A 57,671-nucleotide genomic window follows, 5' to 3' on the forward strand; every position below is an offset into this window, starting at 1 on the left:
GATTTGCCTGACCCGCGACCGCGCGAATGGTGCCGGTCGCGTCAAAGACCGCCGTCATCACCAGTGCCAGCACGCTTGGCAGCACGACCGGCTGCATCGCGCCCATAATGTCGAGGCTGAACAGCAGCGACTCACCGCTGGCATCACGCAGGCTCGGCAGCGCAAACAATCCTTTGTAGCTCACCGCCGGATCGAAAATCAGCCCCAGCAGCGAAATGGCGATAATTGTCATGAGTATACCGCCGGGCATCCGGCGCTTCTCCAGTCCAATAATCGCTGCCAGTCCCAGCAGCGTCATCATTACCGGAAAGGTGGTGAAGTGCCCCAGCGCCACCGGCAGGCCCGGTGCCGGGTTTTTCACTATCAGGCCTACACCGTCAGCCGCAATCAGCAGCAAAAACAGGCCAATCCCGACGCCGGTGCCGTGCGCCACGCCCATCGGCAGGTTACGCAGGATCCAGGCTCGAATGCCGGTCACCGAGATCAGGGTAAACAGCAGGCCCATCAGGAACACCGCGCCCAGCGCGACCGGCACGCTGATGTGCTGGCCCAGCACAAGGCTGAAAGCGGTAAAGGCGGTTAAGGAGATTGCACAGCCAATCGCCATCGGCAGATTGGCCCACAGGCCCATAATGATGGAACCAAAGCTGGCAACCAGGCAGGTGGCGACAAACACGGCCGTGGGGGGAAAACCGGCCTTGCCCAGCATTCCTGGCACCACGATAACGGAGTAGACCATCGCCAGGAAGGTGGTAAGTCCGGCCAGAATTTCCTGGCGCACGCTGCTGCCGCGCGCCGAGATCGAGAACCAGGCGTCCAGTTTTCCACTGGCCGGGCGTGATTCAGTTGACATAGTTGAGCCTCAAAAATTTTTGTTGTGTGGATCGCTCTGCGACCATCGCTGTCCCTGGAATAAGCGGGTAGACGGCGTCACTGTCGGGTTTTACCCGGCAGGCAAACGTTTACCTTGCCGCAGATAGTTGGCCGCCAGAAGCGGCCAGATAAAAAGGCATGCGATTATCCGGCGTTTAGCGGCACATTTTCAACTGTCAGAGGGAGATTCTTCAGCATAAAGATCAGGCTTAAGTCGCCAGCAGCCACGTGGCCCAGGCCGACGTCAAACGCTGACGCCCTGAAGTTAACGCGATTTTCAGGGGGATGCGCACTGGCGCAGCCGTGATGAGACACGACCCGCCAGTGGAAGAGGGGAATTAACCTGGCAGCGAAAGCTCGCCGCCCTGATCGATCGCGCGCTGCCAGGCGGCACGCTGTTGCACAGTCTGCAGCCATTTCTGGCTGGCGGGCATCTGCTCCAGTCCGGCACGTCGCGCAAGCGCCAGCAGCGGAAAGCTCATCTGGATATCAGCGATACTGAAGCGCTGACCGGCGAACCAGGGATTTGCAGCCAGATGCTGTTCGATCATCTGCATGTGTGGCTTAAGCTGTTTATCCAGAAACGCCTTCTGCACGCCTTTACCGAATGCCGCCCCGACCGGGCGCAGCAGCCACGGCACCGGTGCTTTACCCATCTGACCGAAGATCAGCTTCATTACCAGCAGCGGCATCAGCGAGCCTTCGGCATAGTGCAGCCAGTAGCGGCACTGCAGCCGTGACGCCTCATCACTCACTTTGAGCCGGAACTCGTGATCATATTTCTCTTCAAGGTATTCGAGAATGGCACCTGACTCTGCCACTACCTGGTTCCCGTCGGTAATGACCGGTGATTTTCCCAGTGGATGCACTTTTTTCAGCGCCTCCGGGGCCAGCATGGTCGGTTCGCGTTGATAGCGTTTAATCTGGTACGGCACTTCCAGCTCTTCCAGCAGCCACAGCACCCGATGCGAGCGCGATTTCTCAAGATGGTGAACGGTGATCATCATGATTCCCTGTGTTTTGACCTTCACCAAGTATAGACGTCACTCCACATCCGGATGTTTATCATCCTGTTCCGGGTCAAGCAGCACCGCACCCGAGCCCTGCAGACCCAGCCGGTCGCCGGGATTGCGCAGCGGGCAGTCGCGCATCGACAAACAGCCGCAGCCGATACAGCCATCCAGGTCATTACGCAGGCGGGTCAGGGTTTCAATGCGCTTATCCAGCTCTTCGCGCCAGTGCTGCGTCAGCGCATCCCACTCCGGTGTCGACATGCGCTTGTCAGGCGGAATGTGATCCAGGCTGTCACTGACCGTTGCCAGCGGAATGCCGATACGCTGCGCAATCTTGATAATCGCGACGCGTCGCAGCACGTCACGGCTGTATCGCCGCTGATTGCCGCTGTTGCGGGTGCTGAAAATAAGTCCTTTTGTCTCATAAAAGTGCAGCGCCGAAACCGCCACACCGCTGCGGCGCGCCACTTCACCCGGTGTTAAGACCGGTTTCGGATAGTTGCGTTCTTTTTTCATCAGGCTCTTTACCTCAAGTTAACTTGAGGAATTATACTCGCTCTCCATCAAAACCACTAAACTCCCATTACCGCTTATTAAGCACCAGAAGGATGAGACCATGATGCAAGAAGAGATCATTCATTCCCTGACGCACTGGATTGACCAGAACCTGGATAAGAGCCTGTCGATCGATGAGGTTGCCGCAAAATCGGGCTATTCGAAATGGCATCTGCAGCGTATGTTCCGTTCGGTAACGAAGCAGACGCTGGGTGGCTATATTCGCGAGCGCCGTCTGACGCTGGCAGCGGAAGCGCTGTCACAGACACAGCGGCCGGTGTTTGATATCGCGATGCAGTATGGCTATGACTCGCAGCAGACCTTCTCCCGTGTGTTTCGTCGTCAGTTTTCACAGACGCCTACCGCTTACCGCCATACCATGCGCCGCCAGGCGATTCAGCGCCCTCGCCTGCTGAGTTTTGGCTGCAATGACGGTATCAGTAGCTTTACCCAGCGCACGACCGGCGAGTGCTGTCCGGTTCGTTGACCCCCTCAGATGCGCCCGCCCGGGCGCATCTGACTGATTTCCCCGCCGTTCTTCTGCTACTGCTCACTATTCCCTCACGCCGCTACCATACCAGAGTCAAATTTTGTTCAAAATTTAAAATCGGGTGATATAATGTGACCCAAGTCACACTTTGAACCTGGGTTGACGGCGAAAAAGCACCCCCTGACACACTTTTCCGCCGCCGGTGATGTCCGCAGATTGTCAGGAATACTTACTGATATTGAGGTCCGGCCGATGGCTACGTTAACCGCCAGTTTACTTGTTATGCGTTGGGAATTGCTGAGCGCAATCATGATGTTTTTTGCCAGCACCCTGAAAACCAAACTTCGTCAGGATAGCCGTCACGTGATGGCATTTATGTGTGGCGGGATTGGTTTAGGCATGACCTGCTGGTTTGTTACCGGTCTGATGGGCATTACCCTGAGCATGGATAACGTGCATAACTTTCTGGAAATCTCAAAGCATGCCTTTATCGATGTGATGAGCCAGGCGCCTGCTGACTGGCCGATGCCCTGATTTTTGCGCATAAAAAACCCCGCTTAGCGGGGTTTTTTATATTGCTGTGTGTGCTTAAATTTTCTTCAACATGGCAGGAATATTAACATCCTGCACTGTAACGCCCGGGCTCTGCGTTCCGCGGCGGTCCTGAATCCACATATCTCCCATCATCTGATTTAAACCACGATCTAATCCGGTGACCAGTCCTGCACCTGGGGTGAAGGTCAGTTCGCCAAAGTAGATCCGCTCGTCATGGATATACCAGTCCACACGCACGTAGTCGAAATCACTGGCCAGCTTCTTGCTCAGTTCGAGCGCATGTTCCAGTGACGGCATAATCGGTGAGACATCCAGACCGGTATCGCGAATCTTGTGATAGGCCTCATTGAGGTTATTCACGTAGAAATTCATCGACAGCAGCGGCTGGCAGCGGTTGTAGATCACCTGCAGCACATATTCGAACTTGCCATCACGCTTGTTGAACATATGAAACTTGTAATCAATCGGCGCGCTTTTACCATCACCAATGTACTTCTCAACCAGGATACGTGGCTTGATGTAGCGATAGTGAATCTCACGCGCTTCGTTGGCGAAGTCGGTCTTCAGCCAGCGATAGCAGTCATGAATGATCTGCTGCTTGCGCAGTGCGTCCGGCTCCTCCAGCAGAATCTCTACCATGTTGGAGGCGTGGTTCGGCTTGATCACCGTCCCCTTCCAGCAGGGTAAGCTGTTCAGCGTGGTCGGGTCAGTGGTTTCGTGTACCAGCGGGATCAGGTATTCATTACCGATTTTTTCAGCAATGAATTCGCGCACCGAGTACTTATCTGACAGACGACCATAGCTCTGGTAATCGCCGAAGATAAACTTACGGTACAACACCTTCTCGTTGAACACTTTTGGCTGACGCAGATTGGGCAGCTTTCTGAACTTATGGAAGTAGTAGATGCGGTCCTGATAAGCCCAGGGCATCTTCTTAATAAAATACTGCACACTTCTTCTGAGTTCTTCTTTCAACTTGAGCATATCTGACCTCATTTGTATGTTTTGTAGTTGAGTGAGGAAACCTGAATCTTTTGAATGACGCCGTTTTTAAAGAAGTAATTCATTACGGTCAGGGACAAAAGTTCTGAAAGGAAAACGCTCCACGCGGCCCCCATGATGCCGTGACCCTGGATCAACCACCAGGAGAGCGGCAAACTGATGACCATCAGGCAGATGATTTTCCTCAGCAAGTAGTTAAATCCTCCCTCTTTGACCATGTAGCGATACGCTACGGTCCCCATTGCCGAAAAGCTGGTCGCTATCGACAGCAACGTAATGAGACTTCCTGACTGTGTGAATTCCGGGCCGTACAACGCAATGATGATCCGCTCGCCGTAAAGCGAAATGACCAGCAGCATCAGCAATGAAACCGCCATAACATAGCCATTGAGCCGCGCAGCCAGCTTAATGGCGACCTCGCCCCGCTCCCTGAAGATTTCAGTGAAGCAGGAGGTGATGAGCGCCACCGGGATAAAAATCCATGAGGCGGAAATGGTATTCGCCGCCGCAAACAGCCCGAGGTCGCGCGCGGGTGCCGTGCCTGCCAGGAACATCTGCGCCGCTTTTACCTGCACAGAGATAAAGATGCTGGAGATCGCCAGTGGCAGACCGGCATACATCAGATAACGCAGATAGGCCGTGCGCTTTTCGCGCGGTGGCATCTGATCCTGATGGTCCTGATAGAAGTTGTGACGCTTAATCAGATAAGGCACCAGAGTCACTGCGACAATCGACAGCGTCAGCCAGAGCGGATTAAGACGCAGCCAGGCGACGGTGAAGCTGATGCCGAAACTCAGCAGCATGCCCACGGCGTTGGCGATGGTGTTAAGACGCGAGGCAAGACGCGCGTTGTTATAAACGCTGAAGGTGTCCTGGGTGACAAAAACCGAGGCAACAAATGAGGCCAGTGCAAACGCCAGGAAATTTTCCTGCATGTTGTACCAGACCCAGATTAAGACTGGCACCGAAGTGACCAGCAACAGCACCATTCTCATCGTACGGGCGATGATCATCAGGCGCAGGCCTTTTGACGCATTTTTGCTGACGCGTTTAAACAGAATGGTTTCGGTGCCAAAGATTGCAACGGTTTGCACCATCGCAAATAGTGAAGTAGAAAACGCCATCTGGCCAAACACCGTTGGGCCAAAGGATTTCGCCACGTAAGACGTCACAAAAATGACGCCAAAAACGGAGATGATCTTCTCAGACATCATCCAGGCGGCATTAGACATTACGCTCAATTTCATCGACTCTTCCTTAGTATTACTCAACTACAACCGCTTCGGTACAACATCCCTGTAACGAATTAATAAGCGCTCAGTGGGCCTGGCGAAAATGTAAGACTTCAGACCAAGCTGGTCCGAAAATTGAGATGTAAATCATGATCCGGAGTGTTAATTCAGGATAATTCTTATTATAAATGGCGCGAATCACTTCAGATGGAAACGATTTCAGGCTGAAAATAAAACAACCTTTAAGAGCCCTTCCCGCCATATTAATCAAGTCGGTCAGGCTAAATATCCAATGTACGTAGAATTTTTTCGTATTTTGGATGCGATGAATTTATAACAAAAATCCCCCTCCAGGAAGGCACGCCCACCGGATAAGAATAAAATAAGATTTATCCCATGATGATATTTATTCTAAATATCTTAATTTAGGCTTCGCAATTCAATTCGCGCACTTTAATACTGCCTTAATAGAATCTTACAGTGCCAGAAATTATTAAAGTCATTCTCATCCATTAATCGATAAGAAAGGTAAGAGCATTTATGAGAAAGTCACGATACAGCGAAGATCAAATCACAAATGCCATTAAAGCTTCTGAATCGGGCGTGAAAGTCAGAGAGATTTGTGAAGAGTTAGGCATCTCTGAAGCCACGTTCTACAGCTGGAAGAAGAAGTTTTCTGGGTTGTCTTCGGAAGAAGGCAGAAAAATCAAAGAGCTGGAAGAAAAACTGCAGAACATCACGCGTGAACTGCAGACGCTCAACTCGGACAAAGAGATGCTGCAGAGCGTTCTGAAGCACTTCTTTACCACTAATGAAAAACGTCAGGCTGTGGATTTCCTGCAGGCCACCTTTGACATCGGCACCCGTCGCAGCTGCCGCTTATTAGATATCAGTCGCAGCGTATACCATTATCCGTCAGGCACGGAGAACCGCTAAACCCCAATGCTACCGCGCTTTTTAGACTTAACGCTGAGATTTGTTCTTACCAGAAGAGATGAAGATCATTTAACAGGACAATTGCGGCACCCTTTTCCGCTCCATTTATAACTAATGAATGGCTTCACGGCTAAGCTTCTTTTTTTGCGGTAAAATTGATTCACAACAGCAAACGTCTCGCATTCTACGGCTATTCTTCCCTTCCCAATCTCGTTTACGCGGGATTGGGCCCTCCCTTTCTTACGTAAGCCCAGCTAATCGTCGGAACTAAATCGTCTCAATATCATTAAGCCAATTTAAACATCGCGCAAAAAACAATCACCGTATATTTGAGTTAATGCTGGACCTGACTCAAATTTTTGCGGCTGCGTTTAATTCCGGGGAATGGGTTAATGGCATATACTTTCTCCAGGATTAATCCAGGATAAATAGTTTATTGCTCCTTATCACTAACGTTATGTGTCTATCTTTTCGCTCTCTTCATTGCGCATCATTGATGCCAGAGATTAATCTTTAATTATTAACGCAGCGGCGGAGTTTTCTTACTCATTCATCACTGAGTGAAGTTAATAGTGGTTTTCTGCCTCCCTTTCTCAGGACCATACCGCAATAAAAAGCCGCTGATAAAAGCATAACGTCCATAATGCTGCGCGATTTTTCCTGATTAACGACCGATATCTGAACAGTTCCTCCCTGGCAACGCTAAACATGGCTATGTTCAGGAGACCATCAGTCCCGTTTTTTCACTGACAAACAGGGGTTGAGAGAGGCTTTCGGGGGTAAAGGCACGATTACGCAGAGGCATGAAATCGATTTCGCGGCACAAATCTGCCGCAGAGCGAGCAAATCTGGGTAGGGTTTAATCTTAAAAAGCCGCGCGGCGTGTTATCCGCGCGGCAGAGGTCTTTTGGCAATCTTCGCGGTTTACTCTTTAACCGCGACGACGAGAGGCTGCGGTTTAATGCGCATTGCCCACAGGACACCAGCCATCAGACAAGTAATCCCCGTCACGGTGAGCAGGGGTGGCCAGCTTTGATACCAGAGAAAAGTCCACAACAGACCGAAAAGGATCTCAAAAACAATCAGTGGCCCCATCAGTACGGTGGGCAGACGCTGGCTGGCAGCGTTCCAGCATAAGGTCCCCAGCCAGGAACAGAGCAGACCAATCGCCAGCATCAGGGAGATAAACACCGCAGGACGCGGCCCAAACGGCAGCGAAAAAGCCGGCTGTTGCCAGGCGAGCTGCGAGCTGACCAGCGCGTACATGATTAGCGCCATCGGCAGCGTCACGACTCCCTGCGCTGTTGCCCAGGTCGAGGGCCGCAGTTCGGGATGTGTACGCAGCCAGCGGGCATTGCGCAGCGGATACCAGGTCCAGCAGACCACAGCCAGCAGCGCCAGCGCGATACCGGTCAGATAACGGCTGAGATCAAGCGTGTGGCCCTGACTCTGTAGCTCCGCCGCATTCACGCAGAGTAATCCGGCCGCCATCATGACCAGTGCCGGAAACAGCCGCCGCCACGGCAGGCGTCCTTCAAGATGGCCGTAACAGAGATTGGCCGTCACAGCGATCACCACCGGCAGCGTGCCGATAATCATGGTGGAGACCGGCCCGCCAGTGCGCTGAATGGCGTTCGCCAGAAACGCATAGTAGAAGAGGTTTCCCACCAGCGAGAGCTTTACCGCCTCACGCCAGTCGGCCCGGGCCAGCTTGCGCAGGCGATGACGACCGTGCCAGGCCAGCGGCAGCGCAATCAGCCCAAACGCCACATAACGTCCCGCCGATTGCAGCGCGCCAGGATAGTCAGGCACCAGCAGCGGCCCGACAAAGATCAGCCCCCACAGCAGTCCGGCGGTGACGGCAAACATGACACCAGCAAACATAATTTCTTCCTTATATAGCTTTTTCGTTCAGTGTGGCGGGTTCGGGCGGGGAATGCTTGTAGCAGATTGCGGTGGTATCAGGGCTGGCGCACCTGCTTTTGATAGCGGCCCGGCGTGATGCCATAACGGTTTGCAAAGGCGCGGGTCAGATGAGCCTGATCGGTTAATCCCACCGCCGCCGCAACGCTGGCAGCCGCTTCACCCTGTGCCAGCCTTTGCTTGGCGTCGTAAAGCCGGAAAGCCATCAGCATCTGATGCGGCGTAACGTGATAGTGCTGACGAAAGGCGCGTAAGAAGTGCCACGGCGAAAGCGAGGCCAGCGCCGCCAGCTCATCCAGCCGCACCGGTTCTGCGAGGTTCGCGCGCAGAAAGTCTCTTACCTGATCAAAACGATGCCGTGCATCCGGTCTGTCCTGTGAGGACATGCGTGCCAGCGGACGAATCTGCAACAGTAGTTCTGATAGCAGGCTCTGGCGCGCCAGTGGTGATTCCGCCTGCCAGAGTGTCGCCAGCGTGCGGGAGAGCGGCCGCGCCACGCGCGGATCGGTCAACAGCGCCTCGTTGAACCACCAGCCGCGATCGCCGGTCAGTTCATCCATCAGCTGCGGCTGAATGTAGATCATCTGGTAGCGCCAGCCCTCTTCACACGCTGACTCACCGGTATGCAGCTCATCCGGATTCATCATGACCAGCGAGTTCTCCGGCGCAGTATATTCGGTGCCGCGGTAGCGAAAGCGTTGCGCGCCCGCTTCAATGGTGCCGATACCAAAGGCTTCATGGGTATGGGGTTCAAATGCGTAGCGGGAGATGTGGGCCTGATAGAGTTCCACACCGGGCAGCTCGGCGAGTTGCTGAAACCGGGCGCGGTCTTTCTCACAGGGAAAACTCGCCGGAACACCTTCCACTTCTCTCTCCTTATTTAACCAGTCGGTTTAGCATGCCTGTGACAGGGGGGAAAATGCAAAAGATTGCTTTCCGCAATGCCTCAGGTAACACTGCTTTTTTCAAACCAGATGGGATTAAGCATGGCACAGCGGGTAGTCGTGGTCATTGATATGCAGAATGGCGTCTTCAGCACGCCACGCTTCGACACAGCGGGAAGGATTGCACAGATTAACCGGCTGACCGAACGCGCCGATATCACAATATTTATCCAGCACCGCGAAGGCGAGATGTGCGAGGGTAATGCGGCTTTCGAGCTGCTGCCAGACATCGCTCAGCCTGCTGGCGCACACTATGTGACCAAAACTGCCTGCGACAGCTTCTGGCACACCGACCTGGCCACGCTGTTAAAGAGGCTGGCGGTAGAGGAATTTGTGGTGTGCGGTTGTGCCACTGACTACTGCCTGGATACCACGATAAAAGTCGGTGCCAGTGCGGGCTATGCGATTACCGTTGCCGCCGATGCGCACACCACGGCAGATCGCCGCTGGGTCAGCGCCGAAGCACTGATTAACCAGCACAATGATGTGTGGGCCTCACTGCTGATCCCCGGCAACGTGCCACGTGTGCTGAGCACGGAGGCGATTCTGGCGGAATGGTCGTAGCTGGCCGCCAGACGCCGCGCATAAAAAAAGCCCGCAAAGCGGGCTTTTTTTGTACTCTCTGGCCAACGGAATCAGAACGGAATATCGTCGTCGAAATCCATTGGTGGTTCGTTGTTGTTGCTGGCCGGCGCGCTCTGTGGCTGCGGCTGCGGACGGGACTGCGCGCCACCACTGAACTGGTTATTGTTGCCCTGCGGCTGCTGCGGCTGACCCCAGCCATTGTTGTTGCCACCGCCCTGCGCGCCACCACCGGCTGGAGCGCCTGCACCGGCGTTACCGCCCTGCTGACGGCCACCCAGCATCTGCATGGTACCGCCAACGTTAACCACGACTTCGGTGGTGTAACGCTCCTGGCCACCCTGATCCTGCCATTTACGGGTGCGCAGCTGGCCTTCGATATAGACCTGCGACCCTTTTTTCAGGTATTCACCCGCGACTTCAGCCAGTTTGCCAAACAGAACCACACGGTGCCATTCAGTGATCTCTTTGTTTTCACCGGTCTGCTTGTCGCGCCAGCTTTCCGACGTAGCCAGCGTAATGTTGGCAACAGCGCCACCATTTGGCATATAACGTACTTCCGGATCCTGACCCAGATTCCCGACAAGAATCACTTTGTTAACGCCACGACTGGCCATGTTGCTGTCTCCCGATGAGTTAATGCATACAGTCTAATCTATCAATTCTAACACGTCCTGCGGTCTGTTTCCCACTTTCGAGCGGGGTTCCAGTTTTAATCCGCTGCGCGCCGGAGGCTGAGAGTACTGGATATTTATTCAGTCTATTTTTTGTGCCATAATGACACGTTTATTCTGGCCGTGTCGGCAAGGCGCGGTGAGTGCTGCTAATCCGGGAAAGGTGAATGGATAAGATCGAAGTTCGTGGTGCCCGCACCCATAATTTGAAAAACATCAACCTGACCATCCCACGCGACAAACTCATTGTGGTAACCGGCCTGTCAGGTTCCGGTAAATCCTCACTGGCGTTTGATACGCTGTATGCGGAAGGTCAGCGCCGCTATGTGGAGTCGCTCTCTGCGTATGCGCGCCAGTTTCTTTCGTTAATGGAGAAGCCGGACGTCGATCATATCGAAGGTTTGTCGCCCGCCATTTCCATTGAACAGAAATCCACCTCACACAACCCACGCTCGACCGTGGGAACCATCACCGAGATCCATGATTACCTGCGTCTGCTGTTTGCCCGCGTTGGCGAACCGCGCTGCCCGGATCATGATGTGCCGCTGGCGGCGCAGACCGTCAGCCAGATGGTCGATCAGGTGCTCTCCCAGCCGGAAGGCCGTCGCCTGATGCTGCTGGCGCCGGTGGTGAAAGATCGTAAGGGTGAGCACACCAAAACGCTGGAGAATCTGGCGACGCAAGGTTATATCCGTGCGCGTATTGATGGCGAAGTGTGTGACCTCTCCGATCCGCCAAAACTCGAGCTGCAGAAGAAGCACACCATTGAAGTGGTGATTGACCGCTTTAAAGTACGTGAAGATCTCGCAACCCGCCTGGCGGAATCGTTTGAGACCACGCTGGAGCTCTCCGGCGGGACGGCCATCGTGGCGGACATGGATGACAGCGCCGCAGAAGAGCTGCTCTTCTCGGCTAACTTCGCCTGCCCGATCTGTGGTTACAGCATGAGCGAGCTGGAGCCGCGCCTGTTCTCGTTTAACAACCCGGCGGGCGCCTGTCCGACCTGTGACGGCCTTGGCGTACAGCAATATTTTGACCCTGACCGCGTGGTGCAGAATCCTGAACTCTCGCTGGCGGGCGGTGCAATCCGCGGCTGGGATCGCCGCAATTTCTACTACTTCCAGATGCTGCGTTCGCTGGCGGAACACCTCGATTTTGATATCGAAGCGTCGTTCGGCAGCCTGCCAGAAAACGTACAGAAAGTGATTCTGTACGGATCAGGCAAAGAGAGCATCGAATTTAAGTACATCAACGATCGCGGCGACACCTCGGTGCGCCGTCATCCATTTGAAGGGGTGCTCAATAACATGGAGCGCCGCTACAAAGAGACCGAGTCCTCAGCGGTACGCGAAGAGCTGGCGAAATTTATCAGCAACCGCGCCTGTGCCAGCTGTGAAGGAACCCGTCTGCGTCGTGAAGCGCGTCATGTCTTCGTGGAGAACACCACGCTGCCGACCATCTCTGAGATGAGCATCGGCCATGCGATGTCCTTCTTTGAAAACATGAAACTCAGCGGCCAGCGTGCGCAGATCGCCGAGAAAATTTTGAAAGAGATTGGCGATCGCCTGAGCTTCCTGGTCAACGTCGGCCTGAACTATCTTTCGATGTCGCGTTCCGCCGAGACCCTGTCCGGTGGTGAAGCACAGCGTATCCGTCTGGCCAGCCAGATCGGTGCCGGTCTGGTCGGCGTGATGTATGTGCTGGATGAGCCTTCAATCGGCCTGCACCAGCGCGACAACGAACGCCTGCTCGGCACCCTGATTCATCTGCGCGACCTCGGTAACACGGTGATCGTGGTTGAGCATGATGAAGATGCGATTCGTGCCGCTGACCATGTGATCGATATCGGTCCGGGTGCGGGCGTACATGGCGGCCAGGTGGTGGCTGAAGGCACGGTTGATCAGATCATGGCGCAGGAAGCGTCACTGACCGGCCAGTTCCTGAGCGGCAAGCGTGGCATTGCAGTGCCAGAGGAGCGCGTCAAAGGCGACCCGGCCAAAGTACTGAAGATTACCGGCGCACGCGGCAACAACCTCAAGGATGTCACGCTGACGCTGCCGGTCGGACTGTTCACCTGTATTACCGGTGTTTCCGGCTCGGGTAAATCGACCCTGATCAACGATACGCTCTTCCCGATTGCCCAGCGGGCGCTGAACGGCGCGACCATCGCCGAACCGGCACCTTACCGTGACGTGGCGGGACTGGAGCACTTCGACAAAGTAATCGACATCGACCAGAGTCCGATTGGTCGTACACCGCGCTCCAACCCGGCCACCTACACCGGCATCTTCACCCCGGTGCGTGAACTGTTTGCGGGCGTGCCGGAAGCACGTTCACGCGGCTACAATCCGGGCCGCTTCAGCTTTAACGTGCGTGGCGGACGCTGTGAAGCCTGTCAGGGCGATGGCGTGCTGAAAGTCGAAATGCACTTCCTGCCGGACATTTATGTGCCGTGCGATCAGTGCAAAGGCAAACGCTATAACCGTGAAACGCTGGAAGTGAAGTACAAAGGCAAGAGCATTCACGAAGTGCTGGAAATGACCATCGAAGAGGCACGTGAGTTCTTCGATGCGGTGCCGGCGCTGGCGCGTAAGCTGCAGACGCTGATCGATGTGGGTCTCACCTACATCCGCCTCGGTCAGTCCGCCACCACCCTTTCCGGCGGTGAAGCCCAGCGCGTGAAGCTGGCGCGTGAGCTGTCAAAGCGTGGCACCGGTCAGACGCTCTACATTCTGGATGAACCGACTACCGGCCTGCACTTTGCCGATATCCAGCAGCTGCTGGAAGTGCTGCATAAGCTGCGCGATCAGGGCAACACCATCGTGGTGATTGAGCACAACCTGGATGTGGTCAAAACTGCAGACTGGATTGTCGACCTGGGTCCGGAAGGCGGTAGCGGCGGCGGTGAAATCCTGGTAGCTGGTACGCCAGAAACCGTGGCGGAGTGTGAGAAATCACATACCGCGCGCTTCCTGAAGCCACTGTTACAGAAGTAATTCTGTCAGGCCCGCCGCGTGCGGGCCTTTTACTCTCCCCTGTCGATTCAGCCAGAAAATTGCAGAATCAGGCAAGATTCAGACATGTATAGGCATATACGCTTTTCCCCACGCTGACTATCCTTAAGCGGTTCCTCTTTGGCACGCCCCTGGCGTCGCCCTGTTTTCGCAGCACATCAACGCTGCTGCACTTCATCGAATAACACTCACGACACATCGAAACTGGAGACACCATGAATATTACGCATGCGTATGCTGCTCAGGATGCAAAATCCAAACTGGCACCGTTCGATTTTAAGCCGCGTGAGCTGCGCGCCCATGACGTTCAGCTTGAGGTGCTGTTCTGTGGCGTCTGCCACTCAGACCTGCATCAGGCCCGTAATGAGTGGAAAAACACCATTTTTCCCGTGGTTCCGGGTCATGAAATTGTCGGTCGCGTCACGGCCGTTGGCCCGCAGACGCAGAAATACAAAGTCGGCGATCTGGTCGGCGTAGGCTGCATGGTCGATTCGTGCCGCAGCTGTCCGAGCTGTCAGCAGGGTCTGGAGCAGTATTGTGAAAACGGCTTTGTTGGCACCTATAACGGTGAAGATCGTGAAACCGGCGCCATTACCTACGGCGGTTACTCAACGTCGATGGTGGTTGATGAGAGCTTTGTGCTGCGCATTCCCGAGAACCTGGAGCTGGCGGGCGTGGCACCGCTGCTGTGTGCCGGTATCACCACTTACTCGCCGCTGCGCCACTGGAATGTCGGCCCGGGCAAGAAAGTGGGTATCGTAGGCTTAGGCGGCCTGGGCCATATGGGCGTGAAAATTGCCCATGCCATGGGCGCACATGTGGTGCTGTTCACCACCTCGCCTTCCAAAATTGAAGATGGCAAACGTCTGGGTGCCGATGAAGTCGTGATCTCTAAAGATGCGGAGCAGATGGCGCAGCACGCCAACAGCTTCGACTTCATTCTGAATACCGTGGCGGCTCAGCACGATCTCAACCCCTTCATCACCCTGCTGAAGCTGGATGGCAACATGACGCTGGTGGGTGCACCGGAGCACGATCACCCGGCACCGCAGGTATTTAACCTGATCTTCAAGCGTCGCAGCATCGCCGGTTCACTGATTGGCGGCATCGCAGAGACCCAGGAGATGCTCGATTTCTGTGGTGAGCACGGCATTACGTCAGACATTGAACTGATCGCGATGGACCAGATCAATGAAGCCTATGAGCGCATGCTGAAAAGCGATGTGAAATACCGCTTCGTTATCGACATCAATACCCTGCGCGAACAGCCTGCCGCGTAACACGTTGCCTCTGAAACCCTCTTGCTCAGGTAAGAGGGTTTTTTATTGCCGTTTAGCGGGCCGTTGCAACCTGCTGGAATGAGGCATCGACCAGATAGTAGATCTGCGAATCTTTCAGCGAACCGTCCAGGAATAGCGTGCTCCAGTGTGACTTGTTCAGATGCTCGCTGGGAATAATATCGCTATGCTCTTCGCGCAGTAATTCGGCCAGCGCAGGCGTCGATTTCAGCGAGACCGCTGGCCGCCCTTTCGCCTCATGTACCATCGCAAACAGCACGCCGTTGCTTTTAATCTGCGTGGCTTTCCAGTCACTGTGGACGCTCTGCTCCGCGCCCGGCTTACTCATGCAATAGGTCAGTAAGTCTGAGTTATTCATTACGATTCCCCTTGTAAAGTGGCGACAATCCGCCTGGCACCGCCCTCAATGCGATGCTCGCCCAGCCAGATACCCTGCCAGGTGCCCAGCACCAGACGTCCCCGCTGAACCGGTAATAACAACGAAACCCCTAAGATCGACGATTTGATGTGCGCCGGCATATCATCACGCCCTTCGTAGTCGTGCTGATAAGGCGCATTCTCCGGCACGTGCCGCATGAAATGCTGCTCCATGTCGCTGCGCACCGTCGGGTCGCAATTCTCATTTAAGGTTAACGACGCCGAAGTGTGCTGCAACAGCAGATGCAGCAGACCGGTTTTGATATCACGCAGTCCGGAGAGCGAGTTCACGATCTCATCGGTGACCAGATGAAACCCGCGCGGCTTCGCGCTCAGCGTAATAGTTTGTTGATGCCACATAGCTTATTCCTGAAACGGTTATCCCGTTTAAGTGTGCAGCATGTCGCCGAAAGGTAAACCCTGACCCATAAAAAAACCGCCAGAGAGCACCCTGACGGTTTTTTTTACAGCCTGGCGGCCGTTACATCACGGCGGCAAACGCTTCAGCCACCTGATGCACATTTTTGCTGTTCAGACCGGCCACACACATGCGGCCGCTGCCCACCAGATAGATGCCAAATTCGTTACGCAGACGATCGACCTGCTGCGCACTCAGGCCGGTGTAGCTGAACATGCCACGCTGCTTCAGCAGGTAGTCGAAGTTTTTACCTGGCAGTGCAGTGCTCAGCACGTCCACCAGCGACTGACGCATGTCCAGAATGCGTAAGCGCATCGCTTCCACTTCAGCCAGCCAGCTGGCTTTCAACTCGTCATCGTTGAGTACGCGCGCGACAACCTGCGCACCGAAATTCGGCGGGCTGGAGTAGTTGCGGCGAACCGTGGCTTTTAACTGGCCCAGCACACGCGCTGACTCTTCGGCGCTGTCACAGACGATAGAGAGACCGCCCACGCGCTCGCCATAGAGCGAGAAAATTTTGGAAAAGGAGTTGCTCACCAGGGCTGGCAGGCCCGCCGCCGCGACTGCACGCAGCGCATAGGCATCCTGCTGCATGCCGGCACCAAAGCCCTGATAGGCGATATCCAGGAATGGAATCAGCTGCTGTGCTTTCAGCACCTCAACGGTCTGATCCCACTGCGCATCGGTCAGGTCAGCACCGGTCGGGTTATGACAGCAGGGATGCAGCAGCACGACGCTCTGCGCTGGCAGGGTTTTCAGGGTGCTGATAAAGGCATCAAACCGCACGCCGTGGGTCTCTGCGTCATACCAGGGATAGGTATTTACCTCAAAACCTGCACCATTAAAAATCGCGACGTGGTTTTCCCAGGTCGGATCGCTCACCCAGACCGCAGACTGCGGGAAGTAGCGCTTAAGGAAATCCGCGCCCACTTTCAGCGCGCCAGAACCGCCCAGCGTCTGAATAGAGGCGATACGGCCCGCGTTTAACACCGGATGATCGGCACCAAACAGCAGCGGTGCAATCGCACTACGGTAGCTGTTCAGTCCTTCCATTGGCAGATAGAGCGATGCCTGATGCGGCTCAGCATAGATCTGCTCTTCGGCAGCGGCTACAGCCTTCAGCTGCGGGATGATGCCCTTTTCGTCGTAATAGAGGCCGATACTCAGGTTAACTTTGTGTTCGCGTGGGTCTTGTTTGAAGGCTTCCATCAACGACAGAATCGGATCGCCAGCATAGGCATCAACGTTTTGAAACACGGTGTAGGTCTCCATGATTGGTCCAGAGGGAAGATGCGGATTAAACCCGATAGCGTCCCGGACGGTGGTTCATTGCAATAATCAGATTCAGGATCACCGCACCCGCAATCGACGCGAGCAGGATGGGGCCGCTCACCACAAAGAGTGACGCCAGCACGACGCAGGTATCGACCACCATTTGCAGTTTCCCCGCGCGGATCCCAAAGCGATCCTGTAGCCACAGCGCCAGAATATTGATGCCGCCCAGGCTCGCCTTATGACGAAATAACACTATAAACCCGATTCCCATGATGACGTTACCGAACAGTGTCGCATAGAAGGGGTTAAGGTCAGAAAAGTGGACGAACAGCGGGTGCAGCTGGGTAAACAGCGACACCAGACCGACGGCGCAGAAGGTTTTCAGCGTAAATTCCCAGCCCATGCGTTTTACCGCAAGCCAGTAAAAAGGGATGTTGATCAGGAAAAACGCGCTGCCGAACGAAAGCGGCGACAGGTAGCTGATCAGAAAGGCGATGCCTGCGGTGCTGCCGGTCAGCGCCCCTGCCTGTTTGAGCATAATGACGCCGAACGAGACCATCAGGGTGCCAAGCACCATCGCCAGCGCATCTTCAATGCGCGAATGTGGGACGCGGGAGGGTTCTGCGATGTTATCCATGGGGTTTTCTCAGTGCAAATGATGCGGTTTCGATGCAAAAAACGCACCATCGCCACAGCACTGAACTGCTGTAAACCGGGTGCCAGCGATATCCCATTGATATCTAAGGCGCTTTAAAACAGAACTTTGTGCATAAATGCCGGCTGATACCGTCAACCTATGCGTTAAATTCTGACTCTATGCGCGCTCTCCGCATTAATTGCCGCAAGTGTGCACCAAAAGCGCACAGCGCGCACCTTTTTAGCGCGTCTTCTGCTCAGGCAGCATCATCAGCCCGTTCTCTTTCATGCGTCCCAGCACTACCGACGTTTTCACATGGGAAACGCTCTGGTGGCCCGCGACTAACTGGCTGATTAACGCACTAAGGGAATTGAGATCGGCCACCGCCACTTTAAGCAGATAGTCCGCATCGCCGGTAGTTTTATAGGCATCCACGATCGCCTGCTCCTGCTCCACCATCCGGTGAAAGCTCTCGACATATTCTGCGGTGTGGTTAATTAAGCGCACCTCAATCAATCCCACCATGCCAAGCCCGATCGCATCGGGCGACAGCCGGGCATGATAACCCAGGATCAGATTAGCCTGTTCCAGATTGATACGACGGCGGGAACATTGTGAGGCGGAAAGGCCGACCAGATCGCTGAGTTCCTGGTTGGTCAGACGGCCGTTGGATTGTAATAAAGTCAGGATTTTAAGGTCGTAATCGTCTACGTGAGTCATTCCGTTTCCACAGCGTGATGGGCGTCGCTTTGTTACAGATAACCCGATAACCCGAGAGGTTGTCCAACACTATTTTGTGATGATGGGTGCTGTCATGCACAGATCGTGCATGACAGCACAAACCGGGGATTATTCGTCGTCGTATTGCGGGCCAGCGTAGTTGTCGAAGCGTGACCACTGACCGTTAAAGGTCAGGCGTACTGTACCGATCGGGCCGTTACGCTGTTTACCCAGAATGATCTCCGCGATCCCTTTAAGATCGCTGTTTTCGTGGTAAACCTCATCGCGATAGATAAACATGATCAAATCCGCATCCTGCTCGATCGAGCCCGATTCACGCAGATCCGAGTTGACCGGACGTTTATCGGCTCGCTGCTCCAGCGAGCGGTTAAGCTGCGACAGCGCCACAACCGGCACGTTCAGCTCTTTGGCCAGTGCTTTCAGCGAGCGGGAGATCTCAGCAATTTCCAGCGTACGGTTGTCCGACAGCGACGGCACGCGCATCAGCTGCAGATAGTCGATCATGATCATGCTTAATCCACCGTTTTCACGGTAGATGCGGCGGGCGCGCGAACGCACTTCGGTGGGCGTCAGGCCGGAAGAGTCATCAATGTACATGTTCTTCTTCTCCAGCAGGATACCCATGGTGCCGGAAATACGCGCCCAGTCCTCATCATCCAGCTGCCCGGTACGGATGCGGGTCTGATCGACGCGGGAGAGTGACGCCAGCATACGCATCATGATCTGCTCGCTGGGCATCTCCAGACTGAAGATCAGCACCGGTTTTTCCTGCAGCATGGCGGCGTTTTCGCACAGGTTCATCGCAAAGGTGGTTTTACCCATCGAAGGACGTGCGGCAACAATAATCAGATCAGAACCCTGCAGGCCCGCGGTCTTTTTATTCAGATCCTGATAGCCGGTATCGACGCCGGTGACGCCATCGTGCGGTGTCTGATAGAGCGATTCGATACGCGAGACGGTCGATTCCAGAATCTGCTCGATGTTTTTCGGGCCAGCATCCTTATCCGCGCGGGCTTCCGCAATTTTAAAGACGTTCGACTCCGCGAAGTCGAGCAGCTCTTCGCTGTTACGCCCCTGCGGATCATAACCGGCATCGGCAATCTGGTTAGCGACGGCGATCATCTCACGCACCACCGCACGTTCGCGCACGATGTCAGCATAGGCGCCGATGTTCGCCGCGCTCGGGGTGTTCTTCGCCAGTTCCGCCAGATAGGCGAAGCCGCCCGCCATCTCCAGCTCGCCACGGGTTTCCAGCGATTCGGAGAGCGTAATCAGGTCAATAGGTTTGCTGTTTTCCAGCAGCCGCTGCATCTCTGAAAAAATCAGCCGATGCGAGCGGTTGAAAAAATCATTCGCGACGACGCGCTCAGAGACATTGTCCCAGCGCTCGTTATCCAGCATTAACCCACCGAGCACCGACTGCTCCGCTTCCAGCGAATGCGGGGGCATTTTCACGCCTGCGAGCTGGCGATCCTGCGTTTCGTTCGATTTGTTGGTGGGTTTATTTCCTGCCATAGTGAATGCATTACCGATCTTCTGTGGGGACGCGCAAGTATACCTTAGTTGGGGTGCGTGCCTCACCCTCATGATGAAACAATCACAGGAGTCAGAATGGCAAAGCGTATTCAGTTCAGCGCACATGGCGGCCCGGACGTTTTAGAGTGGACAGATTTTAAACCTGCTGACCCGGCCGAACATGAAGTGCAGGTAGAACATCGCGCTATCGGGATTAATTACATCGATACCTATGTTCGCAGCGGGCTTTATCCGGTCGCCGCTTTTCCCTCTGGCCTGGGTACAGAAGCCGCAGGCGTGGTGTCGCGGGTTGGACGTGGCGTGACATTATTTAAGCCCGGCGATCGCGTGGTCTACTGTCTGGCGTCGATGGGGGCCTATAGCGAAGTGCACAACGTGGCGGAAGATCGCCTGATGCATCTCCCGGAGGCGATCAGCTTTGAGCAGGGCGCAGCCAGCTACCTGAAAGGGCTGACCACACAATATCTGCTGCGCCAGACCTATAAAATCAGCGCCGGTGAGACCTTCCTGTTTCATGCCGCAGCGGGCGGCGTCGGTTTAATTGCCTGTCAGTGGGCAAAAGCGCTGGGTGCCCATTTGATTGGCACAGTCGGGTCAGCAGAAAAGGCAGCGATGGCGAAAAAGGCCGGCGCCTGGGCGACGATTAACTACCGCGAAGAGAATATTGCGCAACGCGTCAGCGAACTGACCGACGGGAAAAAAGTGGGCGTAGTTTATGACTCAGTGGGCAAAGATACCTGGGAAGCATCGCTGGACTCATTGCGCCGTCATGGGCTGATGGTCAGTTTTGGCAATGCTTCGGGTCCGGTGACCGGGATAGATCTCGGCATTCTGAATAAGAAAGGCTCGCTGTTTGTGACCCGCCCTTCACTGTTTGGCTATATCACCAACCGCCAGGAGCTGGAAACCGCCAGTGCCGAGCTTTTCTCGCTGCTGGCGAGTGGCGCAATTAAAGTTGATGTGCCGGAGCAGCAGAAGTTTGCGCTGAAAGAGGCCAGCAAAGCGCACCAGATGCTGGAGAGCCGCGCCACCCAGGGATCCTGTCTCTTAATTCCATAGTAGTGAGCAACAAAAAGGGCCTCCCGCGGGAAGCCCTTCTCTTTTTTTATTTTTTGTTCGCGCTGGTGTAGGGACAGCGGCGATGAATTCGTGTCGAGTCGATGGCACATCGATTTGACGACAGGCATCCTGCCAGAAAACATAAGTAAAAAATATGTTTAATTGCAGATCAGCCCTGACCAATCTCTCACACTGTGATCTTCACCGCATTTAGCGCCAGCCTTTGCGGTCTAACCTGTTGATCTTACGCCGCAGCTTGCGACGTGCTCGCTCATCGCTGTCGCCAAAAAAGGCACGATGCAGCCAGACCGCAATCACCGCCAGCACCAGCCACGGCAACACTTTAATAACAATTGCAAACAGTCCACCGACAAACATCACGATGGTTGCGACCACCAGTGCCGCCAGCACGCCTAACAGCGAAACGCCGGTCAGCAACAGCATCAGGAAAAACCCCAATACGAATAAAATTTCCACGTCAGCGCTCCTTTTTGAGATTGATTGTTATAGTTATTACAAAAAACGTGCCAACAGTTAACTCATTGATTTTATTCTGATAAGAGATAAACAGAAGAGCGCAACCTGGTGAGAAAAACCACATAGTGGCGTAAAAAAAACCAGCATTCAGAGCTGGTTTTTTCGGGTTCAGATGAGGCGTCAGGCTTCCTGCGGGATTTTATCGGCGACCAGCGCCAGCGCCGCTTCCAGCACACGGACATCGGCACCGGGTTTGTGGGCATTTTCACTCAGGTGGCGTCGCCACTGGCGGGCGCCCGGAATCCCCTGGAACAGACCCAGCATATGGCGCGTGACATGTCCCAGATACGTCCCCTTTGCCAGTTCCGCTTCAATATAGGGATACATGGCGCGCACCACTTCAACCGGGTTCGCCGCCGGATGCTGACGACCAAACAATGTCTGATCGACCTGCGCCAGAATGCCGGGGTTTTGGTAGGCTTCACGTCCCATCATCACGCCGTCAAGGTGTTGCAGATGGGTCAGTACCTCTTCCAGCGTTTTCACGCCGCCATTGAGGGCAATGGTCAGTTGCGGAAAATCGCGTTTCAGCTGATAGACGCGGGGATAATCCAGCGGTGGAATCTCGCGGTTCTCTTTCGGGCTGAGGCCGGAGAGCCAGGCTTTACGCGCATGAATGATAAATGTCTCACACTCACCGCGTCCCGCCACCGTGCCGATAAAATCGGTCAGGAATTCATAGCTGTCCAGCTCATCGATACCAATGCGGGTTTTCACCGTGACCGGAATTGAAACTACGTCGCGCATCGCTTTAACGGCATCTGCGACCAGATTCGCCTCGGCCATCAGGCAGGCGCCGAAACGGCCATTCTGCACCCGATCAGAGGGACAGCCGACATTAAGATTCACTTCATCGTAGCCGCGCTGCTCTGCCAGCTTCGCGCACTGCGCCAGTGCCGCCGGATCGCTACCGCCAAGCTGCAACGCGACCGGATGCTCAGCCTCACTGTAAGCCAGGTAATCCCCTTTGCCATGAATGATTGCGCCCGTGGTCACCATTTCGGTGTAGAGCAGCGTGTCACCGGTCAGCTGGCGATGAAAATAGCGACAGTGACGATCGGTCCAGTCGAGCATAGGGGCGATAGAGAAACGTTGCGAAGAGAAATTAGGCATGAAGCGCAGGCAATCCGGTAATTAAGGGGTGATGGAATTCTGTGCAAGGATAACACAAGGGCGGGCGATAGTGCATCGCCCGCCCCCGAACAGTCTGAATAACGCGCTTAGAAGTTAAAGCCCAGCTGCATCATCGCGCCCCAGGTGTTGTTAGCACCTACAGAGCCCGCCAGATCCAGATGTACGGCTTTGTTAAACGGTGACAGACCAAAACCGGCCGTAGCGACATTTTCGTCGTTAGAACGCATGTCCGCACGATAACCTGCACGCAGCTGCAGCCAGTCAAGTACGCGGTATTCCGCGCCCACTGCCGCATACTGGCTGTTATCCTGAGTTTTGAAGCGTTTGGTTTCAGTCAGATCCACATCGCCCGTCACGGTAAACGGACCTTTATCCCAGGCCAGACCGGTGGTGACCAGCGGGCGGATCTGGTAGGTGTCGCGGAAACCATTGACCTCTTTGGTCTGCAGATCGCGTGAAACCAGGTTCTGTCCGGTTACACCCAGCGTCCAGTTTTCAGCAAAGGTGGTCGCCAGACCGGCATCAACGTTAAAGCCGGTGTCGGTGCTGCGATACTGGCTGTTATTGATGTCACTTTTGTCGTAGTTGTAAATACTGGCGGTGTAGTTATAGAGCCAGGTTTTCTGCACTTTCGGTGTAACGCCTACCGATACTGGCTGACCAGCGATGGTGAACTCATGCGCCACCGCAACACCATAATCGGTGACCAGCGCCGCTAAGCCATTCGCGCTGGAGCGCAGGTTATTTTGATCGCCAGGACGAGGAAGCACTGTGCCGTTAGCCACACCGCGCAGATAGTCGATATCGCTCTGGACCACATTGGCACGCACGTGCGCTGAGCCATAGGCTTTGGTGATAAAGGCGAAAGGCAGCGTCTCGTCAGGGATAGTGACGGCCAGGGCAACCCCGGCGTTACCGTCCGCTTTGTTGCCGCGTAAATCATTTAGCTGGTTGGCGACATCGCCTGAGGCGGCGCGCACTTCAGGATAGCCACGCAGATAATCAGCGAAGGTTAAATTACTGAGCACGTCGCGGTAGCGATCAACGGTATCGGTAATATCATCCACTTTATCTATCAGCTTATCTTTGTCAGTCACCTGAATGCCCGCTGAGGGAAAAATAATGCTGACGCTATCGTCGGGTTTGGCGCGCGTCATTAATGCCGGGTTCGCCAGCACTGCGGAGCCATAAAGAGAAGATGCTACGCCGGTGCCGCCCATGGCGTCATTACGTGCATCATACCAGGTCCCTGCCGCCATGGCGGAAGAAGAAAGGAAAAGCGCGGTCGTTACAGCTGTGTAGATTAGCGCTGAACGTTGAGCGGATTTTTTCACCATTTGCCTGCCATCACCTGAGAAATTGCCATTGAAACATTCAATGACTGAATAGTTTGTTAGCCCTATTGTGAACCCTGGCTAACGCGTTATTGCTGTGAATTCAAAGGAAACAGTGTCTTAATTCAAAGGATTGGACGTTTTCCAATCAAAAAACCGTTGTAATTGTTCAAACTGCATTGGGATATTTCAAATAATGCCAGACTTTTCTTAAGTCTTTCTGAACATTACTTCTTAACTCAGTGAGATGCAAAGCAAAATGCCAACAAATTCCGCTTCAGGTTGATTCGGAATGGATCTGATTTGTCGTCAGATTTGAGATAGAAGACGGCTTAAATTCTGATTATGCTGCTTTATCAGGCAAATGATGCTGTTTTTTCAGACGAAAACCAACCTCAGCGCCGCGAAACTATGTGTGATAAAATAACATCACTTATCCAGCGGAGAATTTTCATGACAAACATGACGTCGCAGCAAATTTTGATTCAGGCCGAAAAGATGTGCCTGCAGCGCGGTGTGCGTCTGACTTCGCAGCGTGCTGAAGTATTGCGCCTGATGGCCGAGCAGCCTGGCTCGATCAGCGCCTACGATCTGCTGGATCAACTCCGGGTCAGCGAGCCGCAGGCCAAGCCACCCACGGTTTATCGGGCGCTCGATTTCCTGCTGGAGCAGGGTTTCATTCATCGGGTGGAATCCAACAACAGCTACGTCATGTGTCACCATTTTGAGGCACCAGCACATACATCGGTGATGCTGGTCTGTGACCGCTGTGCCGCCGTTACAGAGAAACAGGCGCAGGGCGTAGAGAAGATTATTGCAACCCTGGCGGGTGAAGCGCAGTTTGCATTACGCCACAGCGTGATTGAAGCGCATGGTTTATGTGAAAATTGTGCTGCGGTTGAAGCCTGTACGCACCATGAAAGCTGCGAGCATGACCATCAGGATGAGGGTAAAAAGCGGGGGAAACGCGGGTAATCGGCACATCCTTGTACGGTTCCGGTGAGGGCCCACCGGAACGCATTCAGCTGATTATCAAGCTATTGTCTGATTACCAGCGGTGATCTTTGTTCTGACCTTCCCAGTCGCTTACTTCGCGCTCGGCTTCATCTTTGGTAGAGCCGTAACGCTCCTGGATTTTGCCGACCAGCTGATCGCGTTTACCTTCGATAACCTGCATATCATCGTCGGTCAGCTTGCCCCATTTCTCTTTCATTTTGCCTTTGAACTGCTTCCAGTTGCCGCTTGCTTCGTCTTTATTCATGGCAGACCTCCAATCCTCGGGTTTTAATGATTATCTTGCTACTTAACAAAATAACGATACAAAGCGCTGGTTAACTGCGCTGCATAGAGTTAATTGTAGTAGCCAATTTATTAACCGTGGAATAATACAGAATAATCCGTATCGGCTTGCGTGCAGCCACGGCTGACTCAGGCATCAAACCAGCTGTTCTGACGCCAGTGCTTACGCCAGATGAGCCACAGCGACAGGCCGCGCAGCGCCAGGAAAACCGTGACTGCCAGCCAAAGACCATGGTTACCCAGCACCGGTACGCTAAGCAGCGTCAGAAAATAGCCGGCTGCGGCTACTACCATGCTGTTACGCATCTCGCGCCCGCGCGTCGCCCCGATGAACATGCCATCCAGCAGATAACACCAGACGCCGATCAGCGGCATAATCATCTGCCAGACCAGATAGCGGTCCGCTGTCTGCTGGAGTGACTGAAGAGAGGTCAGCAGGGTAACGATCTGCGGGCCAAAAATGGCATAGATCAGCGAGAAGAATAGCGCCACCACCACCGCCTGCCGACAGGCAGAGTGCCAGACGCGCAGGAGTTTGCTGCCATCTTTTGCACCATGCGCCTCACCCGCAAAAGCTTCAACCGCATAGGCAAAGCCATCCAGCGCGTAGGCAGTAAAAGTGATGAACATCAGTAATACTGCGTTAACCGCTACCACATCCGGACCCAGCCGGGCACCCAGTACGGTCAGCGAGGCGAAACAGAGCTGCAGCATCAGAGAGCGCAGCATGATGTCCCGGTTCAGTCGCAGCAGCCGGCCGCTGTCACCGCGCCAGCTCTGCTTCAGCAGACTAAGCGTAATTCCGCGCAGTTTTAACACCCGCCAGACCATGATGCTGCCGACACCCAGCGTAATGTATTCCGCCAGCGCCGTGGCGGTTGCCGCCCCCGCGACACCCCAGTGCAGCCCCATCACCAGCCAGAGATCGAGCACGATGTTAACCAGGTTGCCCACCACCAGCAGGATCACCGGCGCGCGTGCATACTGCACGCCCAGCAGCCAGCCCAGAATGACCAGGTTTGCCAGCGTGGCAGGCGCACTGAGCCAGCGAATCTGAATAAACAGTGCCGCCTGTTCGAGTACATCGGGATTGCCGCCAACGAGATGGGTCGACAGCTGAATAATCGGATAACGCAAAGCGATGAACAGTACGCCCGCCAGCAGCGCAATGATCAGCGGCTGAGTCAGCGCGCGTGCCAGCGCCATTTTATCGCCAGCGCCAAATGCCTGCGCCGTAAGGCCAGTGGTACTCATTCGAAGGAAAAGCAGCAGCATAAAGAGGAAGCTGGTCACTGTAGTCCCGACCGCAACCCCGCCAAGATAGACAGGGCTGTCGAGATGACCAATTACTGCAGTATCGACCACTCCCAGTAAGGGAACGGTGATATTTGAAAGGATCATCGGCAGCGCAAGCCGCCAGAGATTTTTATCGGTTGCCGTAATAAAGCGCATTCGCCGTTCCGTGCTCAGTGTCGCTGCGCAAAAGAGGCAGCGACAAAATTAGGGCAGACAGAATAGCATCAGAGAAGGCGAATGCACGCTGGCAGAAGAATCAGAGCCACTCGCCGTTGCGCACCACGCCAACAGCCAGACCTTCTATGGTCAGTGACTGCGCACGGGTATCGACAACAATCGGGTCAAAATCGCTGTTTTCCGGCAGCAGATGCACGATAGCACCCTGCTTTTTCCAGCGCTTAACGGTGACTTCATCATCAATGCGGGCAACCACAACCTGGCCGTTACGCACATCCTGGGTTTTATGCACCGCGAGCAGGTCGCCATCCATAATCCCGATATCTTTCATCGACATTCCGCTGACGCGCAGCAGGAAGTCAGCAGACGGCTTAAACAGGCCCGGATCGACCTTGTAGTGGGTTTCGATATGTTCCTGCGCCATGATCGGCTCACCGGCAGCAACCCGGCCAATCAGCGGTAGCCCTTCTGAGGCTTCTTCTTCCATTAACAGTCGAATGCCGCGCGATGCACCGGAAACGATCTCGATGACGCCTTTGCGCGCCAGCGCTTTCAGATGCTCTTCTGCCGCGTTCGGCGAACGGAAGCCCAGCTGCGCGGCGATCTCGGCACGCGTAGGCGGCATGCCCGTTGAAGAAATATGGTCGCGAATCAGGTCATAGACCTGCTGCTGCCTGCTGGTTAATGCTTTCATCCCGCCCCCTGGTTGTTTATACAGTCGCTGTGAGTATATACAGGTATTGGTGAAATGGAAACCGATTGTCAGGGAAAACGCGCCCTCAGACGCGTTATGGAAGGCTTATCGCAAATGTGTCCAGAGCAGCGCGATCCAGACGAAGAGTGCCAGTAAGATGCTGATCAACACCGCCGCCGAGCCCATGTCTTTTGCCCGACCCGCCAGCGGATGATGCTCCTGACCGATGCGGTCGACCACCGCTTCAATGGCGCTATTGAGGATTTCAACAATGACCACCAGCACCACCGCCCCAATCATGAGGATGCGGGAGACCACATCGACATCCAGCCAGCACGCGATAACAATAGCGGCCAGCGCAGCCAGCGCTTCCTGCCGAAACGCCGCTTCATGTTGCCAGGCGGCACGCAGTCCCTGCCATGAGTAACCTGCAGCTTTTACTATTCTGATAAGTCCGGTGGCATTATTTGCCATGATGTGGGAACCCTTTCATCGGATTGACGTCAATGTCTGGGCTGCGTGCAATTGGCACCACCACAGATCTTCGCTGCGCTTTCTGGTATGCTTGCGGCGCTTTGCTAACAAGAGGCTTCATGTTGTCTATGTCAGGTTGGCGTAAACTCTATTACAAACTGCTTAATTTACCACTGTCGTTTTTGGTAAAAAGTAAGGCCATTCCGGCCGATCCCGTGTCTGAACATGGTCTGGATCCGACCCGACCTATTATGTATGTTTTGCCTTACGATTCGAAGGCCGACTTACTGACTTTACGCGCACAGTGTCTGCGGCATCACCTGCCCGACCCGCTCACTCCGCTGGAGATTGATGGTTCTCTGCTGCCGCGCCACGTCTTTATCCACAATGGCCCTCGCGTCTTCCCCTATTTTGTGCCCAGCGTTGAATCCGTGAAAATTTTTCACGATTACCTGGACCTGCATCGCAATAACCCTAAGCTGGATATTCAGATGCTGCCGGTCACGGTGATGTTTGGCCGCGCACCAGGACGTGAAGTCCAGGGCGAAGCAACGCCACACCTGCGGGTGCTGAACGGGGTGCAGAAGTTCTTTGCGGTGATCTGGCACGGGCGCGACAGTTTTGTCCGCTTCTCGCCGACTGTGTCGCTGCGCCGCATGGCAACTGAACACGGTACGGATCAGTCGATCGCCCAGAAGCTGGCTCGCGTGGCGCGCATTCATTTTGCCCGCCAGCGGCTGGCGGCGATTGGCCCGCGCTTGCCGGCGCGTCAGGATCTGTTTAATCGTCTGCTGCAATCCAAAGCGATTGAAAAAGCCGTAGAGGATGAAGCTCGCAGCAAAAAAATCTCCCATGAGAAAGCGCAGCAGAATGCCGTCGAGATGATGGAGGAGATTGCGGCAAACTTCTCCTATGAAGCCATCCGCGTAACTGACCGCGTGATGGGCTGGCTCTGGAGTCGGCTCTATCAGGGCATCAACGTCAATGGCGGCGAAAAAGTCCGCCAGCTGGCGCAGGATGGCCACGAGATTGTCTATGTGCCGTGCCATCGCAGCCACATGGATTATCTGCTGCTCTCCTATGTGCTCTATCATCAGGGTCTGGTGCCGCCGCACATCGCAGCCGGTATCAATCTCAACTTCTGGCCAGCCGGCCCGATTTTCCGTCGCCTGGGCGCTTTCTTTATTCGTCGTACCTTTAAAGGCAACAAGCTCTACGCCACGGTATTCCGCGAATATCTCGGCGAGCTATTCACCCGCGGCTATTCGGTTGAGTACTTTGTCGAAGGAGGCCGTTCACGAACCGGTCGCCTGCTGGACCCTAAAACGGGCACCTTAGCCATGACGCTGCAGGCGATGCTGCGCGGCGGAAATCGCCCCATCACGCTGGTGCCGATCTATATCGGCTATGAGCACGTGATGGAAGTGGGCACTTACGCTAAAGAGCTGCGCGGCGCGGCGAAAGAGAAAGAGGGCTTCATGCAGATGGTGCGCGGCTTACGCAAGCTGCGCAATCTCGGTCAGGGTTACGTGAACTTTGGCGAACCCCTGCCGCTGGTCAACTATCTCAATAAGCGGGTGCCGGAATGGCGCGATGCCATCGATCCGATTGAGCCACAGCGTCCCAGCTGGTTAACCCCAACCGTCAACGATATTGCTGCCAGCCTGATGGTGCGTATCAATGAAGCGGGCGCGGCTAACGCCATGAACCTCTGTGTCACCGCCCTGCTGGCGTCACGTCAGCGCTCACTAACCCGTGAACAGCTGATTGAACAACTGGAGTGCTACACCCAGTTGCTGCGCAACGTGCCTTACTCGCCAAATGCGACCGTACCCGATCTTTCAGCGGAAGCGCTGCTGGATCACGCCATGGGTATGAATAAGTTTGAGAGTGAAAAGGACAGCATTGGCGACATCATCATTCTGCCGCGTGAGCAGGCGGTGCTGATGACCTACTATCGCAACAATATTCATCACATGCTGGTGATGCCGTCGCTGATTGCCGCCATTGTTCAGCAGCACCAGACGCTGAGCGAAGAAGAACTGCTGCGTCAGGTGAGCCTGATCTACCCGATGCTGAAGAGTGAGCTGTTCCTGCGCTGGCAGACCGATGAACTGCCGCAACTGCTGACCGAACTGAGTCAGGAGCTGGCGCGTCAGGGCCTGATTACGTTCGAAGCCGGTGAATTACGCTTTTCCTCAGCGCGCTATCGCACGCTACAACTGCTGGCCGCCGGTGTGCGTGAAACGCTGCAGCGTTATGCCATTACGTTCTCCATTCTCAGCGCCAAGCCGACGATTAACCGCGGCACGCTGGAGAAAGAGAGCCGGACGCTGGCACAGCGTCTGTCGGTGCTGCACGGTATCAATGCCCCGGAATTCTTCGACAAAGCGGTCTTTACCTCACTGGTCCTGACCCTGCGCGATGAAGGTTATATCAGCGACAGCGGTGATGCCGATGTTGCGCAGACCCTGGCGACCTGGCATATGCTGGCAGACCTGGTCACCAGCGATGTCCGTATGACGATTGAAACCGCTGTGGCGCACGACTGACCCCAGCGCGCATAGTAAAAAGGCGACCTCATGAGGTCGCTTTTTTTGTGCCTGAATCCCTTGTCAGAACAGCTGGCTGAACGGCGGGGTGTTCATCAGCACACCGAGGAACAGCACCATTCCGACATAGTTGTTATTGAGAAAAGCCTGAAAACAGGGTTGCCGCTCGCGTCCGGCGATCAGCTTCTGTTGATAAATAAACAGCGCGGCGGCCAGTAATAGCGTCCAGTAGAAGGCGCTGTTCAGATGTAGCATGAGGCCAACCAGCGCCATCAGCAGCAGCGTCGCCAGTTGCAGCAGACCAATGATTAGCTTGTCGAAACGGCCAAAGAGAATCGCGGTCGACTTCACGCCAATTTTCAGGTCATCATCCCGATCCACCATCGCATACTGAGTGTCATAGGCGACCGTCCAGCAGATGTTGGCGATGAATACCAGCCAGCAGACCAGAGGTAAGGACTCACTAACTGCGGACCATGCCATGGGAATGGCCCAGCCAAAGGCGGCACCCAGCACTACCTGCGGCAGGTGAGTATAACGCTTCATAAAGGGATAGACCCAGGCCAGCGCCAGCCCCACCACGGAGAGCATAATCGTCATCATGTTCATGGTCAGCACCAGCGCAAAAGCCGCCAGAGCCAGTATCACGAACAGCAGCTTAGCCTCTTTTGCACTCACCGCGCCGCTGGCCAGTGGCCGATGCTTCGTACGTTCGACATGACCGTCTACTTTGCGATCGGCGTAGTCATTGATCACACAACCGGCTGCACGCATCACGATGACCCCGGCAACAAACACCGCCAGCACCGGCAGCGGCGGAATCGCCATGTCAGCCAGCCATAATGCCCAGAGCGTTGGCCACATCAGCAGCAGCGTACCGATCGGCTTATTGATACGCATCAGGCGCGTGTAGGCCCGCCATTTATTTATACTTAAGCTATTTTGCACCACAGGATCCTCAGACCAGATCGCGATAGAGCGGCGATGCCGGTAAAAATAGTTCAGTCAGCAGCAGCGGTTTGCCGGAGAGACGCAGGCGTGAACGTCGTCCCCACAATCCCTCCACCTGCCCCGGCTCAATAAAATCGCGGGTCAGCGTTGAAGAGGAGAAGAGATAGCGACCCAGCGGCCGGGTGCCCAGCTGCTGCAGCATCGCTTCTGGCCCGTTGAGGGTGCTTTCCGGCACCAGCGTACGGCCAGCCAGCCAGGGCTGATCGTCGCCGAACAGCAGCACTTCGCGCAGCCAGAAGCGTTGATCGTCTGGCAACAAGCCCTTTTCATCACCCAACTCGCTGGCGTCGATAAAGCCTTCACGCAGCGGCTGAACCGTGACCCGCTGGCAATGTTGTTCAAAACGGCGCGTCATTGAATCCTCCTCCATCAGCCAGTCGAGCAATGGCGGCGCAAGGGTTGCCTGCGACGGAGAAAGCCAGTTGAGTGCACGTAATAAGCTGAGCGCGTCTTGCGACATAGCACCACTCCCAATAATTTTCAGGACGCTAGTTTAGCGCAGAGACGCGATGCGAACACCTGCCGTCATGACAGACGGCAGGGGGATTACTCGCGTTTCAGGCGGTTGCTGTTTGCCAGCCACAGGGTGACCACCAGAATCAGAATCGCCGCAGAGTAACAGAGCGTATCGAAGGGATTTTTATGGTCGACGATAATCAGGCGGATAATTGCCGTGATACCGATATAGACAAAATAGCGTAGCGGAAAGTGATATCCCGACTGAAAGTACTTAACAATCAACGCAATAAATTCGAAGTAGAGGAAATAAATGACAATTCCCTCAATCAACAGATAGGAGGATGACTGCTCGCTGGTGTTAAACAGCACGTTTGCCAGATGGATAGTTTCTTTGCCTAAAAAGACGATCAGGATGATCGCCAGACTCAGCAGACCCAGATTCAGCACCCATTGCAGTACCGTTGCAAGGTGGCGGGCCAAAGGATTTTTGTCACTCATGTTGCGCCTTAAAAAAGGAGTTGTTAGCGCGCGGTATCATGCGCGAGTGTGACGCAAATCACAATAACTCCTCAGGCCTCCACATCAACACAGAGCGCATCGTAACGCCAGTATTCACAGTCGCAATCAATCACCTCTTTTTGCTGGTTGCGATTGATGCGGGTGATCAACAAACCGGGGCTGCCCGGTGCCACATTCAGCATGGGTGCGGCGACCTCCGGCAGCGGGCCGGGCAGGATGGTGAAGCGCGCGCCGCCGTAACGAATGCCGTAGCGCTGGTCATAGAGATCGGTCAGTGAGCGGGTCAAATCTTCATCAAGCAGACCAGGGAAAAAACGCGGATTGAGGTAGTGTTCAACATAGAGCACCGCACGCCCATCGATGCGCCGCAGGCGTCGGATGCAGTAAACCGCCGAACCGGAGGCCAGCCGCAGCGCTGTCGCCACGCTGTCGTGTGCCGCGACCTGTTCGGCGGCGATGACCTCGGTAGCCGCCTGCCGTCCCTGCTCCATTGCCATGGCATGAAAGTGGCTGTGATGCAGCGGGTTATAGATCAGCCGCGGCGGTGCGATAAACCAGCCGCGACGCAGTTCCCGGTAGATCATCCCCTGGGCTTCCAGCTTGCCCAATGCTTCCCGAAGGGTAATCCGGGTCGTGCTGAACGCTTCGCTTAAGGCACGCTCCGCCGGCAGTCGCCCGGCGCTGAACTCTCCGGCCTGAATACGCGTCAGCAGGACGCTGGCGATCGCATCCGCCGTTTTGAGTGCTATCGACTCCACAACAGTAGCCTCATTTTGGTGCGACTCCGCACTCTTACTGTTCAGGTAAACGCGCCTGTGACAGGCGAACGGGTCACATCTTTCATCGCTCATCCCCCGCACAGCGCCGCCCTGTCATAAATCGTTCATATACAGGGGCTACATTGGCTCGGTTCTTGCTGGACTAGACCAGCCAGGCCCATCAACTTACACCCGGAGCAACTGAGATGAAAGCGTTTATCGCCTCTGTAGTAGCCAGTGCTGTAGTGCTCACCCTGCCCGTTGCGCAGGCCGCCGATAACGACCTTGCCGCACTGGAAAAAGCGGCACGCAGTGAAGGCCAGGTCAACAGCGTCGGGATGCCGGATAGCTGGGCTAACTGGAAAGATACCTGGAACGACATCAGCAGCAAATATGGCCTTAAGCACAGCGATACCGATATGTCATCGGCGCAGGAGCTGGCGAAATTCGATGCAGAAAAAGAGAACGCCAGCGCTGACATCGGTGACGTGGGTGCCGCCTTTGGCCCGATCGCTGTCGCTAAAGGTGTGACCCAGCCCTATAAACCCACTCACTGGGATCAGATTCCGGCCTGGGCTAAAGATAAAGATGGCCACTGGGCGCTGGCCTATACCGGCACCATCGCCTTTCTGATCGACAAGCAGCAGGTTAAAGATATCCCCCACAGCTGGGCCGATCTGAAAAAAGGTAAGTATGTGGTTACTATCGGTGACGTCGGCGTGGCAGCTCAGGCGGCCAACGGCGTACTGGCGGCAAACTACGCCTTAGGCGGCGATGAGAAGAACCTGAAACCGGCGCTGGCTTTCTTTGCCGATCTGGCTAAACAGGGTCGTCTTGGCGTTACCGATCCGGTGATTGCCAATATCGAAAAAGGCGAAGTGCAGATGGCGGTGGTGTGGGACTTTAACGCCCTTAACTACCGGGACCAGATCGACAAAAACCGCTACGAAGTGGTGATCCCATCTGATGGCTCCGTGACCTCCGGCTACACCACCGTCATCAACAAATATGCGAAACACCCTAACGCCGCAAAACTGACGCGCGAATATATCTTCTCAGACCAGGGACAGATCAATCTGGCGAAGGGCTATGCCCGGCCGATCCGTGCTGAACATCTGACGCTGCCAGCGGACGTTCAGGCTCGCCTGCTGCCGCAATCTGAATATAAAAATGCCCGTCCGGTTAAGGATCAGGCTGCCTGGGATAAATCGTCGAAAATGCTGCCGCGCCTGTGGCAGGAAAACGTCATCATCAACATGCAGCAGTAATTCGCGGCAGGGAGAACGGAATGAAGACCATCCTGGTAGTGCTGGACGGCCTGAGCAATCAGGTCGCACAACATGCAATGGGTTACCTGCATGCCGAATGTTCGCAGGGCAACGGGTTTTATTACCGTATGACCTGTGAATTACCCTCGCTGTCACGCCCGCTTTATGAGTGCATTCTGACCGGTGTTCCGCCGGTCAGAAGCGGCATTATTCATAATGGCGTCAGCCGGTTAAGCCGCGAGCGTAGCATCTTTCACTTTGCGCGAGCGGCGGGACTGACGACTGCGGCGGCGGCCTACCACTGGGTGAGTGAGCTTTATAACCGAACGCCGTTCGTTCCGGCGCGCGATCGTCACACTGACGCGCCGGACCTGCCCATTCAGTATGGCCATTTTTATTCTGACGATAGCTATCCCGACTCGCATCTGTTTGAAGATGCAGAAAGCCTGCGGCTGCGTCACGATCCCGATTTTCTGCTAATCCACCCGATGAACATCGACGATGCCGGTCATAAATCGGGCCTCTCCTCACCACAGTACCGCAACCGGGCACGCATCGCAGACGGCCTGCTGTCGCAGTGGATGCCCTTGTGGCTGGCTGAGGGCTATCAGGTGATGGTGACCGCCGATCACGGCATGAATGACGATCGCTCCCACGGCGGCATTCTGCCGGAAGAGACCACGGTGCCGCTGTTTGTCTTTGGCCGGGCTTTCTCGCTGCAGCCTGACCTGGCACCGCAGCAGACCGATCTGTGCGGCACGCTGTGTGAACTACTTGAGGTGGCGCATGACAAGCCGGTCTGTCGCGGCCTGCTGGCGGAGTCGAAGAGATGAGAGGAAAAGGAGTCGCGCTGCTGCTGCTGTTACCGTTCACCCTGTTCTGGGTCGCCTTTCAGCTGGCACCGCTGTTGTGGATCGCCATTAACAGCTTCTGGAGTGAGATGAACAGCCAGTGGGGCTGGGATAACTATCAGGACATTCTCACCTCGCCCTTCTACCAGCAGGCGTTTCGTTTTTCGCTGGATATCTCACTCTGGTCAAGCGTCTACGGCTTACTGATTGCACTGGTCACCGGCTATTCACTGCATCAGCTCGGCGGCGGGCGACTGCAGCGCTTTCTCATCGCTTTTACCAATATGACCAGCAACTTTGCGGGTGTCCCGCTGGCGTTTGCCTTTGTGATTCTGCTGGGGCTGAACGGCTGCCTGACATTGCTGTTGCGCCATTATGGTCTGGTTGAGAGCTTCAGACTCTTCTCGCGCAACGGCATGGTGCTGGTCTACACCTGGTTCCAGATCCCGCTGGGCGTGCTGCTGCTCTACCCGGCGTTCGACGGGCTGAAGAAAGAGTGGCAGGAGTCCGCTGCGCTGCTGGGTGCCAGCCGCTGGCACTACTGGTGGCACATCGGCCTGCCGATTCTGTTTCCGGCGCTGCTCGGGACCTTTGTGATCCTGCTGGCAAATGCGCTGGGCGCTTACGCCACGATTTATGCCCTGACCACGGGTAATTTCAACGTGGTGCCGGTGCGCATTGCCGCGCTGGTCTCCGGCGATATCTCGCTGGATCCCAACACCGGTAGTGCGCTGGCGATGCTGCTGGTGGCGATTATGGCGCTGATCACCCTGGTGCAGCAATATCTGGTGCGCCGTAGCTATCTCAATGCGAAACAGCCATGAAAGGAGCCGCCATGTCACGTGCTGAGCACCTCTATCACCGGATAATGGTCAGGTTACTCTTTACCCTGCTGGCACTGCCTTTACTGGCCACACTGCTTTATGCACTGTCGTCCGACTGGAGTAACACCATTCTGCCACAGGGCTATAGCCTGAAGTGGTTCATCCAGCTCTGGAGCGACCCGCGATTTCTGACGGCGCTGAGCCATTCGCTGCTGATTTGCCTGGGTGCGCTTCTGTTCTCGCTGGTGCTGGTGCTACCTGCCATGTTTGTAATCGCTTACTATTTTCCTCGACTGGATGCGGTGATGAACGTCCTGATCCTGATGCCTTTCGCCGTGCCGCCGGTGGTGTCGTCAGTGGGATTACTGCAACTCTACTCTTCGTCACCGCTGATGCTGACCGGCACGCCGTGGATCTTAATCGGCTGTTATTTCACTATCGCGTTACCCTTTATCTACCGGGCGCTGGCGAACAATATGCAGGCGATCAACCTCAAAGAGCTGATTGATGCCGCGCAGTTGCTGGGTGCCAGCACCTGGCAGGCGGCGCTGTGGGTCGTGCTGCCCAACCTGCGCAAAGGGATGCTGATTGCCGTGCTGCTCTCTTTCTCCTTCCTGATTGGCGAATTTGTCTTCGCTAACCTGCTGGTCGGCAACCGCTATGAAACCCTGCAGGTTTACCTCTTCAACATGCGTAACGGCAGCGGTCACTTCACCAGCGCGCTGGTGATCTCCTACTTCTTTGTGGTGCTGCTGGTTACCTGGCTGGCCAACGCCCTGAATCCCGAACGAGGCTGAATATGAGTTACCTTGAGGTCAGAGAGCTGAACAAGTCCTATGGACCCACGCCCATTTTTGAGCAGATCGATTTCAGCGCCGCTGAAGGGGAATTTGTCACCCTGCTCGGCCCCAGCGGCTGCGGTAAATCGACGCTGCTGCGTTGTCTGGCGGGATTAACCGGCGTCGACAGCGGTGAAATCAGGCTGGAGGGCAAAGATATCGTGCCGCTGGCCCCGCAGAAGCGCGCCATCGGTATGGTGTTTCAGAGCTATGCGCTGTTTCCCAACATGACGGTAGAGAAGAACGTCGCATTTGGCCTGAAGATGCAGAAACTGCCCGAAGCGCAGATTCGCCAGCGGGTGCTGGAGGTGCTGGAGCTGGTTGAACTCAATGATTATGCACGCCGTTATCCGCACCAGTTGTCAGGCGGGCAGTGTCAGCGCGTGGCACTGGCACGTTCGCTGGTGACGCGTCCGCGTCTGCTGCTGCTGGATGAACCGCTGTCGGCGCTGGATGCGCGTATTCGCCGCCATCTGCGCGATCAAATCCGGCGCATCCAGCGCGAGCTGAATCTCACCACCCTGTTCGTCACCCACGATCAGGAGGAGGCGCTGACGCTATCCGATCGTATCGTGCTGATGAACCGGGGCAAAATCGTGCAGAATGGCGATGCCGAAGCGCTCTATACCCAACCGGTCGATCTCTTCGCCGCCGGATTTATTGGCAACTACAACCTGCTGAGCGCTGAGCAGGCGACGCGACTGACCGGTCAGCCTTTCCACAGCCAGGTGGCCATTCGCCCGGAATCAATGCTGTTCACCGCGCCGGGCCAGGGCATTCCTGCGGAAATCCTCAGCCACAGCCTGCTGGGCAACGTGATCCGCTATCGTATCCGGGCGCATGATGTGGAACTTTCGGTTGATGTGCTTAACCGATCGGCGGCGGATTTGCATCCCGCTGGCAGGAAGATTGGTCTACAATTGGAGATGTCGACTTTGCGCCAGGTGGCTTAAAACACAGGAAAAAATCACGCATAGCACGGCAATCCCCTTCACAGATTGCTCTCTTCCGTCAGGCTGGCAGTCTGTGCTTTAAGCCTGACATTCGAGGAGCGACACCACGTGTTAACCCTGCTTAATTTACTCTCTGCGGTGGCCCTGCTGGTCTGGGGCACGCATATCGTACGAACCGGCATCATGCGGGTTTACGGTGCCGATCTGCGCCGCGTCCTGAGTCGCAGTATAGAAAAAAAACCGATGGCGTTTCTGGCGGGCATTGGCGTGACCACGCTGGTGCAGAGCAGCAACGCCACCACGCTGCTGGTGACCTCTTTTGTGGCGCAGAATCTGGTCAGCCTGACGCCCGCGCTGGTGGTGATTCTTGGTGCGGATGTCGGCACCGCGATTATGGCGCGTATCCTGACGTTTGATCTCTCCTGGCTCTCACCGCTGTTTATCTTCTTTGGCGTGGTGTTCTTCCTCAGCCGCAAGCAGACCCGTGCGGGTCAGTTAGGCCGGGCCAGTATCGGCCTGGGCCTGATATTGCTGGCGCTGCAGCTGATTGTCGAAGCGGCTCGCCCGATTACCCAGGCCGCCGGTGTCCAGGTGCTTTTCTCCAGCCTGACCGGCGACGTGATGCTCGATGCGCTGCTGGGTGCGGTGTTCGCCATCATCAGTTACTCCAGCCTGGCCGCGGTGCTGATCACCGCGACGCTCACCGCCACCGGCGTGATTTCGTTCAAGGTGGCGCTCTGTCTGGTGATTGGTGCCAATCTCGGTAGCGGCCTGCTGGCGATGATCAACGCCAGCGGCTCGAATGCCGCGGGCAAGCGCGTGGCGCTCGGCAGCCTGCTGTTCAAGCTGATCGGCTGCGTGTTCATCCTGCCGTTTGTCGATATTGTGGCGGAGTGGCTGGATAAGCTGCCGGTCAACGATGAAGAGTTAGTGATTTTCTTCCATGTGTTTTACAACCTGATCCGCTGCGTGGCGATGGTGCCGTTTGCTGACCTGATGGCGCGCCTCTGTCGCCGTATGATTGCCGACGACGTGGATAACGCGCTGCACCTCAAGCCGAAGCACCTCGATCGCAGCGCGCTGGATACGCCGGCGCTGGCGCTGGTGAATGCCGCCCGCGAAGCGTTGCGCATGGGTGACGTGCTGGAGCAGATGCTGGAGGCGTTTAATAAAGTGGTGCATGGCGAATCCCGCGAGGAACGCACGGTGCGCAGACTGGATGATGATGTCGATGTGCTCTATACCGCCATCAAACTCTATCTGGCGCGGATGCCAAAAGAGGACCTCCCCGAAGAGGACTCGCGTCGCTGGGGCGAAATCATTGAAATGTCGCTTAATCTGGAGCAGGCCGGGGACATCATCGAGCGGATGAGCGGCGATGTCGCTGACAAATCGCTGGCAGCGGGCCGCGCGTTCTCTGCCGAGGGATTAAAAGAGCTGCAGGAGCTGCATGAGCTGCTGATCGCTAACCTCAGAATGAGCCTGTCGGTGTTTCTGTCACACGATATCACCAGTGCTAAACGTCTGCGCCGCGCTAAACATCGCTTCCGTCTGATGATCCGCCGCTACTCTCATGCGCATGTTGACCGCCTGCACCAGAAGAACGTGCAGAGTATTGAGACCAGTTCGCTGCATCTCGGTTTACTGGGCGACATGAAGCGCCTGAATTCACTGTTTTGTAGTGTGGCCTACACGGTGCTGGAACAGCCCGACGATGAACGTGACTATGAATAAAACTGAGCGGAGTGAATAACCTGCCGCGCCGGAGCGGCGATCGTCCGGCGCGGCAGCAGTGAGATGCGGCGCAGTGCAATAATGCGCCGCCACTGTTACTTCTTCTTAATCGGCTTTCCTGACCAGTAACCCGCCAGCAGTGAACCTGATAGGTTGTGCCAAACCGAGAACAGCGCGCCTGGCAATGCCGCCAGCGGTGAGAAGTAGAGTTTGCCCAGCGTCGCCGCCAGACCGGAATTTTGCATGCCGACCTCCAGCGCCAGGGTACGGCAGGTTGACTCATCGAAGCCAAACAGCTTACCGCCCCAGTAGCCGCCAAGCAGGCCAATCGCGTTATGCAGGATCACCGCCGCGATCACCATCAGACCCACCGATCCAATAAAGGCCTGACTGCCCGCCACCACCGCACTGATGATCAGCAGAATACAGACCATCGAAAACGCAGGCAGCCAGGGTTCCACCCGGCGAACCACGCTGTTCATGCTGTGATGAATGATCAGTCCCAGGGAGATGGGGATCACGACGATCTTCACGATGCTCAGCAGCATGCCAGCCACATCAACCTGAATGTGGGTATCAACATAAAAGCGGGTTAACAGCGGCGTGGCGAATACACCCACCAGCGCAGAGACTGACGAGATCGTCACCGACAGCGCCACATCCCCCTTCGCCAGATAGATCATGACGTTGCTGGCGGTGCCGCTGGCAACTGAGCCGACCAGAATCATACCGGCAGCCAGATCGGGCGGCATATGAAACAGTTTTGCCAGTCCCCAGGCGGCTAACGGCATCACCAGATAGTGCAGAAAGGTTCCGGCAATCACCGGCGCAGGTCGGGTCAGGACCCGTTTAAAATCGTCGATATTCAGGGTCACACCCATGCCGAACATAATCAGCATCAGCAGATAAGTGACCCAGGGTCCGATGCCGAGAAACGTACCTGGAGAGTAATAAGCGGCGACAGACAACAGCACGGCCCAGAGCGGGAACAGGCGGGTTAACGTGGCGAGCATAGCCAGACTTCCTTATAAGAATGTTATGTTTTATGCAGATTTGCCATAGAGAGTCATCATGCAGGAACGACTGCCGTGACGAAGGCCGGATCATAACATTTCATTATCATGGCGTAAGGCGAAGATAGGTCGAGGCGGGAAAATGCGGATCGACTGCTGCCGATCCGCTGAATATTAACGAAATTACGCTGCTTTTTCCTCTAAACCGCGGTAGATCAAACCACCAATCACGGCACCGATAATCGGCATTAACCAGAACATCCACAGCTGAGAGATCGCCCAGTCACCCTGGAACAGGGCTGCCGCGGTGCTGCGTGCCGGGTTAACCGAGGTATTCGTCACCGGAATGCTGATCAGGTGAATCAGGGTTAACGCCAGGCCAATCGCAATAGGTGCAAAGCCTTTCGGCGCACGTTCGCTGGTGGCACCCATGATCACAATCAGGAAGATAGCGGTCATCACTCCTTCGGCGATCATACCTGACTGCAGGCTGAAGCCGCCCGGCGAGTGTTCGCCGTAGCCATTTGCCGCAAAGCCGCTGGCCGCTGCACTGAAGTCGCCTTTACCGCTGGCGATCAGATAGAGCACCGCGCCAGCGACAATGCCGCCAGCCAGTTGCGCGATGATGTAAGGGATAGCCTGAGACGCGGGAAAACGTCCGCCTGCCACTAATCCCAGGGTCACCGCCGGGTTAAAGTGCCCGCCTGAGATGTGACCGACCGCATACGCCATGACCAGCACGCTCAGCCCGAAAGCCAGCGCCACGCCCATGAAGCCAATGCCCAGCTCCGGAAACGCAGCTGACAGCACGGCACTACCACAACCGCCGGCCACCAGCACGAAGGTACCCAGCGCCTCTGCGACTAACCTTTTCATGATATTTCCTAAATTTGGGTGAATTGATTCAGCGGCGGGATTATAAATCTGCGGAAAGGGAGCGCAATGAAAGTGCATGAAATGCGCAGAGAAAGGGGTTGCCATTTGGCAATAACAGGAAGTAACCTTATGAATTAACAGGATTTATCAGAAGTCTCGTGGCCGGGAGTAATGAAGGAGATATGAACCTTTTTTGCCGCTTTTCAGGCCGCGCTGACGCGGCCTGAATGCCACAGAAGCCTACTCGAACAGATTGCGATGCAGCGTACGTACCACGCTTTCCGCATCGTTGCCCGGCACCAGGAAGCAGAGATTGTAGCTGCTGGCACCGTAGCAAATCATCCGCAGGTTGAACGGGTCGAGCACACCAAACACCTCTTTGCCGACGCCGCACGCTTTTGACAGCTGGTTACCGATAATCGCCACCAGCGCCAGATCTTCTTCCACTTCAACCCGGCACAGCGACGAAAGTTCAGTCAGTAAAGCCTGGGTCAGCAGGCTGGCACTGGTTGAGGTCGATCCGGTGGTGTCGAGCGTCAGCGCCACGCTCACTTCGGAGGTGGTGATCAGGTCAACCGAGACGTTATGACGCGCCAGAATATTGAAGAGTTCAGCAAGAAAACCAAACGTATGCAGCATGTTAAGGCTGTGCAGCGTTAACAGCGTCTGCTTACGGCGTAACGCCAGCGCCCGAAACAGCGGCGGGTTGCGGGTTTCATTGCAGACGCGGGTTCCACCGGCTGCCGGATCCTTACTGGAACCGACAAATACCGGAATACCCCGGCGTACAGCGGGAAGCAGCGTCGCCGGGTGCAGCACTTTCGCACCGAACGTCGCCATTTCAGCGGCTTCTTCAAAAGTAATTTCATCAATACGCTTCGCCGTCGGCACCACGCGCGGATCGGTGGTGTAGATGCCCGGCACATCCGTCCAGATATCCACACGCGCCGCATTCAGCGCTTCGCCCAGCAGCGCGGCGGTGTAATCACTGCCGCCGCGACCCAGGGTGGTGGTGCGCCCTTCGCTTTCACTGCCGATGAACCCCTGAGTAATGACCAATGCCTGCTCAATGCGCGGCTGTAACTGCGCCGTCGCCTGCTCCGCCAGCACCTGTACATCCGGTACTGCCCGGCCAAAATGATCGTCGGTACGCATTACCTTGCGGACATCGAACCACTCCGCATTAACCTGGCGTTCACGCAGAATTTCCACAAACAGCAGTGATGACATCAGCTCACCGTGGCTGACCAGTTCATCGGTCAGGGCATTCGAGGTGGCCAGTGAGGCGGCTTCGGAAAGCATGCTGATATTGTCGATCATCCGATCGATTTCATCGCGGATCACTTCCGGACGCTGCAGGCGATCAACAATGGCGTACTGGATACGGCGGATATCATCAAGCAGCACAGCGCGCTGGGGAGCCTGCTGGCCTTCAGCCAGCGCAACCAGCAGATTAGTAATGCCCGCCGAAGCAGAGAGCACCACCAGACGCGTGCTGGCGTCCTGCAACACCACATCGGCGCTGCGGTTCATCGCTTCAAAATCGGCTACGCTGGTGCCGCCGAATTTTGCCACTATCAGTGTTTGAGACATGTAGGACCTCGTGTCAGGTTATCTTGTTCTCGCCGATGAAAGGGTCGAGAAACATTCTTTCAGCCAGGCACAAGGAAAGAGCAGAAACGGGCGGACAAGATCGGATAGACGAGTCACCCAGAAGCGCCCCACCTTGCGAAACGTCGACTGCAGACGTTTCTGGTGACAACCCAGAGGATTCAGCCCCTGTAGCCGACAGGCAGCACACCGCGTGCTGACCCACCTCGGCGTCGCTCCCCATCATGTGTTTTCACCGGATACGGTTCCTCCAACACACTGCCTGGGCGACGCGCCTCTTCTGGCTTGCGCACAGGTGCGCAAGTAGGCGCATAGATCTAGCCTTTTCTGGACCTGCTGTCAATGTCAGCGATGCCCGGAGCGCCGCATCAGAAAACAAATGACTCTGCGCCGCAGCGGCTACAGTGCTTAATGGGTTCAGCCCATGCAGCAATCCCTGATACGGCACAACGTTTTGCGCAGACTTTCGCGTCACACTTTACCGCGCGTTGCCTCTGCGGTCCGCCGGCTGTTCGCGCCAGTGAATGCTGGCGATAAACAGCGGCGTTCAGATCGCCTGTCCGGCGCGCGCTGACAAAATTTTTCCTTTCAGTTACAACTGTGGTCATACTGAAACGCTAAACGGGCATGATGTGCCTCCGATGGAATGACGGTTCTTAATATCAACAAGAGTGTTGCCATGAAAAATATCAATCCGACACAAACCGCAGCCTGGAAAGCGCTGCAACAGCATTTTGAGCAGATGAAGTCGGTAGAAATTGCCGATCTGTTCGCCCAGGATGCCGATCGTTTTGCCAAATTCTCTGCCACCTTTGATGATCAGATGCTGGTGGATTTCTCCAAAAACCGCATCACCCAGGAAACCCTCGATAAGTTACAGGCGCTGGCCAAAGAGACCGACCTGAGCGGTGCCATTAAGTCTATGTTCTCGGGTGAGAAGATTAACCGCACCGAAGATCGTGCGGTGCTGCACGTCGCGCTGCGTAACCGGAGTAACACGCCGATTCTGGTGGATGGCAAAGATGTGATGCCAGAGGTCAACGCGGTGCTGGATAAGATGAAAGGCTTCTCTGAGCGCATCATCAGCGGCGAATGGAAAGGCTATACCGGTAAAGCGATCACCGACGTGGTGAATATCGGTATCGGCGGCTCTGACCTCGGCCCGTTTATGGTGACTGAAGCGCTGCGCCCGTACAAAAACCATCTGAACATGCATTTTGTCTCTAACGTTGACGGCACCCACATCGCCGAAACGCTGAAAGACCTCAGCCCGGAAACCACCCTGTTCCTGGTGGCATCGAAAACCTTCACCACCCAGGAAACCATGACCAACGCCCACAGCGCGCGCGACTGGTTCCTGAAAACGGCGGGCGACCAGCAGCACGTAGCGAAACACTTTGCTGCGCTGTCGACCAACGCCAAAGCGGTGGGCGAATTTGGTATCGACACTAACAACATGTTTGAATTCTGGGACTGGGTTGGCGGCCGTTATTCTCTGTGGTCAGCGATCGGCCTGTCGATCATTCTCTCGATTGGTTTCGATAACTTCGAGCAGCTGCTGAGCGGCGCACATGCCATGGACCAGCACTTCGCCTCTGCGCCGGCTGAGCAGAACCTGCCGGTGCTGCTGGCGCTGATTGGCATCTGGTACAACAATTTCTTTGGTGCTGAAACCGAAGCGATTCTGCCTTACGACCAGTACATGCACCGCTTCGCCGCCTATTTCCAGCAGGGCAATATGGAGTCAAACGGCAAGTATGTGGATCGTGACGGTCATCCGGTGGACTACCAGACTGGCCCAATCATCTGGGGCGAACCTGGCACCAACGGTCAGCACGCGTTTTATCAGCTGATCCACCAGGGTACCAAGCTGGTTCCGTGCGACTTTATTGCGCCGGCCATTACCCATAATGCGCTCGCGGATCACCATCCGAAGCTGCTCTCTAACTTCTTTGCCCAGACTGAAGCGCTGGCGTTTGGTAAGTCACGGGACGTCGTAGAGAAAGAGTTTACCGATGCCGGTAAATCTGCAGAGTCTGTGGCCCATATCGTGCCGTTCAAGGTGTTTGAAGGTAACCGCCCGACTAACTCCATCCTGCTGCGTGAGATTACCCCTTACAGCCTGGGCGCGCTGATTGCCCTGTATGAGCACAAAATCTTCACTCAGGGTGCCATCCTGAATATCTTCACTTTCGATCAGTGGGGTGTGGAATTAGGTAAGCAGCTGGCGAACCGTATTCTGCCGGAACTGGAAAACGAGGACGAAGTTACCACTCACGACAGCTCCACTAATGCCTTAATTAACCGCTATAAATCCTGGCGTTAATCGGCGTTAATTTCATCGGGCGGCCACTTTGCCGCCCTTTTTTTGACTGTTTTTACATCTGAATGGGCTGTTTATATCGTTGGAGAGCATGGGTTGTCAGGGAAAAGTCTTAAAATAACCTAAGATAATTCTGAACATCGATGCGCTGAACGGGCCAGCATAAAGTATAAAATGGTCCTGAAATCGGGTAATCTCTATTGTTAGCTATTGATTCATAATCATATTCAGTTTCAGCAATCCTGAGTAAATTCTGATTATTCTTATTCCGTACCAGATATTAATAAAAAAGAACATTACGCTTTGCAATTGATTCGCCAGTAGCGAAATATCTGGCATCAGCCCGAAATATTCCGATATAAAAAGTAGTTATCCCCAATCCAGCTAATTAAATCACGTGTCCACCCCGCTATTCACCCTGGTTTTTCCGGTGCTGAACTCTGGTATTTTGTTGCCCTATACTGAACGCGCCCGCAATGGGACTGTCCGTCGATTTTGCCGCAGTCTGACTGCGTTGCAACCTCAGCGGACAGAGATCCTTCATTCACTCAATGCAGGAAACGCTGTTATGAAAAAAACTATGGTTGCCGGTGCAGCCTTGATCTTGGTTGCCGTCTCTTCCAGCGCATTTGCTGCGCCGGAAGAAGCTGGTACCGCAGCTGGCGCGCAGGCGGGAGCAATCTCTGCTGGCACGTCGACCGCTGTGGGTATCGGTGCACTTGGCGCGCTGGTCGGGCTCGGCATTGCCGCTTCTGGCGGTGGTGACGGTGCAAATACCGGTACAACAACCACGACCACGACGAGCACCACTCGTTGATGGATGCCCGACCCCCGTCTGATTGCTGATCTGCAGCAAACGGGCAGAGGCTGAACCACTGACTTCGGTGAGTGAGGACGCTGAGCCACGTAACCTGTATTTCTGCAGCCGGAACGGGACGGGCAGAGCACCTTTAAACATAACCACACGCCTGTGTGGTTATTTTTTACTTTGGCATGACTTATCAGGGACACACAGTGCGCCAACTTCCTCTGCTGCTCGCTTGCCTGCTGCTGCAGGCCTGTACACAAACGCAAAAAGGTCTTGAACAGACTCTGCTGCTTGCGGTTAACGGCCCGGACGACGTGACCGTTACCGATCAACAGGTCAACAATCTTCCCTATGCCAGTCTCTATGCTCGCCTGAATGAAGGTCCGCGCATTTTTGTAGTGCTCGGCTACAACGAGAAAGGTCAGCAGAAATGGGTGACACAGGATCAGGCGATGCTGGTGACACAGCATGGCCGCCTGGTTAAAACCCTGGGCTTGCCGGATAACCTGCTTAGCGTCAGCAATCTGCAACAGGATCCGCTCGCTGACAGCCTGCATATCAGCAACGGTGCAGGCTGGACCCGCATCGTGCAGTGGACCGAACAGGGCAAGGTTCGCGGCGCGACTGTGCGTTCAACCTTCCAGCGCGGCACCGACGAAGTCCTGACCGTGGCGGGCAACCGCATTCCGTGCCGCGTCTGGCATGAGCAGGTGAGCATCGACAGCAGTAACCGCGAGTGGGAAAACACCTTCTGGATCGATAACAGCAGCGGCGATGTGGTGCAGGCCCATCAGATGCTGGCGGCAGACGCCTTCCCTGTAGATATCACTATTCTGAAGCCGGCGAAATCATGAAAAAAATCACTTTTTTGCTGGCCGGGCTGAGCCTGTTCAGCGCCGCAGAAGCGCAGGCAACTGCGCAGGTTATCGTTCATGCACCGCACAACGGCGGTCAGGCTGAGCTGAGCCAGGTCGCGGATCTCTCCCAGCTGGTGACTCTGCCTCCACTGCAGGTCAACACTGACTGGCGTGCGACCTTTATTGCCGAGCGCGGCGCCAGCGCAGTGGCACAGCAGCACTATCAACAGACGCTGGGCGCGTTACGTGCCTGGCGTGCCGACAGCAGCGGCGATCGGGCGGCGGCCATTGATGAGGTGATCCGCCAGCTGAGCGCCATCAAAGTAGCAGGTCGCCAGTTCACGTCGCTCGACCCGGACTGGATCCGTCTGCATCCGGCTGACAACCGTCGGCTGGAAGGCAGCTATGACCTCTATCTGCAGGCCCCCTCCGATTCTGTGCTGCTGCTCGGCGCGCTGAGCGGCGCTGGCAAAGTGAGCTGGCAGCCGGGTAAATCAGTACGCGACTATCTGGATGGTCATGACGCACTCTCCGGGGCAGAACGCAATTTTGTCACCGTGATTGCACCTTCAGGCGCCACACAGCAGGTGCCGGTTGCCTACTGGAATCATCGCCACGCGGAAGTGGAGCCAGGCAGCATTATCTGGCTCGGCTTTTCGTCATGGAGCCTGCCAGGCAGCTATGAAGATCTTAATGAACGCATCCTTTCCGTACTGACTCACCGGATACCAGACTGATGAAAAAACGTTATCTCTTCAGCCTGTTGGCTGTTTCCGTGGCGGCAGCCTGTCAGGCGCAGGCTGACACCTGGCCCGAGCCGGTGGGCCCTTCACAATCCGATTTCGGCGGCGTGGGTCTGATGCAGGTGCCGACGGCGCGCATGGCCAAAGAGGGCGAGTTCAGCCTCAACGCGCGCGACAACGATCAGTACCGATACTACTCCGCGTCACTGCAGCTCTTTCCCTGGCTGGAGACCACTGTGCGGTATACCGACGTGCGCACCCGTCAGTACAGTGCGGTCTCAGAATTCAGCGGCACGCAGAGCTATAAAGATAAAGCCTTCGACCTGAAACTCCGTCTGTGGCAGGAGGGCTTCTGGCTGCCGGAAGTGGCGGTGGGAACCCGCGATCTGGGCGGTACCGGTCTGTTCGACAGCGAATACCTGGTGGCGACCAAAGCATGGGGACCGTTCGACTTTACCCTGGGGCTTGGCTGGGGCTATCTCGGCAATAGCGGCACCGTGAAGAACCCCTTCTGCTCATACAGCGACAGCTATTGCCAGCGTCCGCAGGTGGGCGAAGCGGGTTCAATCAACGGCTCGCAGATGTTCCACGGTCCGACGGCGCTGTTTGGCGGCGTGGAGTATCAGACGCCCTGGCAGCCGCTGCGCCTTAAAATGGAGTATGAGGGCAACGACTACCAGAATGACTTTGCTGGCCGCCTTGAGCAGCGCAGCAAGCTCAACGTCGGCGCGATTTATCGCGTAACCGACTGGGCTGACATCAACGCCAGCTACGAACGCGGTAACACCTTTATGTTTGGTGTCACCATTCGCACCAACTTCAACGATCTGCGTCAGGCGCACATCGACAGCGAGAAGCCTTCCTACAATCCGCAGCCGCAACCTAAGTTGCTGGAGCCGACGGTGGTGGGCACTCAGCTGACCGATCTGAAATACAATGCCGGTCTTGATGGTCCGCGTATTCAGACTCAGGGTCACACGATCTATGTGTCAGGCGAGCAGACGAAGTATCGCGATACCCGTGAAGGGGTGGATCGTGCGAACCGCATCATCATGAACCACCTGCCTGACGGCATCGACACCATCAATGTCACCGAGTCGCGCTTTAACATGCCACAGGTGACGACTGAGACGCAGGTCGCCAGCCTGCGTAACAATCTGGAAGGCTATCCGCTGGGCCATGAGCAGCCACTGCAACAGACCCGCAAAGAACCGGTCGATCCGGGTACCACTGAGCAGGGGATGTTTATCCGTCAGGATCGCCTGAACTACAGTCTGTCGCCGGTGCTGAATCAGTCGGTGGGCGGCCCGGAAAGCTTCTATATGTATCAGGTCGGCGTAATGGCTAACGCTGATTACTGGCTGACGGATCACCTGCTGGTGGGCGGTAGTCTGTTTGGTAACCTCGCCAACAACTACGACAAGTTCAACTACAACGGCGCACCGGCGGACTCTTCGCTGCCGCGCGTGCGTACCCATATCCGCGACTACGTTGAGAACAACGTCTACGTTAACGATCTGCAGGCGAACTATATGGGCCACCTCGGTAACGGCTTCTATGGTCAGGTTTACGGCGGGTACCTGGAGACGATGTATGGCGGCGTGGGTGGCGAGCTGCTCTATCGTCCGGTCGATGCGAACTGGGCGGTGGGCGTCGATGCCAACTATGTCCGTCAGCGTGACTGGGACAACATGATGCAGTTCAATCGCTACAAAGCCTCAACCGGCAACCTGACGGGTTACTGGCGTCCATGGTTCATGCAGGATGTACTGGTGAAAACCAGCGTCGGTCAGTATCTGGCGAAAGATAAAGGTGTGACGGTCGATGTGTCGAAGCGCTTCGACAGCGGCGTGATGGTGGGTGTCTATGCCACCAAAACCAACGTCTCGTCTGAAGAGTATGGCGAAGGCGACTTCACCAAAGGCTTCTATATCTCTATCCCAATGGATCTGTTCACCGTGACGCCAACGCGCGGTCGCGCGCAGGTGAACTGGGTGCCGCTGACGCGTGATGGCGGTCAGATGCTGGGTCGCAAGTACCAGTTGTATGATCTGACGTCCGATCGCGACGCGCGCTTTAACTAAGCAGATGGCGGCCTCAGGGCCGTTTCATGCGGTTAACAGAAAGCAGGCTCAGGGAGCATACGCCTGAAGCAAAGCATAGCAATGAGATCGCGCCTGCTCAGGGAACCCGGTCAGATCGGAAAGGCGCTAATGCCATCCCTGGCCGCTCGGCCCGCGCCGTCCCTGGCGCGGGACGTTTTCCTCCTCTGACCGGGTTCCCTGCGCGTTGAGTTTCTTCATTGCTGCCAGATTTAACCGGAGCTGGATTTGTCAGCAGTCTGAAGCGGCCCTCAGGCCGCTTTTTTACTTAGTCCGCGTCGTAGCCGAGATTCGGCGCCAGCCAGCGCTCCACTTCTGTGACCGACATCCCTTTGCGTGCCGCATAATCTTCCACCTGGTCACGCTGGATCTGCGCCACGGCGAAATAGCGGCTGTCAGGATGGCTGAAGTACCAGCCAGAGACTGACGCGCCCGGCCACATGGCAAAGGATTCGGTGAGCTTCATGCCGGTCTGTTCTTCCACCGCCAGCAGACGCCAGATGGCGGCTTTCTCAGTGTGCTCCGGGCAGGCCGGATAGCCTGGTGCCGGACGTATCCCCTGATAATTTTCCCGAATCAGCTCTTCATTGCTGAGATTTTCGTTGGGCGCGAAGCCCCAGATCACCTTACGTACCCGCTCGTGCAGGTATTCGGCAAAGGCTTCCGCCAGACGGTCAGCCAGCGCTTTCACCATGATCTTGTTGTAGTCGTCATGCTGACGATCGTACGCCTCCGCCAGCGCATCCTCTTCCAGCCCGCCGGTCACCGCGAAAGCACCGAGATAGTCCGCTTTGCCGCTCGATTTCGGGGCCACGAAATCCGCCAGACAGTAGTTGGCGAAGTCGGTTTTTTCGGTCTGCTGGCGTAAGTGATGACTCACACACAAAATCTCATCACGCCGCTCATCACTGTAGAGATGAATATCATCGCCGACCCGGTTAGCCGGAAAAATACCGACCACGCCACGTGGCTTCAGCAGCGACTGCTGGCTTAATCTGTCGAGCATCGCATTGGCATCGGCAAACAGACGCTGCGCCTCTTCACCCACCACCTCATCTTCCATGATGCGGGGATATTTGCCCGCCAGCGACCAGGTCATAAAGAATGGCGTCCAGTCGATGTAGTTGCGCAGCGTTTCAATGCTGGCCTCCACCTGACTGACCCCGGGACGATGCGGCACGGGTGGCGTGTAACTCTCCCAGTCAATTGAGGTGGCGTTATCGCGCGCCGCCTGCAGCGAGACCGGCGGCGTGCGCGGCTTTTTGCGTGCATGCTGAATGCGCACGGTCTCGTACTCTTTGCGGGTTCGGGCGACGAAATCCTCTTTTAACGTGGAGGAAAGCAGCGACGACACCACGCCAACGGTGCGTGAGGCGTTCTGCACGTAGACCGTCGGGCCACTGTAATGCTGCTCAATTTTGACAGCGGTATGCGCCTTCGAGGTGGTCGCGCCGCCAATCAGCAGCGGTAAGGTAAAGCCCTGACGCTCCATCTCTTTCGCCATGTTGACCATCTCATCCAGCGACGGCGTAATCAGGCCTGATAAGCCGATGATGTCCGCATTCACTTCGCGCGCCGTTTTAAGAATTTTTTCACCCGGCACCATCACGCCAAGGTCAATGATTTCGTAGTTATTACACTGCAGCACCACGCCGACAATATTTTTCCCGATGTCGTGTACGTCGCCTTTGACCGTGGCCAGCACGATTTTACCGTTGCTGCGCCCCGCCTCTTTGCTGGCTTCGATAAAGGGCTCCAGATACGCCACCGCCTGCTTCATCACGCGCGCCGATTTCACCACCTGCGGCAGGAACATCTTGCCCTCACCGAACAGGTCACCGACGACGTTCATGCCGGACATCAGCGGGCCTTCAATCACCTCTATCGGCCGTGGTACCTGCTGGCGCGCCTCTTCGGTATCCTGCTCAATAAACTCGGTGATCCCCTTGACCAGCGAATACTCCAGCCGTTTCACCACGTCCCAGCTGCGCCATTCCGCGAGCTGTTTTTCCTGCGAGCCATCGCTTTTGCCGCCACGGTATTTCTCCGCCAGCGCCAGCAGCCGCTCGGTGCCATCATCCCGCCGGTTAAGAATCACATCCTCTACCGCCTCGCGCAGTTCTGCCGGCAAATCATCATAAATCGCCAGCTGGCCTGCGTTGACGATGCCCATATCCATGCCTTTACGGATGGCGTAATAGAGAAAGACGGCATGTATCGCTTCACGCACCGGATCGTTGCCACGGAATGAAAACGATACGTTGGAGACGCCGCCGGAGATCATCGCATGGGGCAGCTCGCGCTTGATATCTTCGCAGGCACCAATGAAATCCATGGCGTAGTTGTTGTGTTCGTCGATGCCGGTGGCGACCGCAAAGATGTTGGGGTCGAAGATAATATCTTCCGGCGGGAAGCCGACCTGTTCGGTGAGGATCCGGTAAGCACGGCGGCAGATCTCAATTTTTCGGGCGCGGGTATCCGCCTGACCCACTTCGTCAAACGCCATGACCACCATCGCCGCGCCGTAACGCCGGACCTGACGCGCATGATGAATAAAGGCCGCTTCACCCTCTTTCATCGAAATTGAGTTCACGATCCCTTTGCCCTGAATGCACTGCAACCCTTTCTCAATCACCTCCCATTTTGAGGAGTCGATCATGATCGGCACGCGGGCAATATCGGGTTCGCCAGCAATCAGATTCAGAAAGCGTACCATCGCCGCCTCGGCGTCGAGCATGCCTTCATCCATGTTGATATCGATGATCTGCGCGCCGCTCTGCACCTGCTGCAGCGCCACTTCCAGCGCTTCGTTATACTTCTCTTCTTTGATCAGCCGTTTAAATTTTGCCGAGCCGGTGACGTTGGTGCGCTCACCGACGTTAACAAACAGTGACTCTGCGGTGATGTTAAGCGGCTCCAGACCGGAGAGACGGCAGGCCACCGGGATCGTCGGCAACTGACGCGGTGCAACGCCTTCAACCGCCGCCACCATGGCAGCGATATGTTGCGGTGTGGTGCCACAGCAGCCGCCGATAATGTTCAGGAATCCGGCGGTGGCCCATTCACCAATCTGCTGCGCCATCAGTTCCGCATCCAGATCATATTCGCCAAAGGCATTGGGCAGACCGGCGTTGGGATGGGCGGTCACGTAGCCTTCAGCGATGCGCGACAGTTCCGCCACATACTGACGAAGTTCGTCGGGTCCCAGCGCGCAGTTCAGGCCAAAAGAGAGCGGTTCGGCGTGACGCAGCGAGTTGTAAAAAGCTTCGGTGGTCTGGCCGGAGAGCGTTCGGCCGGAGGCGTCGGTGATAGTGCCGGAGATCATCAGCGGCAGCGCCACGCCCAGCGCTTCCATCTCGGTCTGCACCGCATAGACGGCTGCTTTGGCATTCAGCGTATCGAACACCGTTTCAATCATGATGATGTCGGACCCGCCCTCCACCAGCGCGCGGGTCGATTCGCGGTACGCCTCCACCAGCTGATTAAAAGTGACGTTACGGTAGGCAGGATCGTTAACATCGGGTGAGATCGAGCAGGTGCGGTTGGTCGGGCCGAGCACACCCGCAACATAACGCGGACGATCCGGCGTTTTCGCCGTCCACGCATCGGCGCAGGCCCGCGCCAGGCGGGCCGCTTCAAAATTGATCTCCGCCGATAAACGTTCCATCTGGTAATCCGACATCGCAATCGACGTGGCGTTAAAGGTGTTGGTTTCGAGGATATCCGCACCCGCCGCCAGATAGGCGTCGTGGATCTCGCGGATCACCGCCGGTTTACTCAGCACCAGCAGATCGTTGTTGCCTTTGAGATCGCAGGGCCAGTCAGCAAAACGGCTGCCGCGATAATCCTCTTCTTCCAGCTTATAGCTCTGGATCATGGTGCCCATACCCCCATCCAGCACCATAATGCGTTGTGCGAGCTGCTGTTTTAACGCGTCGATTTTATTGCTCACTGTTGCCCCATTCACGTCAGTCTGCTGGCGGAAAAGCCCGTTTTTCATTCTGGCACAAGCTGGTCAGGCGACAAAGTAACCTCGACTGAGAGTTTTTCAGGTCACGGCTGTACAGGTCTGACCAGAAAACCAGCGTTTGCAATGCGCGTGATTAAAACGAAAATGATTTCCACAATGCAAAAGGAGAAACAATGATGGCAACGCCGGTTCCTGTTAAGCGCGGCAAGAAACCCCGTGGCACCCCTGTCGCCGCACCCGCGGGCGGTCAGGTGCAATCGCTGACCCGCGGCCTGACGCTGCTGGAGCTGATTGCTGACTCACATGGCAGCGTAGCGCTGACCGAGCTGGCTCAGCAGGCGGGTTTGCCTAACTCCACCACGCATCGCCTGCTCAGCACCATGCAGCAGCAGGGTTTTGTCCGGCAGGTGGGCGATCTCGGGCTGTGGACGATCGGCGCACACGCCTTCGTGGTCGGCAGCAGTTTCCTGCAGAGCCGTAACCTGCTGGCGCTGGTACACCCGGTGCTGCGTAGCCTGATGGAGCAGTCCGGTGAAACGGTGAATCTGGCGGTGCTGGATCTCAGCGATCACCAGGCGGTGATCATTGATCAGGTGCAGTGTACCCAGCTGATGCGAATGTCCGCGCCGATTGGCGGCAAGCTGCCGATGCATGCGTCTGGCGCAGGCAAAGCGTTCCTGGCCCATCTGGGCGATGAGCAGGTCACCGCCCTGCTGCATCAGAAAGGATTGCATTACTACACGCCGAAAACCCTGATGTCGCCGCAGAGTCTGAAAGAGAATCTGGCGCTGGTGCGCAAAGCGGGCTTCTCATTTGATGATGAAGAACATGCGCTTGGACTGCGTTGTGTCGCCGCGCCAATCTATGACGAACATGGCGAGGCGTTTGCCGCGCTCTCCATCTCCGGCCCCATCGCCCGCATGACTGACGATCGGATTACTGAATTAGGTGCACTGGTCATCCGCGAAGCGCGCCAGGTTACGCTGGCGTACAGCGGTCGTTAACGGTTTCTGCGCCGTAGCAGACGCTGAAACGCTGCGTCTGCCGCCAGGCGATCACCTCTTCCACATGGCCCTGGGCGATGCGCTGCTGCTGCGCGCGCCACCAGCGGGCGTCGAATATCTCCGGATGCAGTTGTAACAGCAATGCGCCGGTAGCGGCTTCACTGCATAACGCATAGCGGAAGGTTTCCGGGAAGACATCGTCCGGCCCGACGCTGTACCAGGGCTCGGCGCTGAGTTCATCCTCCTCATAGCGCGCCGCGGGCACCTCCCGGAAGTGCAGCTCCTGCATCGGGCGAATCTCATCGTAATCGTAAAAAATCACCCGGCCATGGCGGGTGATGCCGAAGTTTTTAAACAGCATGTCTCCGGGAAAGATATTGGCCGCCGCCAGCTGTCGGATGGCATTGCCATACTCTTCAATCGCGTGACGCCGCTCTGCGGCATTCGCCTGGGCCAGGTAGAGATTAAGCGGCTGCATACGGCGCTCCAGCCACAGGTGACGAATAATCAGGCGATCGCCTTCGATATGCAGCTTCTCAGCCACGCAGGCGTGGAGTTCTGCCAGCAGCGCCGGTGAGATGCGCGACAGCGGCAGCGCAAACTGCTCGAACTCCTGCGTATCCGCCATACGTCCCACGCGATCGTGCTCTTTGACCTGCTGATAACAGGCGCGGACCTGCGCTTCCGTCACCTCTTTTTGCGGCGCGAAGCGATCCCTGATGACCTTGAACACCCAGTCAAAGCCCGGCAGCGTGAAGACCAGCATCACCATGCCGCGCACGCCGGGTGCGATCTCAAAGGCCGTCTCATTCTCTGCCAGCGCCTGAAGATACTCGCGATAGCTCTCGGTTTTACCGTGCTTCTGGCAGCCAATCGCCATATAGCGCTCCGCCAGGGTTTTGCCAGGCAGAATCGGTTGCAGCCAGGCAACCAGCGCCGCAGGCACCGGCGCATAAACCATGAAATAGGCGCGGGCAAAACCAAAGACAATGCTGGCGTCATTCACATCGGTCAGACAGGTGTCGATCCACAGTTCGCCCGTTTCACTGCGCTGGATCGGCAGCAGACAGGGCAAGATGCCTTCCGGCAGATGCAGCCGCGCCACCAGCCAGGCGGTTTTGTTACGATAGAAGAGTTCACTGTTAACCTCGAGCCAGCCCTGGTTCAGCCGGGGAAAATGCGACTGCAGGTGGCGGACAATCCAGCCGACGTCGCGAGCGCGCTGCTGCCACGGCAACGTCAGCGGTAAATCGCTCAACACCTGATCCACCAGTGCCAGCCAGCCCCGCTCCGGCTGATAACGGCGCGATAACGGGCGCAAAGGTGTGACCGGTGCGGTCAGGGATTGAGAGCTGAAGATAAACAGCCGGTCAGGCTGCAGATCGGCATGTCCATGTAACCGGCAGTAGACAGAATTAAAGAAGCTTTCGGCAATTTCATGCCGTGGATAGCCGGGCAGCTGGCTTTGATAGTGGTCCTTAACCCGCAGCCAGAACATCTCATCCCAGCTGGCCGCACCGTTCAGCACCCGCAATTGATCGGCAACCAGGCTGACGTGATGATCATAGAGATGAATGCGGGCCTTCATGGCATGCTGCACCGCCTGCCATTCCGCCTGCTCAAACCGCTGCTGCGCGCCAGCAGTGATGTCGAGAAAGCGACCATACTGTGCATCAAAACCCTGCAGGATAGTGTGGGCGATCAATGATTCGCGTGGCGGCATAATCAGCTCCGGTAAACGCCCGCCCGCGGTTTTCGGACGGGGAATCAGTCAGAGGAAAAGGGTCAGAACTGATGCTCTTCGGTCGAACCGGTGAGCGCGGTGACCGAGGACTTACCGCCCTGAATGATATTGGTTACCTGATCAAAATAGCCGGTGCCCACCTCCTGCTGATGCGAAGAGAAGCTGTAACCGCGATCGCGGGCAGCGAACTCAGGTTGCTGAACCTTTTCAACATAGTGACGCATCCCTTCGCCCTGGGCGTAGGCGTGGGCCAGATCAAACATGTTGAACCACATGCTGTGGATGCCCGCCAGCGTGATGAACTGGAAGCGATAGCCCATGTCGCTGAGCGCCTGCTGAAACTTCGCGATGGTGCGATCGTCGAGGTTCTTCTTCCAGTTGAACGACGGTGAACAGTTGTAGGCCAGCAGCTTGCCGGGGAAACGGGCATGAATGGCGTCGGCAAAGCGCTGCGCCATCGCCAGATCCGGCGTTGAGGTTTCACACCACAGGATGTCAGCATAAGGTGCATAGGCCAGCCCGCGACTGATCGCCTGTTCAATGCCGGCGTGGGTGCGGAAGAAGCCTTCTGCCGTCCGGTCGCCCTGGATAAAGGGACGATCGTATTCATCGCAATCTGATGTAATCAGGTCAGCAGCGTCGGCATCAGTTCGTGCCAGCAGCACGGTTGGCACGCCCATCACATCGGCAGCCAGCCGTGCCGCCACCAGTTTCTGAATGGCTTCCTGAGTCG

Annotated in this window: 52 protein-coding genes and 1 riboswitch (2 of these 53 running past the window's edge); of the genes, 21 read left to right on the forward strand and 31 right to left on the reverse strand. The window is 55.9% G+C overall.

The window, feature by feature from the left end; genetic code table 11:
* The 3 genes from OK409_RS12915 to soxR form a co-directional block, all read right to left on the reverse strand.
* Nucleotides 1-853: the 5' portion of an NCS2 family permease gene (locus OK409_RS12915; RefSeq protein ID WP_010672052.1), read on the reverse strand. The gene continues 497 nt to the left of window position 1, outside the view; 853 of the gene's 1,350 nt are visible here — the first part of the coding sequence; the start codon lies at nt 851-853; the stop codon falls past the left edge of the window.
* Nucleotides 854-1,211: 358 nt separating this feature from the next.
* The gene (locus OK409_RS12920) at nt 1,212-1,877 is read right to left on the reverse strand and encodes a glutathione S-transferase family protein (protein ID WP_010252159.1); all 666 of its coding nucleotides are present in this window, start codon (nt 1,875-1,877) and stop codon (nt 1,212-1,214) included.
* A 39-nt stretch (nt 1,878-1,916) separates the two neighbouring features.
* Nucleotides 1,917-2,402, reverse strand: coding sequence for a redox-sensitive transcriptional activator SoxR (soxR, locus tag OK409_RS12925; protein WP_264367128.1), 486 nt, complete (start codon nt 2,400-2,402; stop codon nt 1,917-1,919).
* 100 nt (nt 2,403-2,502) lie between these two features.
* On the opposite strand from soxR, the gene soxS reads away from it, so the two are divergent.
* Together soxS and OK409_RS12935 are read left to right on the forward strand one after the other, a co-directional pair.
* Nucleotides 2,503-2,928, forward strand: a complete 426-nt coding sequence (gene soxS, locus OK409_RS12930) for a superoxide response transcriptional regulator SoxS (RefSeq protein WP_010252163.1) — start codon at nt 2,503-2,505, stop codon at nt 2,926-2,928.
* Between the two features lie 255 nt (nt 2,929-3,183).
* Entirely contained in the window at nt 3,184-3,465 is a 282-nt protein-coding gene (locus OK409_RS12935; RefSeq protein ID WP_010252166.1) for a YjcB family protein, read from the forward strand.
* Between the two features lie 54 nt (nt 3,466-3,519).
* Here OK409_RS12935 and OK409_RS12940 read toward each other — a convergent pair whose 3' ends face one another.
* Both OK409_RS12940 and OK409_RS12945 read right to left on the reverse strand, forming a co-directional pair.
* Nucleotides 3,520-4,470: an ATP-grasp fold amidoligase family protein gene (locus tag OK409_RS12940; RefSeq protein ID WP_010252168.1), complete on the reverse strand. Its 951-nt coding sequence runs from the start codon at nt 4,468-4,470 to the stop codon at nt 3,520-3,522.
* Nucleotides 4,471-4,478: 8 nt separating this feature from the next.
* The gene (locus OK409_RS12945) at nt 4,479-5,735 is read right to left on the reverse strand and encodes an oligosaccharide flippase family protein (protein ID WP_264367129.1); all 1,257 of its coding nucleotides are present in this window, start codon (nt 5,733-5,735) and stop codon (nt 4,479-4,481) included.
* A gap of 525 nt (nt 5,736-6,260) precedes the next feature.
* On the opposite strand from OK409_RS12945, the gene OK409_RS12950 reads away from it, so the two are divergent.
* Nucleotides 6,261-6,656, forward strand: coding sequence for a transposase (locus OK409_RS12950; RefSeq protein ID WP_003855733.1), 396 nt, complete (start codon nt 6,261-6,263; stop codon nt 6,654-6,656).
* Between the two features lie 924 nt (nt 6,657-7,580).
* Here OK409_RS12950 and OK409_RS12955 read toward each other — a convergent pair.
* Together OK409_RS12955 and OK409_RS12960 are read right to left on the reverse strand one after the other, a co-directional pair.
* A complete protein-coding gene (locus tag OK409_RS12955; protein WP_010672054.1) occupies nt 7,581-8,540 on the reverse strand; it encodes a DMT family transporter in 960 nt (319 codons plus the stop codon).
* 77 nt (nt 8,541-8,617) lie between these two features.
* The gene (locus OK409_RS12960; protein WP_179257386.1) at nt 8,618-9,445 is read right to left on the reverse strand and encodes an AraC family transcriptional regulator; all 828 of its coding nucleotides are present in this window, start codon (nt 9,443-9,445) and stop codon (nt 8,618-8,620) included.
* 120 nt (nt 9,446-9,565) lie between these two features.
* On the opposite strand from OK409_RS12960, the gene OK409_RS12965 reads away from it, so the two are divergent.
* Complete coding sequence (locus OK409_RS12965; RefSeq protein ID WP_264367130.1) at nt 9,566-10,087, forward strand: isochorismatase family protein; 522 nt, start codon at nt 9,566-9,568, stop codon at nt 10,085-10,087.
* 71 nt (nt 10,088-10,158) lie between these two features.
* Here OK409_RS12965 and ssb1 read toward each other — a convergent pair whose 3' ends face one another.
* A complete protein-coding gene (gene ssb1 / locus OK409_RS12970) occupies nt 10,159-10,722 on the reverse strand; it encodes a single-stranded DNA-binding protein SSB1 (RefSeq protein ID WP_010252180.1) in 564 nt (187 codons plus the stop codon).
* A gap of 224 nt (nt 10,723-10,946) precedes the next feature.
* Here ssb1 and uvrA point away from each other — a divergent pair, with 224 nt between their 5' ends.
* Both uvrA and OK409_RS12980 read left to right on the forward strand, forming a co-directional pair.
* Nucleotides 10,947-13,775 carry an excinuclease ABC subunit UvrA gene (gene uvrA / locus OK409_RS12975; RefSeq protein WP_010252182.1) on the forward strand — a complete coding sequence of 943 codons (2,829 nt, stop codon included), beginning with the start codon at nt 10,947-10,949 and terminating at the stop codon, nt 13,773-13,775.
* 233 nt (nt 13,776-14,008) lie between these two features.
* Nucleotides 14,009-15,073: an NAD(P)-dependent alcohol dehydrogenase gene (locus OK409_RS12980; RefSeq protein WP_010252184.1), complete on the forward strand. Its 1,065-nt coding sequence runs from the start codon at nt 14,009-14,011 to the stop codon at nt 15,071-15,073.
* Between the two features lie 52 nt (nt 15,074-15,125).
* On the opposite strand, the gene OK409_RS12985 is transcribed toward OK409_RS12980, so the two are convergent.
* The 6 genes from OK409_RS12985 to dnaB form a co-directional block, all read right to left on the reverse strand.
* A complete protein-coding gene (locus OK409_RS12985) occupies nt 15,126-15,449 on the reverse strand; it encodes an MmcQ/YjbR family DNA-binding protein (protein ID WP_010252186.1) in 324 nt (107 codons plus the stop codon).
* Nucleotides 15,449-15,868 (reverse strand): secondary thiamine-phosphate synthase enzyme YjbQ, encoded by a 420-nt coding sequence (locus OK409_RS12990; protein ID WP_010252188.1) that lies wholly within the window; start codon nt 15,866-15,868, stop codon nt 15,449-15,451. Before OK409_RS12990 ends, OK409_RS12985 begins: the two co-directional genes overlap by 1 nt.
* Nucleotides 15,869-15,989: 121 nt before the next feature.
* Nucleotides 15,990-17,183: an aromatic amino acid transaminase gene (locus tag OK409_RS12995; protein ID WP_010252191.1), complete on the reverse strand. Its 1,194-nt coding sequence runs from the start codon at nt 17,181-17,183 to the stop codon at nt 15,990-15,992.
* A 40-nt stretch (nt 17,184-17,223) separates the two neighbouring features.
* Nucleotides 17,224-17,838, reverse strand: a complete 615-nt coding sequence (locus OK409_RS13000; RefSeq protein ID WP_010672216.1) for a YitT family protein — start codon at nt 17,836-17,838, stop codon at nt 17,224-17,226.
* A gap of 240 nt (nt 17,839-18,078) precedes the next feature.
* Nucleotides 18,079-18,558 carry an Lrp/AsnC family transcriptional regulator gene (locus tag OK409_RS13005; protein ID WP_010252196.1) on the reverse strand — a complete coding sequence of 160 codons (480 nt, stop codon included), beginning with the start codon at nt 18,556-18,558 and terminating at the stop codon, nt 18,079-18,081.
* Nucleotides 18,559-18,687: 129 nt separating this feature from the next.
* Nucleotides 18,688-20,094: a replicative DNA helicase gene (gene dnaB, locus OK409_RS13010; RefSeq protein ID WP_010252197.1), complete on the reverse strand. Its 1,407-nt coding sequence runs from the start codon at nt 20,092-20,094 to the stop codon at nt 18,688-18,690.
* 96 nt (nt 20,095-20,190) lie between these two features.
* Between dnaB and OK409_RS13015 the strand changes: the two genes are divergently transcribed.
* The gene (locus OK409_RS13015) at nt 20,191-21,174 is read left to right on the forward strand and encodes a quinone oxidoreductase (RefSeq protein WP_182504598.1); all 984 of its coding nucleotides are present in this window, start codon (nt 20,191-20,193) and stop codon (nt 21,172-21,174) included.
* Nucleotides 21,175-21,384: 210 nt separating this feature from the next.
* On the opposite strand, the gene pspG is transcribed toward OK409_RS13015, so the two are convergent.
* From pspG to OK409_RS13030, 3 genes are all read right to left on the reverse strand, one after another.
* The gene (gene pspG / locus OK409_RS13020; RefSeq protein WP_010252199.1) at nt 21,385-21,651 is read right to left on the reverse strand and encodes an envelope stress response protein PspG; all 267 of its coding nucleotides are present in this window, start codon (nt 21,649-21,651) and stop codon (nt 21,385-21,387) included.
* Between the two features lie 180 nt (nt 21,652-21,831).
* Entirely contained in the window at nt 21,832-22,824 is a 993-nt protein-coding gene (gene dusA, locus OK409_RS13025) for a tRNA dihydrouridine(20/20a) synthase DusA (protein WP_033770835.1), read from the reverse strand.
* A gap of 107 nt (nt 22,825-22,931) precedes the next feature.
* Nucleotides 22,932-24,182, reverse strand: a complete 1,251-nt coding sequence (locus tag OK409_RS13030; RefSeq protein ID WP_010672213.1) for a conjugal transfer protein TraF — start codon at nt 24,180-24,182, stop codon at nt 22,932-22,934.
* 450 nt (nt 24,183-24,632) lie between these two features.
* Between OK409_RS13030 and zur the strand changes: the two genes are divergently transcribed.
* On the forward strand, nt 24,633-25,154 hold the full coding sequence (gene zur / locus OK409_RS13035) for a zinc uptake transcriptional repressor Zur (protein ID WP_086904981.1): 522 nt from the start codon (nt 24,633-24,635) through the stop codon (nt 25,152-25,154).
* A gap of 73 nt (nt 25,155-25,227) precedes the next feature.
* Here zur and OK409_RS13040 read toward each other — a convergent pair whose 3' ends face one another.
* From OK409_RS13040 to OK409_RS13055, 4 genes are all read right to left on the reverse strand, one after another.
* Entirely contained in the window at nt 25,228-25,440 is a 213-nt protein-coding gene (locus OK409_RS13040) for a CsbD family protein (protein WP_033770834.1), read from the reverse strand.
* Between the two features lie 167 nt (nt 25,441-25,607).
* Entirely contained in the window at nt 25,608-26,930 is a 1,323-nt protein-coding gene (gene dinF, locus OK409_RS13045) for an MATE family efflux transporter DinF (RefSeq protein WP_033759527.1), read from the reverse strand.
* A gap of 100 nt (nt 26,931-27,030) precedes the next feature.
* The gene (gene lexA, locus OK409_RS13050) at nt 27,031-27,645 is read right to left on the reverse strand and encodes a transcriptional repressor LexA (protein ID WP_010252231.1); all 615 of its coding nucleotides are present in this window, start codon (nt 27,643-27,645) and stop codon (nt 27,031-27,033) included.
* Between the two features lie 105 nt (nt 27,646-27,750).
* Nucleotides 27,751-28,119: a diacylglycerol kinase gene (locus OK409_RS13055; RefSeq protein ID WP_010252234.1), complete on the reverse strand. Its 369-nt coding sequence runs from the start codon at nt 28,117-28,119 to the stop codon at nt 27,751-27,753.
* A 128-nt stretch (nt 28,120-28,247) separates the two neighbouring features.
* On the opposite strand from OK409_RS13055, the gene plsB reads away from it, so the two are divergent.
* Nucleotides 28,248-30,671: a glycerol-3-phosphate 1-O-acyltransferase PlsB gene (gene plsB / locus OK409_RS13060; RefSeq protein ID WP_264367140.1), complete on the forward strand. Its 2,424-nt coding sequence runs from the start codon at nt 28,248-28,250 to the stop codon at nt 30,669-30,671.
* A gap of 63 nt (nt 30,672-30,734) precedes the next feature.
* On the opposite strand, the gene ubiA is transcribed toward plsB, so the two are convergent.
* From ubiA to OK409_RS13080, 4 genes are all read right to left on the reverse strand, one after another.
* Nucleotides 30,735-31,619 (reverse strand): 4-hydroxybenzoate octaprenyltransferase, encoded by an 885-nt coding sequence (gene ubiA / locus OK409_RS13065; protein WP_264367131.1) that lies wholly within the window; start codon nt 31,617-31,619, stop codon nt 30,735-30,737.
* Between the two features lie 10 nt (nt 31,620-31,629).
* The gene (gene ubiC / locus OK409_RS13070) at nt 31,630-32,142 is read right to left on the reverse strand and encodes a chorismate lyase (protein ID WP_010252243.1); all 513 of its coding nucleotides are present in this window, start codon (nt 32,140-32,142) and stop codon (nt 31,630-31,632) included.
* 86 nt (nt 32,143-32,228) lie between these two features.
* Nucleotides 32,229-32,639 (reverse strand): phosphate-starvation-inducible protein PsiE, encoded by a 411-nt coding sequence (gene psiE / locus OK409_RS13075; RefSeq protein WP_031591808.1) that lies wholly within the window; start codon nt 32,637-32,639, stop codon nt 32,229-32,231.
* A gap of 71 nt (nt 32,640-32,710) precedes the next feature.
* The gene (locus OK409_RS13080; protein ID WP_010672207.1) at nt 32,711-33,418 is read right to left on the reverse strand and encodes a UTRA domain-containing protein; all 708 of its coding nucleotides are present in this window, start codon (nt 33,416-33,418) and stop codon (nt 32,711-32,713) included.
* Between the two features lie 206 nt (nt 33,419-33,624).
* Between OK409_RS13080 and OK409_RS13085 the strand changes: the two genes are divergently transcribed.
* The 6 genes from OK409_RS13085 (at nt 33,625) to OK409_RS13110 (ending at nt 39,887) form a co-directional block, all read left to right on the forward strand.
* Nucleotides 33,625-34,686, forward strand: a complete 1,062-nt coding sequence (locus OK409_RS13085; protein WP_010252250.1) for an ABC transporter substrate-binding protein — start codon at nt 33,625-33,627, stop codon at nt 34,684-34,686.
* 20 nt (nt 34,687-34,706) lie between these two features.
* Entirely contained in the window at nt 34,707-35,519 is an 813-nt protein-coding gene (locus OK409_RS13090; protein WP_045140868.1) for an alkaline phosphatase family protein, read from the forward strand.
* Nucleotides 35,516-36,361, forward strand: a complete 846-nt coding sequence (locus OK409_RS13095) for an ABC transporter permease (protein WP_010252254.1) — start codon at nt 35,516-35,518, stop codon at nt 36,359-36,361. The genes OK409_RS13090 and OK409_RS13095 overlap by 4 nt, the downstream gene beginning before the upstream one ends.
* Before the next feature lie 11 nt (nt 36,362-36,372).
* Nucleotides 36,373-37,158, forward strand: a complete 786-nt coding sequence (locus OK409_RS13100; protein ID WP_264367132.1) for an ABC transporter permease — start codon at nt 36,373-36,375, stop codon at nt 37,156-37,158.
* 2 nt (nt 37,159-37,160) lie between these two features.
* A complete protein-coding gene (locus tag OK409_RS13105; RefSeq protein ID WP_010252646.1) occupies nt 37,161-38,153 on the forward strand; it encodes an ABC transporter ATP-binding protein in 993 nt (330 codons plus the stop codon).
* Nucleotides 38,154-38,261: 108 nt separating this feature from the next.
* Nucleotides 38,262-39,887: a Na/Pi cotransporter family protein gene (locus OK409_RS13110; RefSeq protein ID WP_010672204.1), complete on the forward strand. Its 1,626-nt coding sequence runs from the start codon at nt 38,262-38,264 to the stop codon at nt 39,885-39,887.
* A 95-nt stretch (nt 39,888-39,982) separates the two neighbouring features.
* Here the strand turns inward: OK409_RS13110 and panS are convergent, their stop codons facing one another.
* The 3 genes from panS to lysC form a co-directional block, all read right to left on the reverse strand.
* A complete protein-coding gene (gene panS / locus OK409_RS13115; RefSeq protein WP_010252655.1) occupies nt 39,983-40,900 on the reverse strand; it encodes a ketopantoate/pantoate/pantothenate transporter PanS in 918 nt (305 codons plus the stop codon).
* Nucleotides 40,901-41,083: 183 nt separating this feature from the next.
* Nucleotides 41,084-41,776 (reverse strand): aquaporin Z, encoded by a 693-nt coding sequence (gene aqpZ, locus OK409_RS13120; protein WP_060681510.1) that lies wholly within the window; start codon nt 41,774-41,776, stop codon nt 41,084-41,086.
* A 240-nt stretch (nt 41,777-42,016) separates the two neighbouring features.
* A complete protein-coding gene (lysC, locus tag OK409_RS13125; RefSeq protein ID WP_022625207.1) occupies nt 42,017-43,369 on the reverse strand; it encodes a lysine-sensitive aspartokinase 3 in 1,353 nt (450 codons plus the stop codon).
* 113 nt (nt 43,370-43,482) lie between these two features.
* Nucleotides 43,483-43,675, reverse strand: a riboswitch (Lysine riboswitch).
* A gap of 391 nt (nt 43,676-44,066) precedes the next feature.
* On the opposite strand from lysC, the gene pgi reads away from it, so the two are divergent.
* The 5 genes from pgi to OK409_RS13150 all read left to right on the forward strand — a co-directional run bounded on the left by pgi (nt 44,067) and on the right by OK409_RS13150 (nt 50,202).
* Nucleotides 44,067-45,713, forward strand: coding sequence for a glucose-6-phosphate isomerase (gene pgi / locus OK409_RS13130; protein ID WP_022625205.1), 1,647 nt, complete (start codon nt 44,067-44,069; stop codon nt 45,711-45,713).
* Between the two features lie 565 nt (nt 45,714-46,278).
* Nucleotides 46,279-46,527: an exopolysaccharide production protein YjbE gene (yjbE, locus tag OK409_RS13135; protein WP_061901861.1), complete on the forward strand. Its 249-nt coding sequence runs from the start codon at nt 46,279-46,281 to the stop codon at nt 46,525-46,527.
* A gap of 197 nt (nt 46,528-46,724) precedes the next feature.
* Nucleotides 46,725-47,372 (forward strand): YjbF family lipoprotein, encoded by a 648-nt coding sequence (locus tag OK409_RS13140; RefSeq protein WP_010672200.1) that lies wholly within the window; start codon nt 46,725-46,727, stop codon nt 47,370-47,372.
* Nucleotides 47,369-48,112 carry a capsule biosynthesis GfcC family protein gene (locus tag OK409_RS13145; RefSeq protein ID WP_010252675.1) on the forward strand — a complete coding sequence of 248 codons (744 nt, stop codon included), beginning with the start codon at nt 47,369-47,371 and terminating at the stop codon, nt 48,110-48,112. The genes OK409_RS13140 and OK409_RS13145 overlap by 4 nt, the downstream gene beginning before the upstream one ends.
* Complete coding sequence (locus OK409_RS13150; RefSeq protein ID WP_062759330.1) at nt 48,112-50,202, forward strand: YjbH domain-containing protein; 2,091 nt, start codon at nt 48,112-48,114, stop codon at nt 50,200-50,202. The genes OK409_RS13145 and OK409_RS13150 overlap by 1 nt, the downstream gene beginning before the upstream one ends.
* A 286-nt stretch (nt 50,203-50,488) precedes the next feature.
* Here OK409_RS13150 and metH read toward each other — a convergent pair whose 3' ends face one another.
* A complete protein-coding gene (gene metH / locus OK409_RS13155) occupies nt 50,489-54,172 on the reverse strand; it encodes a methionine synthase (protein WP_264367141.1) in 3,684 nt (1,227 codons plus the stop codon).
* Between the two features lie 194 nt (nt 54,173-54,366).
* On the opposite strand from metH, the gene iclR reads away from it, so the two are divergent.
* Nucleotides 54,367-55,194, forward strand: a complete 828-nt coding sequence (iclR, locus tag OK409_RS13160) for a glyoxylate bypass operon transcriptional repressor IclR (protein WP_010252683.1) — start codon at nt 54,367-54,369, stop codon at nt 55,192-55,194.
* Here iclR and aceK read toward each other — a convergent pair.
* Nucleotides 55,169-56,917, reverse strand: coding sequence for a bifunctional isocitrate dehydrogenase kinase/phosphatase (gene aceK / locus OK409_RS13165; RefSeq protein WP_264367133.1), 1,749 nt, complete (start codon nt 56,915-56,917; stop codon nt 55,169-55,171). The genes iclR and aceK overlap by 26 nt on opposite strands.
* Nucleotides 56,918-56,979: 62 nt before the next feature.
* Nucleotides 56,980-57,671, reverse strand: the 3' portion of a protein-coding gene (aceA, locus tag OK409_RS13170; RefSeq protein ID WP_010672196.1) for an isocitrate lyase. It continues 610 nt past the right edge of the window; the window shows 692 of its 1,302 coding nt (coding positions 611-1,302); the start codon falls outside the window, past its right edge — the gene reads right to left on this strand; it ends in the stop codon at nt 56,980-56,982.

The sequence above is a fragment of the Pantoea sp. RG18 genome (genome assembly GCF_025910075.1).
Classification (GTDB): Bacteria; Pseudomonadota; Gammaproteobacteria; order Enterobacterales; family Enterobacteriaceae; genus Pantoea; species Pantoea agglomerans.

Excerpts from the sequence above, each read along its gene's own strand:
- OK409_RS12965 (WP_264367130.1), top strand. The coding sequence starts at position 9,566 with ATGGCACAGCGGGTAGTCGTGGTCATTGATATGCAGAATGGCGTCTTC.
- OK409_RS13055 (WP_010252234.1), bottom strand. The coding sequence starts at position 28,119 with ATGGCAAATAATGCCACCGGACTTATCAGAATAGTAAAAGCTGCAGGT.
- OK409_RS13095 (WP_010252254.1), top strand. The coding sequence starts at position 35,516 with ATGAGAGGAAAAGGAGTCGCGCTGCTGCTGCTGTTACCGTTCACCCTG.
- psiE (WP_031591808.1), bottom strand. The coding sequence starts at position 32,639 with ATGAGTGACAAAAATCCTTTGGCCCGCCACCTTGCAACGGTACTGCAA.
- OK409_RS12945 (WP_264367129.1), bottom strand. The coding sequence starts at position 5,735 with ATGAAATTGAGCGTAATGTCTAATGCCGCCTGGATGATGTCTGAGAAG.
- ubiC (WP_010252243.1), bottom strand. The coding sequence starts at position 32,142 with ATGTCGCAAGACGCGCTCAGCTTATTACGTGCACTCAACTGGCTTTCT.
- OK409_RS12990 (WP_010252188.1), bottom strand. The coding sequence starts at position 15,868 with ATGTGGCATCAACAAACTATTACGCTGAGCGCGAAGCCGCGCGGGTTT.
- dinF (WP_033759527.1), bottom strand. The coding sequence starts at position 26,930 with ATGCGCTTTATTACGGCAACCGATAAAAATCTCTGGCGGCTTGCGCTG.
- soxS (WP_010252163.1), top strand. The coding sequence starts at position 2,503 with ATGATGCAAGAAGAGATCATTCATTCCCTGACGCACTGGATTGACCAG.
- aqpZ (WP_060681510.1), bottom strand. The coding sequence starts at position 41,776 with ATGAAAAGGTTAGTCGCAGAGGCGCTGGGTACCTTCGTGCTGGTGGCC.
- lexA (WP_010252231.1), bottom strand. The coding sequence starts at position 27,645 with ATGAAAGCATTAACCAGCAGGCAGCAGCAGGTCTATGACCTGATTCGC.
- dnaB (WP_010252197.1), bottom strand. The coding sequence starts at position 20,094 with ATGGCAGGAAATAAACCCACCAACAAATCGAACGAAACGCAGGATCGC.
- OK409_RS12940 (WP_010252168.1), bottom strand. The coding sequence starts at position 4,470 with ATGCTCAAGTTGAAAGAAGAACTCAGAAGAAGTGTGCAGTATTTTATT.
- OK409_RS13105 (WP_010252646.1), top strand. The coding sequence starts at position 37,161 with ATGAGTTACCTTGAGGTCAGAGAGCTGAACAAGTCCTATGGACCCACG.
- OK409_RS13085 (WP_010252250.1), top strand. The coding sequence starts at position 33,625 with ATGAAAGCGTTTATCGCCTCTGTAGTAGCCAGTGCTGTAGTGCTCACC.
- lysC (WP_022625207.1), bottom strand. The coding sequence starts at position 43,369 with ATGTCTCAAACACTGATAGTGGCAAAATTCGGCGGCACCAGCGTAGCC.
- OK409_RS12935 (WP_010252166.1), top strand. The coding sequence starts at position 3,184 with ATGGCTACGTTAACCGCCAGTTTACTTGTTATGCGTTGGGAATTGCTG.
- OK409_RS13030 (WP_010672213.1), bottom strand. The coding sequence starts at position 24,182 with ATGGTGAAAAAATCCGCTCAACGTTCAGCGCTAATCTACACAGCTGTA.
- plsB (WP_264367140.1), top strand. The coding sequence starts at position 28,248 with ATGTCAGGTTGGCGTAAACTCTATTACAAACTGCTTAATTTACCACTG.
- OK409_RS13090 (WP_045140868.1), top strand. The coding sequence starts at position 34,707 with ATGAAGACCATCCTGGTAGTGCTGGACGGCCTGAGCAATCAGGTCGCA.
- OK409_RS13100 (WP_264367132.1), top strand. The coding sequence starts at position 36,373 with ATGTCACGTGCTGAGCACCTCTATCACCGGATAATGGTCAGGTTACTC.
- aceK (WP_264367133.1), bottom strand. The coding sequence starts at position 56,917 with ATGCCGCCACGCGAATCATTGATCGCCCACACTATCCTGCAGGGTTTT.
- dusA (WP_033770835.1), bottom strand. The coding sequence starts at position 22,824 with ATGCCTAATTTCTCTTCGCAACGTTTCTCTATCGCCCCTATGCTCGAC.
- OK409_RS13015 (WP_182504598.1), top strand. The coding sequence starts at position 20,191 with ATGGCAAAGCGTATTCAGTTCAGCGCACATGGCGGCCCGGACGTTTTA.
- yjbE (WP_061901861.1), top strand. The coding sequence starts at position 46,279 with ATGAAAAAAACTATGGTTGCCGGTGCAGCCTTGATCTTGGTTGCCGTC.
- uvrA (WP_010252182.1), top strand. The coding sequence starts at position 10,947 with ATGGATAAGATCGAAGTTCGTGGTGCCCGCACCCATAATTTGAAAAAC.
- OK409_RS12950 (WP_003855733.1), top strand. The coding sequence starts at position 6,261 with ATGAGAAAGTCACGATACAGCGAAGATCAAATCACAAATGCCATTAAA.
- ssb1 (WP_010252180.1), bottom strand. The coding sequence starts at position 10,722 with ATGGCCAGTCGTGGCGTTAACAAAGTGATTCTTGTCGGGAATCTGGGT.
- pgi (WP_022625205.1), top strand. The coding sequence starts at position 44,067 with ATGAAAAATATCAATCCGACACAAACCGCAGCCTGGAAAGCGCTGCAA.
- panS (WP_010252655.1), bottom strand. The coding sequence starts at position 40,900 with ATGCTCGCCACGTTAACCCGCCTGTTCCCGCTCTGGGCCGTGCTGTTG.
- OK409_RS12955 (WP_010672054.1), bottom strand. The coding sequence starts at position 8,540 with ATGTTTGCTGGTGTCATGTTTGCCGTCACCGCCGGACTGCTGTGGGGG.
- zur (WP_086904981.1), top strand. The coding sequence starts at position 24,633 with ATGACAAACATGACGTCGCAGCAAATTTTGATTCAGGCCGAAAAGATG.
- OK409_RS13040 (WP_033770834.1), bottom strand. The coding sequence starts at position 25,440 with ATGAATAAAGACGAAGCAAGCGGCAACTGGAAGCAGTTCAAAGGCAAA.
- OK409_RS13005 (WP_010252196.1), bottom strand. The coding sequence starts at position 18,558 with ATGACTCACGTAGACGATTACGACCTTAAAATCCTGACTTTATTACAA.
- OK409_RS12920 (WP_010252159.1), bottom strand. The coding sequence starts at position 1,877 with ATGATCACCGTTCACCATCTTGAGAAATCGCGCTCGCATCGGGTGCTG.
- OK409_RS13145 (WP_010252675.1), top strand. The coding sequence starts at position 47,369 with ATGAAAAAAATCACTTTTTTGCTGGCCGGGCTGAGCCTGTTCAGCGCC.
- iclR (WP_010252683.1), top strand. The coding sequence starts at position 54,367 with ATGGCAACGCCGGTTCCTGTTAAGCGCGGCAAGAAACCCCGTGGCACC.
- OK409_RS13000 (WP_010672216.1), bottom strand. The coding sequence starts at position 17,838 with ATGGATAACATCGCAGAACCCTCCCGCGTCCCACATTCGCGCATTGAA.
- soxR (WP_264367128.1), bottom strand. The coding sequence starts at position 2,402 with ATGAAAAAAGAACGCAACTATCCGAAACCGGTCTTAACACCGGGTGAA.
- OK409_RS13150 (WP_062759330.1), top strand. The coding sequence starts at position 48,112 with ATGAAAAAACGTTATCTCTTCAGCCTGTTGGCTGTTTCCGTGGCGGCA.
- OK409_RS12985 (WP_010252186.1), bottom strand. The coding sequence starts at position 15,449 with ATGAATAACTCAGACTTACTGACCTATTGCATGAGTAAGCCGGGCGCG.
- OK409_RS12980 (WP_010252184.1), top strand. The coding sequence starts at position 14,009 with ATGAATATTACGCATGCGTATGCTGCTCAGGATGCAAAATCCAAACTG.